At 68.8% G+C, this 57671-nt stretch carries 47 protein-coding genes and 3 pseudogenes (2 of these 50 only partly in view); 18 read left to right on the top strand and 32 right to left on the bottom strand.

Annotation, left to right across the window (positions count from 1 at the left end; translation table 11 throughout):
• A protein-coding gene (locus AC5020_RS00945) for a Gfo/Idh/MocA family protein (RefSeq protein ID WP_464986847.1) crosses the window boundary here: on the bottom strand, positions 1–958 show its 5' portion. 50 nt of this gene lie to the left of the window's left edge; the window shows 958 of its 1008 coding nt (coding positions 1–958); it begins with the start codon at positions 956–958; its stop codon lies beyond the left edge, outside the window.
• A 76-nt stretch (positions 959–1034) separates the two neighbouring features.
• A complete protein-coding gene (locus AC5020_RS00940) occupies positions 1035–2354 on the bottom strand; it encodes a nucleotide sugar dehydrogenase (protein ID WP_464986846.1) in 1320 nt (439 codons plus the stop codon).
• Between the two features lie 345 nt (positions 2355–2699).
• Here AC5020_RS00940 and AC5020_RS00935 point away from each other — a divergent pair, with 345 nt between their 5' ends.
• A complete protein-coding gene (locus AC5020_RS00935; RefSeq protein WP_464986845.1) occupies positions 2700–3680 on the top strand; it encodes a hypothetical protein in 981 nt (326 codons plus the stop codon).
• A gap of 197 nt (positions 3681–3877) precedes the next feature.
• The gene (locus AC5020_RS00930) at positions 3878–5278 is read left to right on the top strand and encodes a hypothetical protein (RefSeq protein ID WP_464986844.1); all 1401 of its coding nucleotides are present in this window, start codon (positions 3878–3880) and stop codon (positions 5276–5278) included.
• Here the strand turns inward: AC5020_RS00930 and AC5020_RS00925 are convergent.
• From AC5020_RS00925 to AC5020_RS00870, 12 genes are all read right to left on the bottom strand, one after another.
• Complete coding sequence (locus tag AC5020_RS00925; RefSeq protein WP_464986843.1) at positions 5241–6566, bottom strand: D-glucuronyl C5-epimerase family protein; 1326 nt, start codon at positions 6564–6566, stop codon at positions 5241–5243. The genes AC5020_RS00930 and AC5020_RS00925 overlap by 38 nt on opposite strands.
• Positions 6567–6657: 91 nt before the next feature.
• Entirely contained in the window at positions 6658–8439 is a 1782-nt protein-coding gene (locus AC5020_RS00920) for a hypothetical protein (protein WP_464986842.1), read from the bottom strand.
• 2 nt (positions 8440–8441) lie between these two features.
• Positions 8442–9701 (bottom strand): glycosyltransferase, encoded by a 1260-nt coding sequence (locus tag AC5020_RS00915; protein WP_464986841.1) that lies wholly within the window; start codon positions 9699–9701, stop codon positions 8442–8444.
• 166 nt (positions 9702–9867) lie between these two features.
• Positions 9868–13680 (bottom strand): glycosyltransferase, encoded by a 3813-nt coding sequence (locus AC5020_RS00910; protein ID WP_464986840.1) that lies wholly within the window; start codon positions 13678–13680, stop codon positions 9868–9870.
• A 65-nt stretch (positions 13681–13745) separates the two neighbouring features.
• Positions 13746–14909, bottom strand: a complete 1164-nt coding sequence (gene wecB, locus AC5020_RS00905; RefSeq protein WP_464986839.1) for a non-hydrolyzing UDP-N-acetylglucosamine 2-epimerase — start codon at positions 14907–14909, stop codon at positions 13746–13748.
• A 30-nt stretch (positions 14910–14939) separates the two neighbouring features.
• Positions 14940–15956: an ABC transporter ATP-binding protein gene (locus AC5020_RS00900; protein WP_464986838.1), complete on the bottom strand. Its 1017-nt coding sequence runs from the start codon at positions 15954–15956 to the stop codon at positions 14940–14942.
• Positions 15937–16833, bottom strand: coding sequence for an ABC transporter permease (locus tag AC5020_RS00895; protein WP_464986837.1), 897 nt, complete (start codon positions 16831–16833; stop codon positions 15937–15939). Before AC5020_RS00895 ends, AC5020_RS00900 begins: the two co-directional genes overlap by 20 nt.
• On the bottom strand, positions 16830–18437 hold the full coding sequence (locus AC5020_RS00890) for a glycosyltransferase family 4 protein (RefSeq protein ID WP_464986836.1): 1608 nt from the start codon (positions 18435–18437) through the stop codon (positions 16830–16832). Before AC5020_RS00890 ends, AC5020_RS00895 begins: the two co-directional genes overlap by 4 nt.
• A gap of 237 nt (positions 18438–18674) precedes the next feature.
• Positions 18675–20303, bottom strand: coding sequence for an adenine nucleotide alpha hydrolase family protein (locus AC5020_RS00885; RefSeq protein ID WP_464986835.1), 1629 nt, complete (start codon positions 20301–20303; stop codon positions 18675–18677).
• Between the two features lie 247 nt (positions 20304–20550).
• Positions 20551–21357, bottom strand: a complete 807-nt coding sequence (locus AC5020_RS00880) for an ABC transporter ATP-binding protein (RefSeq protein WP_464986834.1) — start codon at positions 21355–21357, stop codon at positions 20551–20553.
• A complete protein-coding gene (locus AC5020_RS00875; RefSeq protein ID WP_464986833.1) occupies positions 21354–22460 on the bottom strand; it encodes a taurine ABC transporter substrate-binding protein in 1107 nt (368 codons plus the stop codon). Before AC5020_RS00875 ends, AC5020_RS00880 begins: the two co-directional genes overlap by 4 nt.
• A 3-nt stretch (positions 22461–22463) precedes the next feature.
• Positions 22464–23384 carry an ABC transporter permease gene (locus AC5020_RS00870; protein ID WP_464986832.1) on the bottom strand — a complete coding sequence of 307 codons (921 nt, stop codon included), beginning with the start codon at positions 23382–23384 and terminating at the stop codon, positions 22464–22466.
• Positions 23385–23678: 294 nt separating this feature from the next.
• Here AC5020_RS00870 and AC5020_RS00865 point away from each other — a divergent pair, with 294 nt between their 5' ends.
• From AC5020_RS00865 to AC5020_RS00855, 3 genes are all read left to right on the top strand, one after another.
• A complete protein-coding gene (locus AC5020_RS00865) occupies positions 23679–25100 on the top strand; it encodes a sodium/glutamate symporter (protein WP_464986831.1) in 1422 nt (473 codons plus the stop codon).
• A gap of 76 nt (positions 25101–25176) precedes the next feature.
• The gene (locus AC5020_RS00860) at positions 25177–26805 is read left to right on the top strand and encodes an amidohydrolase (protein ID WP_464986830.1); all 1629 of its coding nucleotides are present in this window, start codon (positions 25177–25179) and stop codon (positions 26803–26805) included.
• A gap of 53 nt (positions 26806–26858) precedes the next feature.
• Positions 26859–28154, top strand: coding sequence for a pyridoxal phosphate-dependent decarboxylase family protein (locus tag AC5020_RS00855; RefSeq protein WP_464986829.1), 1296 nt, complete (start codon positions 26859–26861; stop codon positions 28152–28154).
• On the opposite strand, the gene cuyB is transcribed toward AC5020_RS00855, so the two are convergent.
• The 3 genes from cuyB to AC5020_RS00840 form a co-directional block, all read right to left on the bottom strand.
• Complete coding sequence (gene cuyB / locus AC5020_RS00850; protein ID WP_464986828.1) at positions 28138–28827, bottom strand: cysteate racemase; 690 nt, start codon at positions 28825–28827, stop codon at positions 28138–28140. The two genes, AC5020_RS00855 and cuyB, sit on opposite strands and share 17 nt — an antisense overlap.
• The gene (locus AC5020_RS00845; RefSeq protein ID WP_464986827.1) at positions 28824–30263 is read right to left on the bottom strand and encodes a Na+/H+ antiporter NhaC family protein; all 1440 of its coding nucleotides are present in this window, start codon (positions 30261–30263) and stop codon (positions 28824–28826) included. Before AC5020_RS00845 ends, cuyB begins: the two co-directional genes overlap by 4 nt.
• A gap of 89 nt (positions 30264–30352) precedes the next feature.
• Positions 30353–31141 carry an SDR family NAD(P)-dependent oxidoreductase gene (locus AC5020_RS00840; RefSeq protein ID WP_464986826.1) on the bottom strand — a complete coding sequence of 263 codons (789 nt, stop codon included), beginning with the start codon at positions 31139–31141 and terminating at the stop codon, positions 30353–30355.
• A 201-nt stretch (positions 31142–31342) separates the two neighbouring features.
• Between AC5020_RS00840 and AC5020_RS00835 the strand changes: the two genes are divergently transcribed.
• Entirely contained in the window at positions 31343–32071 is a 729-nt protein-coding gene (locus AC5020_RS00835; protein ID WP_464986825.1) for an SDR family oxidoreductase, read from the top strand.
• A gap of 10 nt (positions 32072–32081) precedes the next feature.
• Entirely contained in the window at positions 32082–32807 is a 726-nt protein-coding gene (locus AC5020_RS00830; RefSeq protein ID WP_464986824.1) for a FadR/GntR family transcriptional regulator, read from the top strand.
• Positions 32808–32820: 13 nt separating this feature from the next.
• On the opposite strand, the gene AC5020_RS00825 is transcribed toward AC5020_RS00830, so the two are convergent.
• The 3 genes from AC5020_RS00825 to AC5020_RS00815 form a co-directional block, all read right to left on the bottom strand.
• Entirely contained in the window at positions 32821–33666 is an 846-nt protein-coding gene (locus AC5020_RS00825) for a polysaccharide lyase family protein (protein ID WP_464986823.1), read from the bottom strand.
• Positions 33667–33691: 25 nt separating this feature from the next.
• Positions 33692–35242, bottom strand: coding sequence for an alkaline phosphatase D family protein (locus AC5020_RS00820; protein ID WP_464986822.1), 1551 nt, complete (start codon positions 35240–35242; stop codon positions 33692–33694).
• Between the two features lie 172 nt (positions 35243–35414).
• Entirely contained in the window at positions 35415–36173 is a 759-nt protein-coding gene (locus AC5020_RS00815) for an SDR family NAD(P)-dependent oxidoreductase (protein ID WP_464986821.1), read from the bottom strand.
• A 175-nt stretch (positions 36174–36348) separates the two neighbouring features.
• On the opposite strand from AC5020_RS00815, the gene AC5020_RS00810 reads away from it, so the two are divergent.
• Positions 36349–37248 carry a helix-turn-helix transcriptional regulator gene (locus AC5020_RS00810; RefSeq protein ID WP_464986820.1) on the top strand — a complete coding sequence of 300 codons (900 nt, stop codon included), beginning with the start codon at positions 36349–36351 and terminating at the stop codon, positions 37246–37248.
• Positions 37249–37314: 66 nt separating this feature from the next.
• Here AC5020_RS00810 and AC5020_RS00805 read toward each other — a convergent pair.
• A pseudogene (locus AC5020_RS00805) lies at positions 37315–37742 on the bottom strand (IS3-like element ISPfr13 family transposase); the annotation flags it as partial.
• Positions 37743–38115: 373 nt separating this feature from the next.
• Positions 38116–38331 carry a dihydrofolate reductase family protein gene (locus AC5020_RS00800; RefSeq protein WP_377019647.1) on the bottom strand — a complete coding sequence of 72 codons (216 nt, stop codon included), beginning with the start codon at positions 38329–38331 and terminating at the stop codon, positions 38116–38118.
• 136 nt (positions 38332–38467) lie between these two features.
• On the opposite strand from AC5020_RS00800, the gene AC5020_RS00795 reads away from it, so the two are divergent.
• Entirely contained in the window at positions 38468–39289 is an 822-nt protein-coding gene (locus AC5020_RS00795; RefSeq protein ID WP_464986819.1) for a TetR/AcrR family transcriptional regulator, read from the top strand.
• Positions 39290–39370: 81 nt separating this feature from the next.
• On the opposite strand, the gene AC5020_RS00790 is transcribed toward AC5020_RS00795, so the two are convergent.
• The gene (locus AC5020_RS00790; protein ID WP_377019649.1) at positions 39371–40456 is read right to left on the bottom strand and encodes a hypothetical protein; all 1086 of its coding nucleotides are present in this window, start codon (positions 40454–40456) and stop codon (positions 39371–39373) included.
• Between the two features lie 252 nt (positions 40457–40708).
• On the opposite strand from AC5020_RS00790, the gene AC5020_RS00785 reads away from it, so the two are divergent.
• The gene (locus tag AC5020_RS00785; RefSeq protein WP_377019650.1) at positions 40709–41032 is read left to right on the top strand and encodes a hypothetical protein; all 324 of its coding nucleotides are present in this window, start codon (positions 40709–40711) and stop codon (positions 41030–41032) included.
• A gap of 69 nt (positions 41033–41101) precedes the next feature.
• Here the strand turns inward: AC5020_RS00785 and AC5020_RS00780 are convergent.
• From AC5020_RS00780 to AC5020_RS00770, 3 genes and pseudogenes are all read right to left on the bottom strand, one after another.
• A pseudogene (locus AC5020_RS00780) lies at positions 41102–41275 on the bottom strand (DDE-type integrase/transposase/recombinase); the annotation flags it as partial.
• A 124-nt stretch (positions 41276–41399) separates the two neighbouring features.
• Positions 41400–42292: pseudogene (locus AC5020_RS00775) on the bottom strand (IS110 family transposase); the annotation flags it as partial.
• Positions 42293–42375: 83 nt separating this feature from the next.
• Positions 42376–42660, bottom strand: coding sequence for a hypothetical protein (locus tag AC5020_RS00770; RefSeq protein ID WP_377018611.1), 285 nt, complete (start codon positions 42658–42660; stop codon positions 42376–42378).
• A gap of 171 nt (positions 42661–42831) precedes the next feature.
• Between AC5020_RS00770 and AC5020_RS00765 the strand changes: the two genes are divergently transcribed.
• Positions 42832–43551 carry a hypothetical protein gene (locus AC5020_RS00765; RefSeq protein WP_377018610.1) on the top strand — a complete coding sequence of 240 codons (720 nt, stop codon included), beginning with the start codon at positions 42832–42834 and terminating at the stop codon, positions 43549–43551.
• 127 nt (positions 43552–43678) lie between these two features.
• Here the strand turns inward: AC5020_RS00765 and AC5020_RS00760 are convergent, their stop codons facing one another.
• The 4 genes from AC5020_RS00760 to AC5020_RS00745 form a co-directional block, all read right to left on the bottom strand.
• The gene (locus AC5020_RS00760) at positions 43679–43825 is read right to left on the bottom strand and encodes a hypothetical protein (RefSeq protein WP_377018609.1); all 147 of its coding nucleotides are present in this window, start codon (positions 43823–43825) and stop codon (positions 43679–43681) included.
• Between the two features lie 12 nt (positions 43826–43837).
• Positions 43838–44026, bottom strand: coding sequence for a hypothetical protein (locus tag AC5020_RS00755; protein WP_377018608.1), 189 nt, complete (start codon positions 44024–44026; stop codon positions 43838–43840).
• A gap of 248 nt (positions 44027–44274) precedes the next feature.
• A complete protein-coding gene (locus tag AC5020_RS00750; RefSeq protein WP_377018607.1) occupies positions 44275–44817 on the bottom strand; it encodes a TetR/AcrR family transcriptional regulator in 543 nt (180 codons plus the stop codon).
• Between the two features lie 155 nt (positions 44818–44972).
• A complete protein-coding gene (locus AC5020_RS00745; RefSeq protein ID WP_377018606.1) occupies positions 44973–46139 on the bottom strand; it encodes an FAD-dependent oxidoreductase in 1167 nt (388 codons plus the stop codon).
• Positions 46140–46342: 203 nt separating this feature from the next.
• On the opposite strand from AC5020_RS00745, the gene AC5020_RS00740 reads away from it, so the two are divergent.
• The 3 genes from AC5020_RS00740 (at position 46343) to surE (ending at position 50061) form a co-directional block, all read left to right on the top strand.
• Positions 46343–47872, top strand: a complete 1530-nt coding sequence (locus AC5020_RS00740; RefSeq protein WP_377018604.1) for an adenosine deaminase — start codon at positions 46343–46345, stop codon at positions 47870–47872.
• 465 nt (positions 47873–48337) lie between these two features.
• Positions 48338–49270, top strand: a complete 933-nt coding sequence (locus tag AC5020_RS00735) for a PfkB family carbohydrate kinase (protein WP_377018603.1) — start codon at positions 48338–48340, stop codon at positions 49268–49270.
• Positions 49270–50061 (top strand): 5'/3'-nucleotidase SurE, encoded by a 792-nt coding sequence (gene surE, locus AC5020_RS00730; protein WP_464986817.1) that lies wholly within the window; start codon positions 49270–49272, stop codon positions 50059–50061. Before AC5020_RS00735 ends, surE begins: the two co-directional genes overlap by 1 nt.
• 23 nt (positions 50062–50084) lie before the next feature.
• Here the strand turns inward: surE and AC5020_RS00725 are convergent, their stop codons facing one another.
• Positions 50085–51071 (bottom strand): LacI family DNA-binding transcriptional regulator, encoded by a 987-nt coding sequence (locus AC5020_RS00725; RefSeq protein ID WP_464986868.1) that lies wholly within the window; start codon positions 51069–51071, stop codon positions 50085–50087.
• A 157-nt stretch (positions 51072–51228) separates the two neighbouring features.
• On the opposite strand from AC5020_RS00725, the gene AC5020_RS00720 reads away from it, so the two are divergent.
• From AC5020_RS00720 to AC5020_RS00705, 4 genes are read left to right on the top strand one after another with little or no spacing between them, the layout of a single operon-like run.
• Positions 51229–53307 carry a glycoside hydrolase family 127 protein gene (locus AC5020_RS00720; RefSeq protein ID WP_464986816.1) on the top strand — a complete coding sequence of 693 codons (2079 nt, stop codon included), beginning with the start codon at positions 51229–51231 and terminating at the stop codon, positions 53305–53307.
• Positions 53304–54629, top strand: coding sequence for an extracellular solute-binding protein (locus AC5020_RS00715; RefSeq protein WP_464986815.1), 1326 nt, complete (start codon positions 53304–53306; stop codon positions 54627–54629). The genes AC5020_RS00720 and AC5020_RS00715 overlap by 4 nt, the downstream gene beginning before the upstream one ends.
• A gap of 9 nt (positions 54630–54638) precedes the next feature.
• Positions 54639–55604, top strand: coding sequence for a carbohydrate ABC transporter permease (locus AC5020_RS00710; RefSeq protein WP_377018599.1), 966 nt, complete (start codon positions 54639–54641; stop codon positions 55602–55604).
• On the top strand, positions 55601–56602 hold the full coding sequence (locus AC5020_RS00705) for a carbohydrate ABC transporter permease (protein WP_464986814.1): 1002 nt from the start codon (positions 55601–55603) through the stop codon (positions 56600–56602). The genes AC5020_RS00710 and AC5020_RS00705 overlap by 4 nt, the downstream gene beginning before the upstream one ends.
• A gap of 294 nt (positions 56603–56896) precedes the next feature.
• Here AC5020_RS00705 and AC5020_RS00700 read toward each other — a convergent pair whose 3' ends face one another.
• On the bottom strand, positions 56897–57671 hold the 3' portion of the coding sequence (locus tag AC5020_RS00700) for a class I SAM-dependent methyltransferase (RefSeq protein ID WP_464986813.1). Its footprint extends 98 nt past the window's final position; 775 of the gene's 873 nt are visible here — the last part of the coding sequence; its start codon lies off the right edge, out of view; its stop codon occupies positions 56897–56899.

Raw genomic sequence — 57671 nt, 5'->3', positions numbered from 1 at the left:
GGACGGATTCGACGACACGGACCGTGTGGAGACCCTCACGCATCGTGACGATGTTCGAGACGTCGCCGTTGATGGCATCACGCAAGGCCTCGTGCTCGGTACGCAGCGGCTCCTTACGCTGCAGCGAGTAGCGGATCGAGTCGCCCTCGCTGACTCCGCGGAACGATGCAATCGACTCCCACTCGTTGTTGGAGGTCTCGGCGTTGGCGTGGAAGATGAGGTCGGCGTTGATCGTGTCTCCGATCAGCGCACCATTCTCCCCTGTCACCACGATGATGCGCTCCTTCAACGGTGACAGCCAGTTCACCAGATGGTTGGTGATCGTGTCGTCGGCCAGGCGGCCGGTGATCGAGACCATGTCTTCGTCGTCGCGGCCGCTGCGCCGTGTGGAGGTGGCGCCGACTGTGGCGTACTCCGAGTCGGCGACCCAGGCGGTCATATCAAGGTCATGGGTGGCTAGGTCCTTGACCACGCCCACGTCCCGGATGCGGGCCGGGAAGGCGCCCTGCCGACGGGTGGTGATCTGGTAGATCTGTCCGAGCTGGCCATCCGCGATGCGCTTGCGCATCTCCTGCAGCGCCGGGTTGTAGCGCTCGATGTAGCCGACGGCGCCGACCAGACCGGCCTCCTCGAAGGCCTCGGCGATCTCCTCCGCCTCGCCGATGTCGAAGGCGAGCGGTTTCTCGATCATGCAGTGCACGTTGGCCTCGGCGAGGGCCAGTGCCACGTCGAGGTGGAACTGGGTGGGCACGGCGACCACGGCGTAGTCGATGCCGGCAGCGATCAGGGCCTCGACGTCCGGCAGGACTTCCAGGTCATCCGCTACCCCGTGCGGGTCACCGAAGGAATCGGCGACGGCGACGAGATCGACGCCGTCCACCGATCGAAGGTTGCGGGCGTGATGGCGTCCCATCATGCCCAGGCCGATCAGTCCGGCCCGAAGGTTCGTGGTCGCCACGCTCATGCTCCTGTCGTTCCCGCCGTGTCCACGACGTCGAGTTTTCTCTGTGCTGCTTGGCGGTTCGCCTGTACGGTCAGGAGTCCTGCTGGTGGGTGGAGGTGGAACCGTCGCCGAGGACGAGTCGGGGGGTGCCGGCCCATTTCTCGGCCGTGGTGATGTTGCGCCCGTCGATGATCAGCTTGATGCCGGGCACGTCGGCCGCGGAGAGCTCGCGGTACTCGGCGTGGTTGGTCTGCACGATCACCAGGTCCGCGCTCTCGCCCACGTGGTACGGGGCCCAGCCGAATCCGGCGAGCTCCTCGTCGTCGTAGTACGTGTCGTGGACGGCGACCTCGGCGCCGTGCTCACGCAGCGCCTCGACCACGGGGAACACGCCGGAGAACGCGGTCTCCTTCACCCCGGTGCGGTACGACGCGCCGAGCACCACGGCCTTCAGGCCCTGCAGCGAACCCAGCAGGTTCGCGGCACGCTCGACCAGGTGCGAGGGCACCGACGCGTTCAAGGTGCGGGCGGTGCGCACGGTGGTCGCGTTCGGATCGGTCGAGAGGTACAGGCGCGGGTAGACGGGGATGCAGTGCCCGCCGACGGCGATGCCCGGCTGGTGGATGTGGGAGTAGGGCTGGGAGTTGGAGGCCTCGATCACCTTGTAGACGTCGATCCCGTGGTCCTGCGCGAAGAGGGCGAACTCGTTGGCCAGGGCGATGTTCACGTCGCGGTAGGTGGTCTCGGCCAGTTTTGCGAGCTCGCTGGCCTCGGGCGAGCCGAGGTCCCACACCCCGTTGGGGCGCGGCAGGTCCGCCCGCTGCTCGAAGGTCAGCGCGGACTCGTAGAACGCGCGCGCCCGATCTCTGCCCTCCGCCGAGAGGGCACCGATGAGCTTGGGGTACTTCCGCAGGTCCGCGAACACCCGCCCGGTCAGGACCCGCTCCGGGGAGAACACCGCGAAGAAGTCCTTCGACTCCGTCAGGTCCGAGATCTCCTGGATCATGGGCACGAACCGGGTGCGCAGCGTTCCCACCGGCAGAGTGGTCTCGTAGGAGACCAAGGTGCCCGGGGTGAGGTGCTGGGCCAGGGACCGGGTGGCGGCGTCCATCCACGCGAAGTCCGGTGCCCAGGTCGCGTCGTCGACGAACAGGGGCACCACGATCACCACCGCGTCCGCGCCCGGGATCGCCTCGGCGTAATCCGTGGTCGCCCGCAGGCGCCCGGCGGGGACGAGTTCGGAGAGCTTCTCCTGGAGGTGGGCCTCGCCGGGGAACGGCTCGATGCCCTGGTTGATCAGCTCCACCTGCCGGGGATTCACATCGACCCCGACCACCTCGTGCCCCGCATCGGCGAACTGCACCGCCAACGGCAGCCCGATCTTCCCCAGAGCCACAACAGCAGTCTTCACGATGAACCTCTCGATCCGTGCAGTCGGTACGCACAAGCAATGCCAGCCCGACCATACTGCGTTCTCCCCGTTCCACTGTGCACAGGCGCCCATCGGCAGCAGTGGGGCGACACGATGATGCAGCTGCCGTTCCTGAGCGACGTGGGCCCTCGGGCCGCCGCGAACCGACAATCGACCCGGTCCTGCGTGAGCGATCGAGCCGCCGCCCAGCGGTGCAACGATCACGCCCCGCTAGGGTGAGGACGCGTGAACGATCTCTTCCCATCGCCAGGGCCCCCGCACGAGCCGGACACATCACCCGCTCCGGGGCGACGTGTTGTCGGACTGGCCGCGTACACCATCGCGGTGATCCTCGTCGCTGTCGTCGGGACACTCGCGGTCGACAGGCTCGTGGGCCAGGGCACCGATGACCGGGCCGCCGGGATCGGCCCGTCCGACTCATCCGATGCTGCGGACCGGAGGCCGAGCGAGGTGCCTCTGACGTTCGGTGCGCAGGACGTCGTCGTCGATACGGTCACGGTTCCCGCCGTGGAGACCGGCGGTTCGTCGCTGCTGTACTTCGATGTCGGTGTGGGCGCGGTTCCCTCATCGAGCGCGCTCGCGGCGTTCGTGTCATTCCGAGTCAGCTGCACGAGCGGAGGGGAGCCCGCCGAGATGCAGACGGACGGCAAGCTCGGCACGAACCTCTTCCTTGCCCGTGGCGGCGATGTCTCGGGCCAGGCGCTCACACCGGGCACCGGCGAGGAGCTCGAGTGTTCGCTTCTCGCCTCGGCGCCTTTCATCGAAGCCACTGACGACGGCGTGAAGGCACTTCCGCTCCAGGCCGATCTGCGGCTCGAACCGACCGATGGCACTCATGTCCCCGCTCTGCACCGGTTGGATGACGCGACGCTGCTCGAGCCCCGCACGGTCACGAACGTCCTGAGCGTGCAGGTCGATGATCCCGCCAGGCTGGACAGGATGAGCACGACGGTGCGTCTGACCTCATGCACCGTCGTCGGTGGATCGCGGGATACCGGCAAGAACAAGTGCGAGGCATCGATGACCGGCAGGGAATCCTCCACCGTGCGCGTCCGCGTCATCGCCCGCTGGCTCGACGCCGAGGGGAGCATCATCTCCACGTCGACCTACTGGGACGAGACCCTCGCCGTCGACTACAACACCCATCACGTGCCCTGGACCCTGCGACAGCAGGGAATGGCAGAGAAGGTCCCGGACGACGCGGAGGCCGTGGTGCTCGTCGTCCAGGTCGAGAACCTTGCGGGGACGCCGGCCGTCGTCCACGCCGACGGCACGGACTCCGTCGTCACGACTCGTGCCCGGTGAGAGAGACCAGATCGTCCGATACCGGCACGATAGTCTTCCGGGATCGATTGTAGGGATGGGCGTCCTCCCGCAGAGAACGGCGAAAGAGAGCAATGGACCACGACTCCGTACCGTTCGACGTAGATGGCCCGGCCAGTCACAGGATCGCCGACGTCCGTGCAGCGTACGAGAAGTTCGCCCGCCGAGGTCTTGACGTCATGAGCGAGAAGATCGCGAGCGAGCCGGCCTATGACTCCAACGAGCAGGGACACTTCGCTTGGGACGTCTCCTTGCTCATCCGTGCTGCCTGCCTCACCTGGCGGGTGACCGGGGACCCCGCGCACCTTCGTCAGGCCGCCACGTGGGCTCAGCACATGGTCGAGCGCACCGACGAAGCACGTGACGTGAAGAACTGGCGCGGGCAGTGCATCCCGGCGTGGTCCGCAGGCAGTCGCTACACCGCGGGGGACGCCGTCGTGGGGTCGATCGGCGGAGCACCGATCCGACTGCAGGCCACCGCTGACAGACTGATCATCGAGAGGCCGAGCGCCACGACGGCGGTCGTGCGCGCCGTCCGCCACGGGGGGCGGACATGGTCCTCCCCCGTGGCATCGCTCCTCCCGCGCGACGAGAACTACCTCCCTGATGTCCTTTCCCGATACAGCGCCTCGTTCGCCGTTCTCATGCGGGGACTGCCGGCCCCTGTCGACCTCACGGGGCTCGCCGCCGGGGACTTCAACCTCAGGACCCAACACGCCGCGCATCTCGTCCACACCGGGCTGATCGCCCGTTCACTGATCGCCGCCGGAGAAGAACTCGAGTCTGCACCGCCACGCACTGTCGACTCCGACATCGCTCCCGAAGAGCTGTTCGCGGCTGCGCAACGTGCGCTCCTCGTCCACGACGACGAGGTCCGCACCCGTGCCGGGAAGTTCTGGTACGTCACCCTCGAGGACTTCCCGTCCCGTCGCCTGGGCCTGGAACTGCCGCACAACCACGTCGTCGACGCCGCGACCTCGTTCCTCATCCTGGGCGATCAGCGGCAGGACAGCGGACTGAGACACCTCGGCGAGTCGCTGACGCGCAGGTTCCTGGGCGAGATCGACGCATATGAAGCAGGCGCCCTGCGCCACCCCTGGTTCTACTACCCGGTGGACAGCGAGACCTTCTTCGGCGTCACGCGCGAGGAGCCGATGGCCGAGCGCTCGATCCCCGCAGTGCCTCGCGGCGAGGACAGCTCCCATGCGACGATGCGGGTGCGGGCGCTCGCCGAGTGGAAGGCCATCGACGACACCCTCGTCCCCGACGCCTCGCTGACGTCGGTGGCGCTCTCCTTCCGCCGGTTCTTCATGGCCGCGGACAGGGGGATCTCCACCGTGAGATGGCTCCCCGGCGATGCGAAGGATGCTCCGCACAGGGGCCGGACGAACACCTTCCCAGGTGCGTGGGGAGCGCTGGCCCCATGGGATTCGACGATCAAGCGTCGCATCAACTCCATGGCGTACCGGCACCCTCCCCGGGAGGCGTTCGGGGCAACGGTCCTCTCGGCGTCCGAGATCCTCGCGATGAACGCGGGCGTTCCTACTTATGCTTCTTCGGATCGAAGCGCTCGAGGGTGATCCGCTCATCCTGATATTCGGGGATGCTCGCCCACTTCTCCGGGAACCGCTGCCAACGATCCCGGTAGTACTGGAGCATGTCGCTGCCGGTCTCGTCGACGATCTTCGAGAGAGTATCGACGTGGATCCAGTGGTACTGATTGAACTGGCGACCCGCGATCGCCTTCCCGAAGTTCGTCGGATACGCGATGATCTCGGCCTCCGTCCACGGCACAGGGACGTCGACCACGTTGGTGCCTTCGCGGACGGGAAAGGTGCCCAGGTCGTTCTCGAACTCCGGGACCACCAGACTCGTCAGCGGATCGTAGACGTTGTCGCCGACGAACGCTCTGACGGTCCCCTCCCCCGTCGCCTCCATCGTGAAACGGACGATGTTCGGCCGTGGGAAGGTCCGACGGCTCAGCTGAACGGTGAAGGACTGCTTGTAGCCCTGCTTGATCCGACGCGGTCCCCTCGAGAGGGCCTCACCACCCGGGTCGAGGTCCGCGTTCGCATCGAATGTCCCTGCCCCGGGCATGTCGACCTGAACGGAGCGTACGGTCACGTCCGTGCCCTCGGCCTGGAGCCGGATCGCCGCAGGACCCTTCAACTTATACCGCGAGGTCGCGTACTGGGGGACATCGTAGACAGGGATGAGGCTCTCGAGGCCTTGCACGGACCGATGGAACAGATCCCACGCCTGATCGTCGTCCTTGGCCTTCGCATAATCGCGAAGGATGACGGTTGCTGTCGTCCATCCGTTGAGGGTGCAGTCGGGTGCGAGCGACGGGTACTCCTCGATGATGAGGCCTCCGTTGTCCGCCGTCTCCGCGACGCCCCCCTCCTCGACGGGCACCTCGAGGCTCCTGAGGATGCCCGAGAGGGGCTCCCGGAATCGTTCGGTCTCGGGAAGCGCGAGCAGTTTGTTGAACACGTCGACGTACCGAGCCTGAGTGAGGCCGCTGTACCAGGACCCCTTCTTGCGTGAGACCTTCGTCTTCTCCTGGCTGTAGATGAAGGCCAGCCCGTCACCGACCGGCGTCATGTGCGCGACCGCTGCGTCGGCCACCTTCTTCGCGGCGTCGAGGTACGCCCGGTCCTGGGTGACCCGGTACTGGTGCACGTAGTCCGCGATCACATATGGACCGTAGATCGGGTGGGCGAACAGTTCATCCCCGGTCCTTCGCCCCGGGTACCCGTCCGGCAAGAATTCGATCCGGTAGTACGCCCAGACGGCCTTGCGCGAGGACTGCAGCGGAGGAAAGCCCACCTCGGCCTCGTTGGTGATGTACTCGGTGTTCTCGTTCATGGTGTCCCCTCTCCCGGCTCTTCCGGGTCAATGCCTTTCCCACGCGTTCCTAACTGGTCGCCCGTCCGCGATGACGCCGCCGGCTTCGGGTTCACGCGAGTGATGTCCGTGACCTGATCCGACGTACGCCGTCAGCGGTCCGCTGTGCGGTCCTCGCGATGTCCTTCGCGAACTCACGGAAGCTGAGCTCCCACATGACCCTGGCGAGAGCGATCTCGTGACGCGAACGCCCTTCACCGGACTCGGCGTCCTCGATCAGCTTCCCGACCTTGGCGCTCGAGAAGCTGTCCAGAGAGCCCACACCGTCCCGCACGATGTCCCGGAGGTCCTCCCAGTCGTCGTTCTCCCACATCCACGGGATCGAGCGCGACTTCGGCGATCCTTTGTAGAAGGGCACCTCGGCCCACGCGGGCAGAATCTCCCGGAGAAGCTCACGGTGCGTTCGACCGTACTCCGGCGACGGATTCGTGAAGGACCACATCGTGCGTGGCAACAGCTTCGGCGAGTAGAACGGGAGGAGAACGCCAGGATTGACCTGAGGCTGGGACCAGTAGGGCATCTTGCTGAAATGGTAGAAGAAGTCGATCACCTGGAACGCGGTGCGGAAACCCAGGGACTCGGCTTGGTCCGCGTAGGAGTCGACGGCCGCCCGCGCCGCCTCCGCTCCGTCCTCGTCGAGCGCGCTGAGGTTCACCCTGATCAGCCGCTTCAACCACTGCCTTCCCGCATCCGCGTCCTGAGAGATCAACTGCTCGCGCGACGTGGCCGTGGCCATGGTGTGTCCCTGGATCGCTTCGCCTCCGAGCCCGTTGATGATCGGAGCGGACGCCGGCAGGAATCCTTCGAAGACGGCTCCTCGATGAGCAGAGACTGCATTGAATCCTCCCTCCCAGGAGCGCTGGGTCGAGAGGTAGCGAGCGAGCACTCCACCCTCGGGGGCCCTCGGAGGCTTCGTCTCCACCATCCGGTGCTCCACCGGATGACCTGCGAGGCGCAGGAGTTCGCGCGCGGTGTCGACCTCCCCGATGTCCGTGTTGACCGTCCGCACGGCGTCCACGACCCCGGCGCGGATCGCCGCAGCGGCGGTCACTCGGGAATCCTTCCCGCCGGAGAGATCGGCCGCTGGCCGGGTCTTCCACCACGAGATGACCTTCATGGCATCAACCATGCCCTGCGCCGCCTCGGGAGCAGCCGGAACGTCTCCTGATGCCGTGGCCAGGATCCATGCGTCCCGATCCGACGTCGTCTCGACCCCTCCCCGGGCATCGACTCGCGCCGTCGAGCTCGCCGGCATCTGCCGTCCGTTGCCGAGGTGTGATCGCCCGCTGAGGTTCCACCCGAGAGTGGCGATCTCCGACCACGTCGCCTGCTCGACGTCAGGAGCCATGCCGCTGAACACATGGGCCAGCCCCGTCCGGGTGCTCCACACGACTCCGAGATCGGGGACCTCGAACTGGTAGAGGCGGACCATCCCGAGCCGGTCGTTGGCGATGCGCAGGCCATCGCGGTTCCAGTACATCGCGGCGGCGGGCGCGCCCATCTCGATCCTGTCGACGAGACCGTCGGTGATGTCCTGGGCGAGCCGTACGGGGTCCACGCCGTCCTCCGGCCCGCCGGCAGCAGTGGGGATGTGGACCCACGCAGCTCCCTCGTTCGGCAATCCGACCACCGTCGGCCAGGAGGATCCGTGCTTCGCGGGTCGCCAGACGACGAATCCCGAGCGTCCGTCTCCGACATGGGTGCGCTCCATCGCGGTCCGATGGACGGACTCCACATGCTCCGTGGCGACGTCGATCCGGTAGCGGAGCTCGTCGATCGACATCGGCTCGTCCGCGTCACAGGCGTACGCCAGGGCGAAGTTCCTGCTCGACACCGTCACTCCCCCTTCAGGAAACGGCCGATATCGGCCTTGAGCTGCGTGAATCGCGACGCTTTCAGGATCCCGTGCCTCTTGGCCAGGTCCATGTGAAGATCGGTGAGTCGCGTTGCATAGTTCCGCCAGTCCTCGGCCACGGCATACGACGCGCAGTTCTCGCGCATCGTCGCCAGGTCGTTATCCGTGAGCGAGTTCACCGCCGCGGCGATGACTTCGGGATCGAGCGCCCTGTCCACGGTGATGCCGATGCCGTAGTCCTCGATCTTCTTCGTCATCTCCGGCATGTCGCTGGCGAGGATCGGCACGCCGGCCGCCGGGTACTCCCACAGCTTGTTCGGGGAGCAGTACAGGTGGTTCAGACCGGTGTTCTCGTAGGGGATGGTGCCGAGCGAGGCACCCGCGGTCCACATGAGCAGCTCGTCGTGGGGGGCACTGGGGACCACGGCCACCGCAGGTCGGCCCGCTGGACGATTCGGCTCGGCATCGGCGTACGCCCGGATCTCGTCCTCGAGCTTGCCCCACCCCATGAACACCAGTGTCCAGTCCTCCTGGAGATGGCGAGATGACTCGAGCAGCGCGGGAATCCCTCGGTGCGGGGAGTATCCGCCTTGGAACAGCACGATCTTCTGCTCGGGGTGCAGGCCGGCTTTCTCATGGAGCCGACCGTCGTAGCGAGTCTGTACCACCCGTTCGACGGCGTTCGGCACCAGCACAGCCGCCGGGAGTGCGGGGTACTTGCTCTCATAGAAATCGGCGATGCTCTGGTTCAGCGTGATGAAACCGTCCACGTACCGCACGTTCTGGCGAACGATGCGGGCGTTGACCACGGCGCGCACTTGCTCGATGCTCGCGAGGTCCTCGTAGATCTCGTGGGCGTCCCAGACGATGGGGCATCCGAAGGTCTGCTTGTACCGCGAAGCGGCGGTGAGTGCCAGATGGTCATGGATGTGCACGATCTGCGGTTCGAAGGTCGCCCGCACGCTTTCGAAGACCAAGTCGCCCTGGATGCGGAACGATGTCCAGATCGAACTGTCCCGTCCCCGCTCCAACCCCTCGGCCGCGATGCGTGCCTTGACGCCCGTGAGATCGCGGTGCTGCAGATGCACCGGGACGCCGTTCGGAAGGACGAAGTCCTCCGTCTCGTCCGGGGTGAGTCCGAACAGGCGCACGTCGTGCCCTTGCGCCTTCAGTGACGCCGCGCCCTTGAGCACTCTCGCGTCGTGCTTGACTCCGTTATGGACGACGGCGGCAATGCGCATGGTGCTCCACTCCTCGTACGTTGTTCGGTCGTGAGCGGTCCGGACTCGCGTCAGCCCTCGTCATAGTAGCGACCGGCCCTCTCGCTCCGGGTGCCGGTCCGCGCGCCCCGCCGGGGGCCGTCGAACCAGGGCTTCCGTCGAGCTGATCGCGCCCGGCGACGAGAGGTCACATCGGCAGCCGCGAGCCCGTCAGCCGCCGGATCTCGGACACCAGGATCTCCCGCTCGCTCGTCCACGTGTTCTCGCGCCCGAAACGTTCGGCATTGCGCCGGTAGGTCGAACGGTGCGTCCGCTCGAGCACCGTGCTCACCGCAGCGGCGAGCTGCTCCGGGTCGAAGGGGTCATAGAGCTCTCCGCAGCGCGCCGTCTCGACGATCCGGCGCAGCTCGGGCAGATCGGAGGCGACGAAGGGGATGCCGGCTCCCGTGTACTCGAACACCTTGTTGGGCAGGGCGTACCGGTTGTTGCGGGACACGGGCTGGTACGGGATGAGCCCGACGTCTGCTGCGGCCGTGTACGCGGGCAGCTCCCCCGGTTCGACGGCGGGGAGCCAGTGCACCCGGTCGGTGACCCCCAGATCCGCGGCGAGCTGCTGCAGCTCCCCGAGCATCCGTCCCTTGCCGATGAACACCAGATGCGCTCCGTCCGGGAGATTCCGAGCCGCTCGCACGCAGACGTCGAGGCCCCGCCCCGCCATCAGTCCGCCCTGGTACAGCACCACCTGGGAGCTCTGGGGGATTCCTGCCAAGGACCGAAGGTTCAGGGGATTGGCTCGGACGTCGGCCGGGACGGCGGGCGCACAGTTCCGCAGCACCGTGCCGCGCACGCCGTAGCGCTTCTCGTACTCGTCCCGGATGGTCTCGTTGACGACGACCACGGAGTCCGCGCGCCGCATGTATGTCCTCTCGACCGGCCACAGCAGGCGCCGCTCGTAGGGACGCAGCGTCGTGCTCTCGAGATACAGCTCGTGGCAGTCGTGCAGGTGCGGCACGCCGAGCCTCTTCGCCGCGATGCTCGCGCCGACCAGTCCTGGCAGATCGGAGCTGACGACCAGATCGGGCTCGTGCGCTGCGATCCGTTCGGGGGAGAGCCGCCAGAACTCCACGAGCCGATTGACGAGGTGGACCTGCTTCAGCTGATCCCGGATCTGCAGGTCGCGCCGGTTCCGCGTGGTGCGTGCGAGCTTCGTGAGTCTCTTGTCGGCCTTCTCCCACGTCTGCTCAAATCGCTGGCGCGCGTCCCGCACCGCGGGGGCGGTCCAACCTCGGTGGACGAGCGCCGCGCCGGGTGCATCCCGCGTCATCCACTCCGGGACGTCCTTGACCGGTTGCCGGGACCGGGCGGCGCGGTCCCGCTTCTCCTGATCCCACTTCGCCTGGCGCTCGTTCTTCTGTCTGGTCATCCGCGCCTGGTAGCGGACGGCGAGCGAGCGGACCTCGACGAAGTCCGCAGACAGGTTCGGGTGGTCGATGCCCTGGAAGAAGTCGTCACGGGGCGTCGTGTTCACGACGGTCACGTGTGCTCCCAGCTCGAGGAGCGTCAGGATGTTGCGGCGGATCCGCCCGGCGATCTGGGGCTTCATGGCGACCACGACCACGCGGAAAGGCTTGTCAGCAGTGGTCGGCTTCGACGGTGCGGTCATGTCGAGCCGCGGTGTCGCGGGATCCGGGGGGATGAGGGCGGCGCGTTGTCCGCCCTCCGATGACGAGGAGTCCGTGCGGGATGCCTCGCGGGACGCGGCGTGGACGCGCTGGGTGGGGACCGTCTGGGCTCCCGTCTCGCGGGCGCGCCGTTCGAGCTCCGCGCCGAGCGCGCGGTCTGCGGGTCCTCGGTACCCGAGCTGTCGGTACACGCGGTAGTACTCGGAGACGTTCGCATCCCAGGTGCGATGGGCACGCACCCAGCGAGCGGCACGCACCCCGAGGTCACGCCGCTTCAGCGGGTTCTTCACGAGCTCCACGAGCTTGCGTCCGAGGTCGCGGTGGTACCCGGCGCGGAACGTCTCGGCGACCCCGGACTCGTCCGCGATCTCCTGCAGGGCATCGACATCCGAGAGGACGACCGCACGACCGGTGGCGAAGGCCTCGAAGGGCTTGAGGGGGGTGACGAGTTCCGTGACCGCGGACTTCTTCCGAGGGACGACGAAGATGTCGATCAGTCCGTAGTAGCGGACGATGTCCTCGTGCGGGACCGCACCGGTGAAGATAACGTTCGCGATGCCGGCCTTCTCGACTCTCTGCTTCAGCACCGGCAGATGGCTTCCGTCGCCTACCAGGAGCAAGTGGAGGGGCTCGGTGACTCGTCCCGATGCCATGTGGAAGGCATCGATGAGGGTGTCGATGCCCTCGTATTCGACCATCGAAGAGATGTACCCGATCGTCACGGCAGCCTCGGGCAGGCCGAGGTGTGCCGCGAGATCGCGGTCCTGGTCCTGCATGGGGAAGTCGTCGGCGCTCACGGCGTTGGGGACGATCGAGAGCTGATCGCTCGCGGCGCCGCCGGATTCCAGAATGTGGTCACGCATCACCCCCGCGAGCGTGAAGTTGTGGTCCGTGAGCGTGCGGGCGATCTCTTCGGCGTGCCGGCGCAGGGTGTAGGCGGTGGGGTGACCGTAGGTGGCGAAGATGCTCTGCGCGTCGCGCTGCCAGTGCTGAGCGGTGATCACCCGGCTGAGGTAGGACTCCTCCCAGAACCCCCGTGTCTCGTACACGGTCGGGATTCCGTAGGCGGAGCCCACGGCGTGCACGATGAGCGCGTTGTAGAAGTCGGAGTGGGCGTGCACGATGCTCGGCCGGAGCTCCCGGACGAGAGCGGCGAACTCGGCGATGTTGGTCCGGAGCCACTCGTCGACGAGGCCGTCACCCCGCGCGGGACCGGGCAACAGGTAGTAGTCGATACCCTGGTGCGTGTAGCGGGTGGTGTTCTTGACCTCGCCCTCGGTGATCCCGGACTGGCCCACGATGGCCACCGGCAGTCCTCGGTCCGCCTGCGCTCGCGCGGTGTAGTGCGTGCGCAGCGTGTACCCCGACTGGGTCTCGGGGAGAACCTTGCCGACCAGATGCAGAACGGGACCGCCCGGGTCGTGGGCCGGGGACCGCGGCAGGTCCACCCTCACGGACGTCGGATTCCTGAAGACGGCGATCTCGTGCTCGAGCTTCACGACAGCGCTGCGATCGCTGGCCAGGCGTGACTTCTCCGCGATCTTTCGCAGCACCAGGACGGCCTGATCCCAGTATCCCGAGGCCCGGTAGAAGCGATAGAGCTTCCGCAGCGTGCCCAGGTCCAGGCGCTTGAGCAGGTCGTAGCGCATGATCAGGGGCGCGATCTCAAGGAGCTGGTCGTGTTCGAGGTAGTGGTCCAAGAGGTTCGCGGCCTGCTGGATGGTGAGGAACGAGCGGGGGTGCCGTCCGAGCTGGATCGCGGACTCCGTGCTGAGATGCCAGGCGACCTGCGCTACCTGATCGATGCGGGCGAGGTCGGCCTCCACTGGCTCGAGGAAGCCCTCCGGCACCCGGCGACGGAGGATGCTAGTCGTCCTCTGCAGCGTCTTCAGCTCGTCCTCGATCGCCGCCAGTTGCCCCTCGCGCACCCGCCGATTCAGCACGGTGATGCTCTTGCGCATCCCGGCGAGATCCGCCTGCAGTGCCGCGATCTCCGCCGCTTGCGTGCGGTCGGCTTCCGCGATCTCCGCCGTCTGTATGCGGTCGGCTTCAGTGCGTTCCGCCGCCTCGCGAGCGCGTTCTGACACCCGCCGCTCGAGAGTGCTCATGCGGGTCGCCGCCGCAGCATTCGCCCGGGCGAACCGGTCGGCGACGCGGAGCGCGGCGACCGCGAGAACAGCCACGAGAGCGACGCCGACGATGGCGGTGACCCCGGCCACGAGCCACGACCGGGTCACCGCCGTCACCACGAGAAGCAGGAGGACGACGACCATCGCTCCCCCGCCGAGAATCACTGCTGTCCGCATCGTTGCGCGCATCGGTGCATCCCTTCCTTGTCCCTGCTGCGGCCCGAGCCCGTCGCCCGGTACGGTGAGAGGAGTGATCAGCCCGCGAAGTCCGCCGGCCGGTCTCCTCCGCTGAACTTCCACCTGATGGCGTCGATCGTCCGCTCTGCGGCACGCCCGTCACCGTACGGGTTCACGGCGTTCGCCATCCCGGCATACGCCTCCTGCGAGTCCAGGAGCAGCGAGACCTCGTCCACCAGGCGCTGGCGGTGGGTGCCGATGAGCTTCACGGTGCCGGCGACGACCGCCTCGGGGCGCTCCGTGTTCTCCCGCATCACCAGCACCGGCTTGCCGAGGCTGGGCGCCTCCTCCTGCACGCCGCCGGAGTCCGTCAGGACGATGTCCGCCAGGCTGAGGGCGCGCGTGAACTCGGCATAGGCGAGCGGCTCGATGAGGATGACGTTGCCGAGTCCCTCCACGGCCGGCTCGATCGACGCGCGGACCTTGGGGTTCTTGTGGATGGGGAACACCACCGTGAGATCCGGGTGCTTCCGGGCGAGATCGGCGACGGCGGCGCCGATGCCCTCCATCGCAGTGCCCAGGTTCTCGCGGCGATGCGCCGTTACGAGCAGCACCCGGCCGGCCTCACCGGCGTCCATCGCTCGCTGGAGCTCCTCGAGCCGGGGGTCCTCGAAGGTCACCTCGAGATGATTCGTCGCTAACAGGAGCGTGTCGATCACGCTGTTGCCGGTGACGACGATGTCGTTCTCGCTGACGTCCTCCCGGGTCAGGTTCGCCTTGCTGGTCACCGTCGGAGCGAGATGCAGAGTCGCGATCTGGCTGGTGAGCTTGCGGTTCGCCTCCTCGGGGAACGGCGAGTTGATGTCACCGGATCGCAAGCCCGCCTCGAGGTGGATGACCGGCACCTGCCGGTTGAAGGAGGCCACGGCCGCTCCCATCACGGTCGAGGTATCGCCCTGGACGATCACCGCGTCCGGCTGCTCGCTCTCCAGAAGTCCGTCCACGCCGGTGATGACCTTGGCGATGATCCCGTTCAACGTCTGGCCTGCGCTCATGATGTCGAGATCGTGTTCGGGAACGATCTGGAAGATGGTATTGACCTGGTCGAGCATCTCCCGATGCTGACCGGTCACCGCGACGATGCTCTCGAGTCCGGGATTCTTCTCGATCGCCTTGATGATCGGGGCGACTTTGATGGCCTCGGGCCGGGTGCCGTAGATCGTCATGATGCGCAGAGTCAAAGCGTTCTCCTCGATGTGCTGGTGGTCATATCAGTCCCGCTCATCGACGGATGAGACCCCAGGGAAGGGTTTCTTCGGGGATTGCGAGTTTCGATCGTAGACCCTGGTGAAGGGATCGGGCTCCAGCTCAGGGGCATCTCGCCTACCGCCGCGAGCCTTTTCGTCGGTCCGCTCGGACGGAAGGGTGAGCTGCGCGGCCTGGCGCTGCTCCTCCCCCTCCTGCACGGCGTCGCGGAGGAGTCCCGCGGCTTTCTCGTCCTGGCCTTGGGCGAGGTTGTGGGCGAACCAGCGATACCTGCGTGCGACTTCCACCGCGTCCCCGTCGAGAACCACCTGCCCGCGCTCCATCCAGATGGCGCGCGAGCACATGTTCTCGATGGTCTGGGCAGCGTGGTTAACCAAGAAGACCGTGCCGGCCTTCTCCAGCATCTCGTCCATTGCTCGACGCGAACGCTCTGCGAACGTGGCATCACCGGTCGAGAGCGCCTCGTCGATCATGAGGATGGACGGGTCCGCCGCGAGGGAGATCGCGAACTTGAGCCGCGCCCCCATGCCGGAGGAATACGTGCGCATCGGCAGATCGATGGCGTCGCCGAGAGCGGAGAGCTCGACCACGTCGTCGAAGATCTCCTCGGCGCGCTCCGGCGTGAGCCCCATGGCCAGGGCACCCAGTTTCACGTTCTCAGCCCCGGTGAGGTCCGGCAGGAGCGCGGCGCCCACACCGAGGAGCATCGGCTTCGCGGACGTCATGACGAGCCCGGAGCTCGGCGGCTCGAGCCCCGCCAGGGTCCGCAGCAGGGTCGACTTCCCGGACCCGTTGCGGCCGATGATCCCGATGAACTCGCCGGACCTCGCCGTGAACGAGACGCCTCTCAAGGCCGACACGGAGACCATCTGCTTCCTGCGGAGCTTCCCGAAAAGGTCCTTCCGCGGCCCGCGGTCCGTGCGCAGCACCTTGTACCGCACCCGGAGATTGTGGGCGACGACGGTCAGCGGTGACTCGTCCGGGGCGACCCAGCGCTCGCTCTCAGTTCTGCTCTCCGCCATAGGTCTCCTCCCCTCGCCAGAAGAAGACGAACCCGAAGACCGACAGGCCGAGCGCCCATGCCCCGAGGATTAGCCAGTGCTCCGGGGGCGGCACGATGCCATCCATGAGCACCTGACGGTAGAGGACGAGCATGTGGTAGATCGGATTCACCTGAATCAACATCATGGCCACGGGATGGTCGAGAAAACGCTCGATCGGGAAGATGACGCCGGATCCGTACATCAGCAGGCGTCCCGCGAATGACATCAGCTGCGTCAGATCCGGGAACAGGAAACCGACGCGCGCCATGACGAAGGAGATGCCGAGGTTCAGGAAGAGCTGCATGAGGTATATGACCGGTACCAGCAGCCACGTGAGCTCCGGGAACTCGTGCGGCGGGATAAGGATGATCATGATCAGGATGATCGCGACGGTGTACACCATCTGCAACGCGTCCCGGATCTCCGCCGAGATTGGAAGGGCCGCGCGGGGAAAGGCGAACGCCCTGATCATGGCTTTGCCGGAGTGGAGGTTGCCCGGCCCTTGGCTGATCGCCCGCATCGTCGAGCGGAACATCAGCACCCCGATGATGATGAATGCGGCGAAGTTCGCCATGCCCCGATCGACCTGCAAGATCAGAGCGAAGATCACGTAGTACATCGCGGCGTCGAGGATCGGACGCAGCACCAGCCATAGACTCCCCAGCCGGTTGCGGCTGTTCTGCGTCGCCACCCGGTGCCGGGCGTCCATCCAGATGAAGTGACGCCGCTCCCACAGCTGCCCCACGTAGGCAGAAAGAGCGGGACGGATGCCGATCGGCTGCAGGCCTGCCGGCTGGAGCCCTCGGCTCTCGAGTGCCCGGCGGACCTGCAGCGCGGACTCCGGGCTCTGTGTCATCGAGTCCTCCTCTCTTCGTTCCTCGCTATCGCTGCGGTGTATGCCGCCGAGTACCGGTGGACGAGACTCGGCCACGTCCGCTCGGCCGCCACGCGCCGGCCGGACTCGATCAGGGTTGCTGCCGTGTCCGGCTCGTCATGAAGCCGGATGATCGCCCTGGCGAGGGCCACGTGGTCGTCCGGCGGCACCACTATGCCGCATGGCGTGCCATCCTTCCCCGTCACGGTCTCCCGAAGAGCAGGAAGATCGGAGATGATCACAGGTCGGGCCAGGGCGAGGGCCTCGATTGGCTTCTGCGGTGTCACGAACCGTGCCACGTCGACGTCGCGCCGGGGGACGGTGACCACATCAAGCGCCTGCACCCAGTGCGGCGCGCTCTCCCGGGCGACGCGACCCGGCATCAGGACCCGGTCTGAGATGCCCAGCGAGTGCGCGAGGTCGGAGAGGGCGGGAGCCGCGGAGCCGTCCCCAGCGATCACGATTCGCAGACGATCGCGCACTCCTGCCGGTGCCTCGTCGCCGTGAATGATCCGGGCGGCCGCGCGGATCACCAGATCCAGACCTTCGTAGTCGACGAGCGCGCTCACCGTGCCGACCAGGAACGCCTCCGGTTCCGCGATGCCGACCAGTCGGCGCGCCCGAAGAGGGTTGAGGTGATCGGTGAGCAGCCCGGGGGCCACACCGTTGGGCACCAGGGTGATCGTGTCGTGCTGCACGCCGCGCCCCTCGAGCTCCGTCGCCATGCCGCGACTCAGGGTGACCACACCGTCCGCCTGGATCGCCAGCTCCCCTTCGAGCGCGGAGATCATCCGCGCCTTCTCGGAATGTGCGGCCTCGTCGCGGGAGCGTTCGGAGCGATGGGAGGCGATCCACGTCTTCTCCATCAGACCGCGCACCTCGAGGATCCATGGCAGGCTTCTCAGCCGTGCGACGGTTCTGCCCACCAGGGCGTTGCGGTAGTCGGTCGTCGTGTGGATGACGTGCGGCCGGAACTCGTCCACGATCCGCAGCGCTTCCTCGACCTGCTGGGAGAGCCGCGCCTCCGGGGTCACGCCGAGCCACGCGGGCAGGGACCGGCGATAGCAGATCCCGTCGACGACATCGCACCCAGCCGCCCAGACCTTTCCGACCATCACCGGGTATCCCGTGCGCGTGAGGGCGACCGACGTGGTCCCTGCGTCGCGCAGAGCACAGAGGATCCGATGCGTGCGCAGCGAGTATCCCGACTGCGTGTGCGGCAGGGAATTGGTGATCAGATGAAGCACGCGCAGGGATTCCCCCGGGGCCACCTCGGGAGGACGGCTCAGCGCTCGCCGAGCCTCCGGAACCCGAAGGACATGCCCCGGGCGCAGCAGGTCCAACTCGCTGCGTAGGCGCCGGGCGTACCGGCTGCCTCCGAGGTGCGCCTCCTGAAGGATCGCGATCGCCCCGCTGAGATCGCCACGAGACCACGCCGACCGGGCACGGGTCCTCGAGGGAGCCGCGTCGCTGACCAGGTCGTCCCGCCCGAGGAGGATCGCCACCTCCCCGCCGAGCCGAGACATCCGCCCGGCAGCACTCCGGTGCTCGAGCATCGCTTCGGCGCGCGCGGGACGTCCGGACATCACTGCTCCGAGGGCGCTCACGCCCGGCAGCACCCCAGGCAGGGCTTGCAGTGCCCGCCCCGTCAAAATCCGGACCGTCAATGGAAGGCGTCGGCTGATCTGGATGACGAGCAGCGCCGGGTCGTCGAGCGCGTGCTGGGCGATGGACTGACCGATGAGCACGACGTTCCGGCCCGCGTCGGCTCCGCGTCGTCGAAAGATCCCGAGCTGTCTCAGGCCGAGAGGGGCGGACACCGGTCAGCCGACTCGATCCCAGAGGCTACTGCGCTTCTGCTCGAGTCCGTCCACGTGATCGGGGATGGCGTCGAGTGCGTACGCATGGTGCAGGACGGTCTCGTGACCACGATGTCCCTCGCCGGCGTGCACGGCCTCCTCGAGCTCCGCCATCTTGGCCGGGTCGAAGTACCTCTTCCAGTACGAGCGCTCATGGAGGATGTGCTCCATGTAGCCGGGCGCCGTCTCCCAGCTCCGGTTCGCCTTGGCCTTGTTGATCGTGGTCGACTCCTCGAGAGTTGACTTGTAGTACGGGATCTCCTCCCAGTTCGGGATCAGCGCCCCGGCCAGCCTGCGTTGCATGAGGCGGTCCACGCGCTGTTCGGGAGTGAGATCCATGCTCGCGCGCACGAAGACCGGGTTGAGCAGGAGGATGAAGTACGCCGCGCCCATCTGGTTGTTGATCCAACGGCGGAACTTGGACGTCATCTGGAATACGTTTAGTGCGGTCGCATCCGTGTGCCCCATGTCGAGGGTGAACTGCTTGCGCCGCTGCAGGAAGGTCTCCGTATTGGGCCGGGACTCCTCGGTGTTGTACCGACCCGGGAAGTACGTGAACAGCTTGTCGACCGGATGGTCCAGCTTCCTCACGGCCTGGAGCGCCGCTTCGGTCGCATAGTAGATGCCGTGCATGACCTCACCGTTCGCACCGCCGATCGTCAGGCGTCCGCGGGTGAGCGGCTTGCGCACGGGGCCCTTCAGATTTCCGGTGGCGAAGTCGCCGTCCCACATGAGCATCGCCGTCTCGACCCTGTCCTCCATCGAGAACCGCGCGTAGTGCCTCGTGTTCGGCTCGTTGATCGTGTAGGTGATCCCCCGATCCTCGAGGGGGCGCTCGGACTCGAGCGCGTCCATCAGCTGCTGAGCGATATGGACCTCGCCCGGCAGGGTGCCGTTGGTGATGACGCGGGCAGGTCTCCCACCGGCGATCCACGCGGCCGCGGTCACCCGTGAGTCCTGGCCGCCGGAGAGGTGCACGACGGGGGTCTCGACGGCGATCGCGCCGCAGTTCGAGGTGGACAGGCGCATCGACTCGGCAACTGCCGGGATGTCCGGTTCGGCCTCGCGGTATCCGTACCATTCCTCGAAGGACGAGTAACGGTGAAGGTTCACCCGTCCGTCGGCGGTGACCGTGATCACCTCGGATCCATCCAACCGCGTGACCTGCTCGATGGGAGAGTTGTTCTCCGGCCAGAACCCGACCTGTGCCTGGACGTCACACCCGTACTCATCGACCGTGAGCGGTTCCGAGCTGAACATCGCGACCATGGCGATCTGGTTTCCGACCGCGACGAAATCGTCATTGCGGACGTAGTAGCTGCGACCGAAGCCGAAGAGGTCGTTCCAAGCCTCGAGCGAACCGTCCTCCCGCAGCTGGATCCCGAAGTACCCGGGATGCACGGACCGGCGGCCGGAGTCGTCGCGCAGGGTGCGCAGGGCCCAGTGGACCCATTCCTCCTCCGACACCTCCTCGGTGTAGGAGACCGGAGGCTGTGAGAGCGCGACGACGTCACCGCCGGATTCGATCCACGTCGGGGCCTTCCAGATGCCGTCGGCGGCCCGGGCGTTGAAGACCGCTCTGTCGTCGGTCACCACGCTGGTCCCGTTCGTCGTGTCGTAAGCCTCGCCGCCCCTCCGGAGTGCTTCCGCCCAGATCGTCGGCAGGAGCCGGCGGCCCCTGTCGGACACCGCTGCGACGCAGAAGTTGATGTTCACGGAAGATCAAGGCCTTTCGCAGGACGGACGACGCTCGATGCGCCACGGCACCGTTCAGGTTCACGGGACAGTCTGCACGACCGGGACGACGGGCGTTCTCCGGAGGCGCGGCGGCCAGGGCCTCTCAGTGCTCGATCGCTCCCGCGATCCTCTCCCGCAGCTCGATGAACTCCGGAGTGCGTCGCATCTCCTCGCCGAGCATGTGCCCGGCGTCGGCTGAGAGCCTGACGTCCTGGTCGAGCACCACGCGGCCGGGCCGGGCGCTCATCACCAGCACCCGATCGCCGAGGAACACGGCCTCGTCGACGTCATGGGTGATGAATAACACTGTGCGGCGCTCGGCGCGCTGCAGCGCCAACAGGTCGGCCTGCAGGCGGCCCCGGGTGATGGCGTCCAGCGCTCCGAAGGGCTCGTCCATGAGGATCACGTCGGTCTCGTTGGCCAGCACGCGGGCGATCTGGGTGCGCTGCTGCATGCCGCCGGAGAGTTCGTACGGTTTCGCGTCGCCGGAATCGCCGAGGCCCACCAGTTCGAGGTACTCCTGGGCCTTCTCGGTGCGCTGCTTCTTGCCCACCTTTCGCATACGCATCCCCAGGGCGACGTTCTCACGCACCGTGAACCACGGGTACAGGTTCGGCTGCTGGAAGACGACACCCCGCGCTGCGGCCGGACCGGTGATCTGCTTCCCGCGGTAGTGCGCGGCCCCACCGGTCGGCTCGAGGAATCCGGCGAGGATCTTCAGAAGCGTGGTCTTCCCGCAGCCGGAGGGGCCCACCACGCAGACGAACGCGCCCTCGGGGATCGTTAGATCGGTCTCGGCGAGGGCGTGGACGACGTCTCCGGAGTCGGTGACGTAGCGCTGCGAGACGCCATCGAGCGAGACGACGGCGCTCTGCGCGGCTCTGTCGGTCGCGTTCTGGGTCGCGGTCATGTTGAGGCCTCCTCGATCGCCTCGGAGTAGGGCATCTCCTGGTAGTCACCGTCCTCGGCGAGCGCGTCGATCTCCTGCTGCCCTTCTAGGAACTCGGCGGTGCTGCGGAAGTCGTCTGCGAGCCCGCCGCCGAAGTAGTCGGGGCCGGCCTGCTCCTCCAGGGTGGGGAAGATGTACCCCTCCAGGAGCTGCTCGGCGTCCTCGGGCGGAATGTCCAACTGCACCGCGATCGAGGTCGCGGCCGTCTCCGGCTCCTCGGTCAGCAGCCGGGCGCCCTCGCCCTGCACGAGTGTCCACATCCGCATGAACTCGGGGTTCTCGGTGACGAACGAGCCGGTGCCCGCGACCATGTCGTACGTCGGGGCGCCCATCTCGGCGCTGTCCTCGCTGGAGAGGATCGCGTGACCGTCCTCGAGGAGCTCCGCCTGGGTGGGCTGCCAGATCCAGGCGGCGTCGATCTCGTCGCGCTGCCAGGCGGCCAGGATCGCATCAGGCGCGAGATTTATGACCCTCACCGCGTCGCCGAGGCCAGCCTCGTCCAGGGCCGTGAGCAGCGAGTAGTGGGCCGTGGATCCGAACGGCACCGCTATCGTCTTGCCCTCGAGGTCGCCGAGCTCCTCCACGGCCGGGTCCATGGCGACCAGGGATTCGGCCTGGCCGATGACGTCGCTGATCCAGATCGCCTTGATGTCCTTGGACAGCGGCGGGGAGGCAGCTTTCACGGCGGGGCTGGAGCCGACCTGGGCGATGTCCAGGGAGTCGGAGCCGAACGCCTGAATGACGTCACCGCCCGAGTTCATCTTGACCCAGGAGATGTCTGCCTCGGGCATACAGGCCTCCAGCAGCTCGAGGTCCTTGATCACCAGGTCCCCGTTGGGGATCGCCTGCCACGCGATGCGGGCGGAGGTGGTGATGCTCGGATCCGGCTCGACAGGACAGCCGGTCTCGCCCTCGAAGTTGTCGGGGTGGCTGGTGCGGCCCGACTGCACGCAGCCGCTCAGTGCCAGCACGAGACCAAGCGAGGCCGCAGCGATCCGCAGCGGAGTGCCCGGGCGGCGATGGCCCGGCGACGGGCGACCGGAGGCGGAAGTCGTGGTGATCATCGGTCAGACCTTTCCCTGCCAGGGCACCAGGCGGTCGCCGATCCAGCGGATGCAGCCGTCCAGCGCGACCGCGACGAGACCGATGACGATGATGCAGGCGATCGTGAGCGACGTGTTCAGCTGCGTACCCGAGATGTAGGCGAGGCCCCCGATCCCGGGGATGCCGTTGTTGAGCTCTGCGGCCACCACGGTGGTCCAGGCGAACCCGACCGCGAGCCGCACGCCGGAGAAGATGGAGGCGGTAGCGGCCGGCAGCACGACGAAGCGCGCTATCTCCGGCGGCCCGGCGCCCATGCTGCGGGCCGCGGAGATGTAGTCCTCGCGCACGCCGCGGACCCCGTCGATGGTGGCGATGACGATCGGCGGGAAGGCGGCCAGGAACAGCAGCAGGAACTTCGAGAGATCGCCGATGCCGACCCAGACGATGATCAGGCCGATGTAGCCCAGCGGGGGGAGCGCCCGCAGGAAGTTCAGGTAGGGAGCGAGTGCCGTGTCCGCCGGCTCCCACATGCTCATGAGGAAGCCGAGGGCGATCCCGGCGACCGCAGCGAGGGCGACGCCCACACCGATGCGCTGGAGGGAGGCGAGCAGGTGCTCCCACAGGTAGTAGTTCTGCACCCCGCACACCGTCCGGCCGGAGGCCTCGTCGACCACGAGGCACCGGTTGGCATTGATGAAGGAGCCGAGCACCGACTGCGGGCTGGGCAGGTACAAGGGATCGATGAGTTTCAGTGCGGTGATCAGCCACCAGATCGCCAGCACGGCGACCAGGACCCCGGCCTGCAGCAAGCGGTTGCGCCGGATGCGCCGGGACCTGCCGCGGCGCGCGGCCTTGACGACCTGCTGGGAGCTGGCATCGTCCGCGTCGGATCCGGGTGCAGCGGACGCCGGGACGGTTCCTGCCGCGCTGTCTCCGTCACTCATACGTCGTCGCCGCTCCATCCCGTCTGCCACATATCGCCGGTGCGCTGCTGGGACAGTACCGCATCGCCGCAGGCGGAAACGGCCCCGCGCCGGACTATGCCCCGACTGGGCGCCTGTGCGGCACACGACAGGGAATATGGTTCCTGATTGTTACGTCAGCGTTCATTCGCGAGGCGCGGCGGCGCCGACGGCAAAGCCCACGGAAACGATAGCCTCCGACCCCACGACGATCATTCGCGCCCCGCTCCCCGACCCACAGCGTCCGCAGCGGGACGACGGCAAGGAGTTCTCCCCGTGTCAGCGCTGTTCGGCCTGTCCCTCATCGGTGCCTTCTGTCTGATCGGGATGGCAGTACGGCGGTGGGTCCCCGCCTTCCGCAGCAATCTCGTGCCGGCGTTCGTGATCGCCGGGTTCCTCGGTGCGATCGCCATGAACCTCGGCCTCTCCGGGATGTTCGACGGCGTGGACAGCGCCATGTTCGCCACGCTCACCGCCGAGCTGTTCACCCTCTCCTTCATCTCCATCGGGCTCACGCCCCCGCCCTCGGGCTCGGGAGGTGGCGGGCAGACGCAAAAGGTGCTGCTGCGTGGCGCGTGGGCGATGGGCCTGACGTGGACCCTGGTGTTCGCCGTGCAGGCGCTGCTCGGGGTCGCGATCGTCGCGACCACCGGGCGCTTCGGCGGGATGGACGCCATGTACGGCTTCATGGTGCCCTTCGCCTTCGCCCAAGGGCCCGGCCAGGCCGTCACGTTCGCGGGAATCTTCGAACAGCAGGGCTGGGACAACGCCGTGGACGTCGGGCTGGCGTTCGCCTCGGTCGGGTTTGCCGCCGCCTTCCTGGTGGGTGTGCCCCTGGCCAAGTGGGGCATGAACCGGGGCCTGGCCACTCACTCGATGGGCATCTCCGACTCCGTCGGCAAAGGGTACTTCCGGGACAAGGAGGAGACCGAGCCGATGGGCTCCGAGACGACGTTCTCCGGCAGCATCGACACCCTCACCTTCCACTTCGCCATGATGGGCGTCGCCTACATCCTCGCCCATGGCCTGTCATGGCTCTTCGCGTTCATCCCCGGCTTCTTCGGCGACACCATCAGCGGGATGATGTTCATGAACGGGCTGCTGGCCGCCTACTTCCTGCGCTGGGCGCTGCGCCGGCTGAGGGTCGAGCACCTGATGGACCGCCGGCTCCAGGCCAAGATCACCGGCTTCTCCACCGACTTCGTCGTGGTCGCCTCCTTCATGGCCGTCCAGGCCGCGGTCGTCGCCGCCTGGATCGTGCCGATCCTGGTCACCGTGGCGCTGGTCATCGCTGCCACCGTGGTGATGGTCTTCCTGATCGGCCAGCGCTACGGCAGCGACCACGACTTCGAGCGCACCATGGGCATGTACGGCACCCTGACCGGCACCACCCCCACGGGCCTCGCCCTGGTGCGGATCCTCGATCCACGCATGCGCACCACCACCATGGCCGAGATGGGCCTGATGAACCTTCCCGAGATGCTGTACATCCCCGCGATGCTCACGATCTCCGCGGCCTTCGCCGGCGAGCTGGGCCTCCCCGCGGCGCTGGGCATCATGGCGGCTCTGACTCTCGGCTACTTCCTGATCATGCTCCTCACGCGCTCCTTCGGCGCCCGCACCTGGAGCCTGCGCGGCACTGCCCAGGGAGCCGCTCCCGACACTGACCAGGACGCGGCCTCGGTCACCGGCGCCTGATCTCCCTCCTCCGCGCGGCACGCCCCGCCGTGGCACGATCGCCAGCACAGAACCGCTCGAGAGAAGGACCCACCCCGTGGAGACGCTTTACCGTTCCGGACGCATCCTGACAATGGTCGACCAGGACGACGCACCAGAATCCGTGCTGGTCCGCGATGGCCGGATCGCGTTCGTCGGCCCGCTCGCCGAGGCCCGTACACAGGCAGGCGCCGACGTCACCGAGGTGAATCTGGCCGGACGCACGCTGATGCCCTCGTTCATCGATTCGCACGGTCATCTGCTCCAGCACGGGGCGCTCTCCGCGCTGGTCGACCTTGAGCACGCCGACAGCATCGCCGACATCGTCGCCGCGTTCCGCACGCGTCTCGCCGAGCGCGATCCCTCCGACAGATCCCCGTTGATCGGCGCGAAGTACGACCCGAACCTCCTGGCCGAAGGCCGCCACCCCACCCGATACGACCTCGACCAGGTCGCCGCCGACCTGCCCGTGTTCGCTCTGCACCGCAGCATGCACGTCGCCGTCGGGAATTCGTTCCTCGTGCAGAGTGCAGGCCTCACAGCTGAGACCCCGGATCCCGAGGGCGGCCGCTTCGGGCGCGGCGCCGATGGCACCCCGGACGGGTACGTCGAGGAGCATCCCGCGATGGCCGCCTTCGCAGCGATCCTCTCCCCCGGAGGAAGCGGGGGTCTGCTCCCTGGTGGCGCGTCCGACCCAGACCGCTCCGTGCGGCTCGCCGTCCAGGACTACCTGCGCCATGGCATCACCACCGCGCAGGAGGGCGCTGCCGATCCCGCCACCGTCGACGGACTCGCCGCGGCCGCCCGCTCAGGAGGCCTCGGGCTGGACGTGGTCGTCTATCCCGTCGTCCAGTCCGAGACCGTCGCCTACGACCGGTATCCGGAGTTCGCCGGGGACTACGTGGGCCGGCTGCGCCTGGGCGGGTACAAGATGATCCTCGACGGTTCGCCGCAGGCCCGATCGGCCTGGATGAGCGAGCCCTACGAGCCGGTCCCGGGCGATGAGAACCCCGGCTGCGCCTACCCGATCCATACGCCCGCTGAGGTCGAGGAGTTCACGCGCACCGTCGCCGAGCAGGGGCGGCAGCTGATCGTGCACTGCAACGGTGACGCGGCCGCGGAGCTGTGGGTGAGCACCGCCGAGCGCGTTGGCGCCGAATATCCGGACTGGCTCAAGACCCGCCCGGTGATGATCCACGCCCAGACGGTGCGCGATGATCAGCTGGAGCGGATGGCGCCGTTGGGCATGATCGCCTCGATCTTCTCCGTGCACACCTGGTTCTGGGGCGATGTGCACCTGCGCAACTTCGGGCCCGTGCGCGGCCGGCGGGTCTCCCCGGCGCGTTCGGCGCTGGACCGCGGAGTTCGGGTCACGCTGCACCAGGACTCCCCCGTCACGCCGCCGGACATGCTGCTGTCGATTTGGGCGGCCGTGAACCGTGTCAGCCGCACCGGCCGGCCCGTCGGCCTGGAGGAGCGCATCTCCACCTGGGAAGCGCTGCGCGCCGTGACGGCCGAAGCGGCCTACCAGTACGGCGAGGAGCACGACAAGGGATCGCTCCGCGCCGGCATGCGCGCCGATCTCGTGATCCTCTCCGGTGACCCGCTGACCACCGCTCCGCAGGACCTCCGCGATCTCGAGGTGCTGGCAACGATCAAGGACGGGGAGCTCGTCTACGAGGCGTAATGCCCGTGACGACGCAGGACTGCGGGCCTCGGCGCGGCCGCTAGGGTTGTCCCGTGCAACTCCCTGACCATGGCCTGGACCCGTCGGCGATCCGCGGAAGCTGGTCGGCCGCCACCCGAGACGACGTCGACTGGCGCGGGGGCCGCGGCTGGTCCCTGGTCTACGACTCCCCGGACTGGCACCAGCAGCTGGTGGATGAGGCCTCTGCCCTGTTCGCGCACGAGAACGCACTGTCTGCCTCGGCGTTCCCGAGCGTGCAGCAGTTCGAGTCCGAGACGATCGCGATGGTCGCCTCGGTGATCGCACCGGAGTCCGAGGCGTTCGGCGTGTTCACCTCCGGCGGGACCGAGTCGATCATGGTGGCGCTGAAGGGGTACCGCGACCTGCCCGGCAACGAGACCCGTCGCCGCCTGGTGATGCCGGTGACCGCGCACCCGGGCTTCTGGAAGGCCGCGGACTACCTCGGCTTCACCGTGGAGCTCGTGCCCGTCGGCCCGGACGGTCTGCCCGCGCCCGCCGACGTCCTTGCCGCCGTCGATGACCGCACCGCCGCCGTGTGCCTGTCGGCCCCGTGCTTCCCCTTCGGCGTGGTCGACCCCATCGCGGAGATCGCAGGCCACCTGGCCGGAACTGGCGTGGGGGTCCACGTCGACGCCGCCATGGGCGGGCTCTTTCTGCCGTTCCTCGATGCCGCCGGGGTGGAGCCTCCGCAGTTCGGCCTCGATGTGCCCGGAGTGATCTCGGTGTCCGTGGACATGCACAAGTACGGGTACGGGATGAAGGGCGCCTCGGTGCTGCTGTTCGCGAATCCGGAGCTGCGGCACGCCAGCTACTACGTCTCCACCGGCTGGCCCGGCGGCGCCTACGCCGCCTCCGGCGTGATCGGCACTCGACCCGTCGGCCCCGCCGCGGCCGCCTGGACCGCGCTGTCCGCTCTGGGCCGCTCAGGATATCGCGAGCTCGTGGCGCAGGTCATGACCACGGCCCGCACCCTGCAGGCAGGGCTCGCCGCGAACGGTCTCGAGGTGATCGGGACGCCGCCGATGGGCGTGTTCGCCGCCACCTCCGCCGGGCCCTCGATTCCGGCGATCGCCGGAGCCCTCGGCGAGCGCGGCTGGTGGATCGACACCCAGGAGGACCCGCCGTCCCTGCACGTGGTCACCTTCCCCCGGCACGGGGAGGTCGCCGAACAGTTCCTGGGCGACGTCGCCTGGGCCGTGGGGAAGGCATCGGCTGACGATGCCCCGCAGAGCGCGGGCGCCTCCTACGGGGTGATGGTCCGTGGCGGCTCGATCGACGACCAAGTGCTTCGTGAGCACCTGGACGAGCGCTTCACCGTGCGGGACTGATCCCCGCCCGGCGGAGGGTCTCTCGAGCAAGTTCGTCGAGGGCGTCCACGACCATCGACCGCGGCGATTCCGCGATCAGGACGGAGAGTTCCGTGCAGGCGACGAGCACGCCGTCGCAGCCGCCCCGCAGCTGGTCATCGATCACGGCGTGCAGTCGTTCCCGCAGCGGCTCACGGTCCGCGCCCGTCTTCACCGCGGCGATGATCTCGAGGACCTCCGCCTGCTGCTCGGCCGGCGCGGCGGCCTCCACCCCGTGCGCGGCCAGGGCCCGCTCGTACATGCCGTGCTCGAGCGTCGCCGCGGTCGCCAGCACGCTCGCACGGGTCATGCCCCGGGCGGCGATGGCCCGCCCCGCCTCGTCGATCATGTCGACGTAGCCGCTCTCCCCCAGCACCTGCGGCAGGAAGGGGTGGACCGTGTTGCACGGGACGGCAATCACCGCGGCCCCCGCGCCGCGGAGCACCTCGGCTCCGCGGCGCAGAGCCGGCACCGGAGACTCCCCGGTGCCGCGCAGGGCGGCGACCCGGTCCGGGATCTGCGGATCGGACCACGAGATGGTGGTGGGATGGTCCGCATCGCGCTGGGCCGGGGTGAGCTGGACCAGCCGCTGCTGGAAGTGGACGCTGGCGGCCGGCCCCATCCCGCCGAGCACACCGATCGTGGATGTGGTCATGCCGGGACGGTCTCCTTCGTGGCGCTGTAGGTGCGGTTCCAGCCCGTCACGGCCGAGAGGATGATGACGGCCAGCAGCGCCCAGGCGTACGGGTTCAGGAATGCCGCACCGATTCCGGGGGCGGTCAGGTCAGAGGTCGCCGCGACCGTGGTGAAGGTGGCGAACCAGGCGATCACCGCGTTGTGCCAGGGCAGCATGTAGAACAGAGTGCAGGCACTGCAGTCCAGGAGGTTCGCGCGGCGTGCCGGGCTCAAGCCGTACTTCTGGCCGAGCGGCTTCGCGATCGTCGGCCCCACCAGCAGGATCGCCGGGGCGTTGGCGCCCAGCGGCACCGTGAAGATCAAGGTGACCACGATAATGGTGAGCTCGGCGCTGCGCACGCCGCGAGCGGCGGCATTCTGCAGCTTCGCGAGCAGCGATTCCATCATCCCGCTCTCGGCGAGGACACGAGAGAAGGCCATGATCAGTAGAACGAGCAGGATCAGTCCGGTCACGCCACCCATGCCGTCCTCCAGCAGACCCGTGGAGTCACCGCGTTCACCCGGGATCGAGAAGATGGCGCCGATCTGCAGCTGGCCGGTGACCAGCCCGATCACGACGGCGCTGACGATGCCCCATGTCAGCGAGACGAACAGGTGGCGGCGCAGGAGCGCGAGGGTGAGCACGAGTGCGAAGGGAATGATCTGGATCAGTCCGATCGCCCCGGTGGCGTTCTGGTCGGCCTCGGTCACGTCGCCACCGCCGCCGAAGATCGCGAACACCACCAGCGCGACCGCCGCTGCCGACAGTGCGAGAGGAAGCCGGGACCGTACGACGGAGCCCAGCTCGGCGTCCTGGGTGAAGGACGAGGTCACCGTGGTGTCCGAGATCGGCGCGATGTTGTCGCCGAACGCGCCACCGGCCAGGATCGCGACCGCGAGCATCGTGGGGTCGGCGCCGAGCAGTACGCCCGCGGGGTACAGCACGGGCACCATCGCCTGAACGGTGCCCACACTGGTTCCCGTGCCGGCACCGAAGACGCAGGCCAGTAGGAAGGCCAGCACCGTGAACCAGGAGCCGGTCAGGCCCGTCTGGAGGCCGAGCCAGAGCAGGCCGTCCACCAGCCCGGCCGCTTTCATGATGGCCCCGAACACGCCGGCGAAGACGAACGCGAGGATCACCATCGCGCCGGTCCGGTCCGTCAGTCCGCGCACGATCGTCTCCGCGTACCGGGTGCGGTTGCGGGCCAGGGCCATGCCGATGACCAGGGCGAGGAAACCCCCGACCCAGAACGCCGAGATCGAGGCGCGTTCGGTGATGGACAGCCACGACATCACCGCGATGAGGACGGCGGCCGGGATCAGCCCGGCCCAGCGGCCTCCGTACAGTTCGAGCCGGTCGTTCGGAAGCAGGGTATCGGGCTGGACATCGGGGTTCTGTCCTGGGGGAACCGACATGTCGATCCTTCCGGGATCGTGCACAAGGGATGGTGTGAACGCACGTTACCGGAGGGACGGAGATGATCAACGATCACTCGGGGACGACGTCACCGCCCATACGCCCGCGACGGGATCTGCGTGGCCAGCTTGCCGCCGGAGACGTCCAGCAGGGTGCCGGTGATGTAGGAGGCCTGGTCGCTGGCCAGGAAGATCAGCAGGTTCGCGACGTCGTCCGGGGTCTCCCAGCGACGCAGGGAGAGGGTGTCCAGCAGCCGGTCCTGCGCCTCGGTGGGCATCTCGGCGAAGCCGTTCATGGCGGTGGGCACCATGCCGGGGGCGTAGGCGTTGACGGTGATGTCCCACGGCCCCAGCTCGGAAGCGAGCACCCGGGTCAGCTGCACCACGGCGGACTTCGAGGCGGAGTACGCGGCGCTGGCCACGCTGGGGACGATCGCGGCGAACGAGGCGGCGTTGATGATTCGTCCGCCGCCGGCGGCCTGCATCAGCGGCGCGACGGCCTGACTCATGAGGAACACCCCGCCCACGTTCACGTCCATGCAGGCCTTCCAGCGCGCCCACTCGATGTCCGCCACCGCGCCCTCGACGTTGATGCCGGCATTGTTGACCAGCACGTCGATGGTGCCGTGGCGGCCGGCCACCTCGTCCACCGCCGCCTGGACCGACTCGGGATCGGCGACGTTGCACACGACCTGCTCGACGGGCAGCTCCTCGCCCTGACCCTCCTCGACGCCGACGCCGTCCGCGGGGTCGGGGAAGGCGAGGTCGAAGGCGACCACCCTCGCGCCCTCGGCGGCGAAGCGCTGGGCGATGACGGCTCCGATGCCGCGCGCCGCGCCGGTGATCACGACCACCTTGTTCCTCAGATCCAGCTCCATCGCGTCGTCCTCTCCGCGGCCCGTCGCCGCTGGCTCGCCCTCGGCATGCCCCGTCGGCAGACCGTCCCAAAAAGCATACTATTGAGATCGGGCGGGTCGCCGGAGCCGCTTTCGCATCGGCCCGGCCCGATCCGCACAGCACCCGAGCAGCCACAGAACGACGGCACACCCCTGATGACGACGGCACGACGAGGAGACCCCATGACTGGCACGAGCACACCCGCCCTGTGGATCACCGGCGGAGGCAGCGGCATGGGCCGCGCCGTGGCCCGCGCCGCGGCAGCCCTGGGCTGGGCCGTCGCGGTCAGCGGGCGCCGCCGCGAGGTGCTGGACGAGGTGGTCGCCGAGATCGCCGCCGACGGGGGCGAGGCCCTGGCCCTGCCCCTGGATGTGCGCGACAAGGAGTCCGTGGCCGAGGCCGCCCAGGCCGTCGCGGATCGCTTCGGGAGCCTGGATGCTCTGGTGCTGGCCGCCGGCCAGAACGCGCCGCAGCGCCGCTGGGACGATCAGGACATGGGCGAGTTCGAGCAGATCGTCGGCACCAACCTCACCGCGGTCGCCACCGTCATCGACGCCGCCCTCCCCCACCTGCGTCAGAGCAGCGGCATCGTCGTGGCGATCTCCTCCTACGCGGGCTGGAGCTTCCAGCCGGGCGCGGGCGTGGCCTACTCCGCCTCCAAGACGGCCGTCTCCTCCCTGGTCCGCACCCTGAACCAGCAGGAGGCCGCCCACGGCGTGCGCGCCTGCCACCTGTGCCCGGGCGATGTGGCCACCGACTTCCTCGAGCAGCGCCCGCAGGTGCCCGACGCCGCCGCCCGCTCCGTCATGCTCACCCCGGAGGACATCGCCCGCACCGTCAGCTTCGTGCTCGAGTCCCCCGCGCACGTGCGCATCGACGAACTGGTCGTCTCCCCCGTTTCCCAGGCCTGAGCGAGCCGGGATGGCCGCGGACTCCACCGCCTTCGAGAGTGCCCTGGATCAGCTGGGCCGCGAGATCGTCACCGGCGAACTGCCCGCCGGGCACGGCGACACCATCGACGCCCTGGTCCAGCGCACCGGCGCCTCCCGCAGCGTGGTGCGGGAGGTGACGCGGGTGCTCGGCGCGCTGGGCATGCTCAGCGCCGGGCGGCGCGTGGGCCTGCGCATGCTGGGCCGTGAGCACTGGGACGTGCTGGATCCGCGCGTGATCCGCTGGCGGCTCGAGAGCAGCGAACGAGCCCAGCAGATCGAGGAGCTGCGGGCCCTGCGCCTGGCGGTCGAGCCGGCCGCCGCGGCCGCCGCCGCCCGGGCCGTCCGCAGTGGATCGGCCAGCACGGACGAGCTCGAACGGGCCGTGGCGGCGATGCGCTGCGCGGCGAGCGAGCCCGAGGCGACGGCGTTCCTGCAGGCAGACCTCGCCCTGCACGCCGCGGTGCTCGACCTCTCCGCCAACAGCATGTTCGCCCGGTTGCGGGCGGTGATCGACGAGGCCCTGCAGGAGCGGGCCGTGCGGGAGCGGGCCCACCTGCTGCCCGATCCTCACGACCTGCAGCTGCACGTCGAGGTCGCCGGTGCGATCACCGCGGGCGAGGCGGAGGAGGCGGCGGCGGTGATGCACCAGATCGTCGAGCGCACCTCGCAGGAGGCGGCCGGCCGTACAGGGAGCCCGGCCGGTCCCGCGAGCTGACCGCCGCCTGGGCTCACTCCCGCGCGAACAGCCCCACCGCGTCCCACGCGACCCAACCACCCTCGACCAGGTGCAGGTCAACCACGTTCTCTCCCGCCTGCAGCGCATCGGCCGGGATCGCGAACTCGTGGAAGGAGCGCAGCAGCGTCGAGCCGGGCACGGTCGCATCGCCCTCCCGCGAGCCGCGCGTGGCACCGGTGGGCAGCTCGATGTCGCGGACGTGCTGCGCGCCCACGCTGACCGCCAGGGTCCCGCCGAGACGGGTGGTGTCCACCAGCCAGATCGCCAGGTCGTGGTCGCCTGCTGGAGCCTCATCGAGGGTCACCCTCCAGCGGGCGCGGTAGTCGTGGTTGCCTGCCCAGCCGTCTCCCGGGCCGGGCAGCAGATAGGGCCAGGCGCTGCCCGGCTCGTCGGCGCCCTGCGTGTACTCGATCACCGCATCGGGGTACTCATCCGGGATGCTCGAGTAGGAATCCGGGGCGAAGCGGAACTCGAGGGTGCGGCCATCGAAGCTGCCGATGGTGGCGACCTCGCGGCCGGTCGCGGTGACCGAGGGCTGCGAGGTGGCGGTCAGCGGCTGACTGGGCTTGCCGCGCTCGCCCGCGTCGGAGACGGCCAGGACGGTGTAGGTCCACTCCTCGCCGGCGGCATCCAGGCCGTCGTGGACCAGGCGGGGGTAGACGGTCTTGGCGAGCAGATCCTCCTCGCGCGGGGCGGCGGGCGCGCCGGCGCCCCGCACGGCGTAGACGCGGTAGTGGTCGATCAGCGGCTCCCAGGCCAGGGGCTCCCAGGTCAGGGTTGTGGTGGCCAGGGCGGGCTCGGCGTGCAGACCGGTGACGGTGGCGGGTCGCGGGCTCATGATGCTGTCTCCTCTCGGGCCCGGGTCACGCCGGGATCAGACGGGGGTCGTCGGCCGGTGTGGTGAAGCGCGCCGAGAGCTGCTTGGGCGCAGTGTCGTCGGCCTCGATCCACTCGACGATGTAGAAGCTGGCGGTCAGCTCCTCGGGCGTCAGGCGCACGTGGAGGTATCCCCGTCGGCCGTCGTAGTGCTTGACGTACTCGTGCTGGGTCCAATCCGAGGTGTAGCCGTCGGTCTCGGCGCCGTCCCCGTCGGAGGCGACGGAGGTGCACACCAGCTCCACGCCGATGGTCTCGGCATCAGGATCGGTGAAATCGGCCCGCAGCTCGGCGGCGACGTGCTTGTGGATGTCGCCGGTGAGCATCACGGGGTTGGAGCTGGCGGCCATGGCATCCAGCAGCCGCTGCCGCGCGGCCGGGTAGCCGTCCCACATGTCGGTGCGGTCCTCGCTGATCGCAGTGAGCACCACGCCGTTGGCCAGCACGTTCCACGTCGCCTCGGACTCCTCGAGCCGCCCGGTGACCCACCGCTCCTGCTCCGCGCCGAGGATCGTGCGATCCTGCGCGTACTGCTCCTCGGCGCTCTCGGGCACGGGGTCGCGGAACTGGCGAGAATCCAGCAGGGAGAAGCGGGCCAGGGAGCCCACGTCGAAGCCCGCGGTGATGTCCGTATCCGGCCCGTCGGGCAGTGCCGCCAGGTCCAGCGGCATGTTCTCGTAGAAGGCGCGGTAGGCCACGGCGATGCGATAGGTGAACAGCTCCGGCGGGATCGCGTAGGCCGAGGTGTCCGCGATGTAGTTGTTCTGGACCTCGTGGTCATCCCACACCGCGACGGCCGGCACGCGGGCGTGGACGGCCTGCAGGTGCGGATCGGACTTGAACAGGGCGTAGCGCAGCCGGTACTGCTCGAGCGTCTCGATCTCCACGCCGTGGGCGGCGGAGACCTCGGCGCCCTGGCGCCACAGGTTCGACTCGGTGATGCCGTACTCGTAGATGTAGTCGCCGACGAAGACCACCAGGTCGAGGTCCTCCTCCGCGGCCAGATGCTTGTGGGCGGTGAAGTGACCGTGGTACCAGGCCTGGCAGGAGACCACGCCGACGGAGAAGGAGTCCACGTCGGCGCCCTCCGCGGGCAGGGTGCGCAGGCGGCCGACGGGGCTGGTCTGCTTCCCGACGAGGAACCGGTAGAAGTACTCCGTCGCGGGCTCGAGCCCCTCGACGCGCGGGTGCACGGAGTGGGCGAGCTCCGGCTGGGCGAGGGCCTGGCCGCGCTGGACGATGTCACTGAACTCGGCGTCGCGGGCCACCTGCCAGCGCACGCTCACGTTGCGCAGCGGCATGTCGCCGTGGCCGTCCTCCGCCAGCGGCTCGGGGGCCAGGCGGGTCCACAGCACCGCGCCGTCGGGCCGGGGTGCGCCGCTGGCCACGCCGAGGCCGAAGAGGTTCTCGCGGTGCGGCAGCGGCTCGGCGTCGGCCTCGGGGGCGCTGATGCCGAGGGCGAGCAGGGCGGCCGAGGCGCCGCTGGCCTGCAGCAGGCGACGGCGGCTGAGCGAGGTGGGCGGGGCAGGTGCCGGCATGGGGTCTCCCGAGCTGGTGTCGTCGTGACGGTGTGACATCACAGTCAAGCACCCGACGGTTTCTCCTCGATGAACGCCGGAGGACGCATGGGCGACGCGGCGCCAGGTGCGCCTCGAACCCCCCGTGCGCCGTCCGGGTGGTGCATGAGCGAATCCGGCGGCTTGGCCCAGGTCAGGGCTGATCGGTGGGGCGGATGACGATCTCGTTGACAGCGACGCGCCGCGGGTTGGTGACGATGTAGCCGACGGCGTCGGCGACATCGTCGGTGTGCAATGCCTCGACGTCACCGAATGCGGCGGTGAAGTCGGTGTCGGAGTTGGCCTTGTGCTCGAACAGCTCACTGGCGGTGCGGCCGGGCTCGATGACCGAGAAGCGCAGGCTGCGGGTGGTGTACTCCTGGCGCCAGGCTTCGGTCGCGCCGGTCACTGCGAACTTGGTCGCGTTGTACAGAGCGACGGTCGGGGCAGCGAACCTGCCGGCAACAGAGGAGATGTTCACGACGTCGGCAACCGAACGAGGGCCATGCTGCGCCGCCACCAGCAGGTGAGGCAGAGCGGCTTTGGTCACGTACATCAATCCGCGCAGGTTGATGTCGACCATCCGGTCCCACTCGGACAGTGGTGTCTCGTCAGAGGCGCCGTTGAGCATGACGCCTGCGGCGTTGACCAGCGTGTCCAGTCGGCCGAGCGCAGTGACGGTGGTCTCGACGGCGGCGGCCGCCGTGTCGGCGTCGGTCAGGTCAGCGGCGACGACCAGGGCGGTGCCACCGTCGGCGCGCAGCTCGGCGGCAAGCTCTTCGAGCCGGCCGGCGCGCCGGGCGACGAGGGCAACGGAAGCGCCCGCGCCGGCGAGGCGGCGGGCCGCGGCGCGGCCGATGCCGCTGGAGGCTCCGCTGATCATCGCGACGGTTCCGGTGAGGTTCTCAGTCATGGTCGTCCTCCTACGTGGGTGGCATCGGGGAACAGATGCCGGTCTGATTGGTGACGACATCCATGCCATCAGCACGCAGGGGCCAGGGGAACCAGATAGCACGCCCTCTGGCAACTGGTACTCGCACTACCTGCTACACCGGCCAGGGGCTTGAGCGCGACGGCAGACTGGGAGGATGACAACGCTGAACGGATTGCGCGAGTTCCTGACTTCACGCCGGGCACAGATTGATCCGGAGGCTGTCGGTTTACCGCCGTCGCCGGTTCCGCGCCGGCGCCGGGGGCTGCGCCGCGAAGAGGTGGCCGCATTGGCCGGGGTGAGCGTCGACTACTACGCGAGGTTGGAGCAGGGACGCATCGGCAATGTCTCGGACCAGGTCCTCACTGCTATCGAGGACGCGCTGCGGCTCAACCCGCTGGAACGGCAGCACCTGCGCGGCCTTGTCAGCCCGCAGCCGGGAAGCCCGCACACGCAGCGAACGGCCAGGCCGCGGGCGCGGGTCGGGATGCGTGCCCTGGTCGACGCCATAGATCCTGTTCCGGCGCTGCTCCAGGGACCGCGCATGGAGATCCTGGCCTGGAACCAGTCAGCCACGATCCTGCTAGCGGACTTCGCCGCCGTGCCGGCGCGCGACCGGAATGTTGCCCGATGGCTGTTCCTCGACGCATCCAACCGCACCCGGTACCCGGACTGGGAGGAGGTCGCCGGACCCACCGTTGCCGCGCTGCGGGCGGCGCACAACCCCGCCGAGCCAGATGCGGAGTTGGAGGAGCTGGTCGGCGAGCTGTCGGTGGCGTCGCCGGAGTTCGCCCGGTTCTGGGCGGACTACCGCCTGTTCAAGCACGGGCACGGCACCAAGCGCATCTTCCACCCCACCGTCGGGGTGATGACACTCAACTACGAGACCCTGGAGGTCCCGGAGTCAGGAGGGCAGTTCCTCTCCACCTACACCGCCGACGTCGGCTCGCCCGCGGCGGAGAAGCTCAGCATCCTGATGAGCTGGGGGCGCGGAGCCACCGAGCCCTCTGAGTCCGCCACGAACAACGCTGATGGACACGACACCCGGCAGTCCTAGTGTCGCGTTGCTGAAGTGGTTGGACGCTTGGCTTTCGTGAGGATCTGACCTGAGGTTGCTGGCTGGGCGCTTCCAGGCGCGGTAGGTCCTCGCAGCGATCTCCAGGCCCTGCTGGCGCAGGACGCGGAGGATCGACTCGACTGCGTAGCCCTCGGCCCTCATCTCGTCGATGAACGCGAGGATCAGCGGCCTCGGGGGTCGAGCTCCCCCGCGAAGAAAATCGAGGCCCGCCGGAGGATCTCGTTGTCCTCCCGGAGCCGCTTGACCTCCGCCTTCAGTCGCTTGACCTCGGCAGACTCCTCACTGGTCACGCCCGGCTTCGTCTCGTTGTCGACGTCAGCCTGGGCCAGCCAGCGCCGCACGGACTCCCGCGAGACGCCTTCCTGGCGGGCGACCGCGGCCGTCGCCGCGGTCAGGGTGGGGTACTCCTGCTGGTGCTCGCGCACGAGCCGCACGCACCTCGCGCGCAGCTGGGGATCGATCTTCTTCGGCATGCTGTCCATCCTTCCGGACTCAAACAGCAGCAGCATCAAACCTGGGCCGGTTCATGACCCTCATGGACTCCAGCTGCACCTCGAGGTCACCGAGGCGATCCGGGCGGGCGATGCGACCCGGTCGCCACGGTGATGCGGCGGGTCGTGGAGTGGATCCCGCAGAGGTGGCCGGGACAGGATCCAGATTCTATAAGGCACTAGCGCGCGTGCAGACCCTGTCTCTAGAAGGGATCTGGAGGGAGGGCGAGGCCGTAGATGGGGCTTGTTCAGCCGTCCGCCGGCGTGATGAAGGCAGCCAAGATTGCGGATTTCAACCGGGACTGCTGCACGGATAGGTGACATCTCGAGGTGCGCCGTCTTCGGATGACGGACCTCAATCAGCCCGTCGATAGTGCATGGCGACCGCGCCGTTGCTGAGCGGCTCCGCCGAGTTCAGATCGAGTCGTCGGGTGCTGGGCAGTCCGTCCTGGTACAGGGTGGGGCCGTGGCCGGCGATCATGGGATGGACGAGGAACGTGTACTCGTCGATCAGATCCAGTCGGTCCAGCTCTGTCGCAAGTTTGCCGCTGCCGACGAGCACGTTGGCCACGCGGCTCTTCGGGAAGCGGCGCTCTGCCGAGGCCGTCTCTCGAGAACGAGCGGCGTTCCGAAATCGGATCCGGTACTCTTCAGTTAGATGAGAACGGACCTCCAGCGGGGCGGGACTGCCTGCCCTCTGAAGCTTCGTGGCAGGTCACCCGGCAGGCGACAGACAGGCTGAAGCATTGAGCACCGTTAAACCGACGACTACGGATCGTGCTGAGCATCCAGGTGGTTCTCCCAAGCGGGAAACGCCTCTGAGCAAGCTTCCACCGTCCGACGCGTCTGAGCCTGCAACGCCGCCACGGTCACCGGGAGCGACGGACCGCAGTCGCCCAGCAGGTGCCCATCACACCTCCCGCGGGGAGGAGGTTCTCGATGGCGCCGCGGAGATGTTCGCCGAGCACGGGTACCACGCCTCGAGCCTGCGAGATATCGCAAGCCATGTGGGTCTGTCTCACCCGGGAATGCTGCATCATTTTGGGTCGAAAGAAGCGCTCTTGAATGCTGTGCTGGATCGGTTAGAAGCGCGCGCGCAGAGTGCCCTCGATCATCTCGACGAGTATTGCACCGACGGTGACGCGCTGCTGCGGGCACTGGCAGAGGTGTGGCATCCGGCGTCTCACCCGATCCAGCTCCTGGCCACTTTGGATGCCGAGGCCGTGAGCAAGGATCTTCCCAGCCGGTTTCGGGTGGCTCGGTTGCATCGGGTGCATGAACACGTGCTCGAGCAGTGCTTTGCCCAGCTCGACGAGAAGTGTCTCCTCCGGGACGGCATCGACCCGCCATTCGCCAGTCGGGCGGTGCTCGCCTTGGTACTTAACCTCGCTGCTCGTGAGGAGACTGTGCGCGCCATGCAGAGCAATCCGCACGACGATGCACCGATGAACGATCTCGCCAAGCTGGTTCGGGCCTTCCTCAAACCTGCCCACGGGGAAGATCCGGCCTCCATCAGCACACAGGCCTGAGCGACGCTGCGGTGACCCGGTGACGGCCGCAATCAGCGCATCAGGTCCGTGCTGAGAATGCTCCTGGGTGAGTCCTGACGTTCATTGCCCCGTCCTGGTCTTCTCGTAGGTGTCGAAGAGCTCACGCCGCTCGTGATACCGCTGGCTGTAGGTGGCCAAGCGCACCGCGTCCTCGTTGTCGAAGTTCGACCCCAGTGCACCTGCCAGAGTGCCCAGAGACGCCGTCAGCCATGCCAGGTCGATGTAGTCGCCCAGGCCGATCGGGTGCATCAACTCGCCGCGGAGATAGCCCGCGTCGATGAGCGCCAGCGACAGCGCGAGCATGACGGCGAAGAGGATGAGATACATCAGCACCACGCTGACTCCCACGGTGATGATCGTGGAGATATTATCCAGGCGCGTCTGCCATATATCGCTCTGCTGGGGCTCACGGTTCCACAAGTTGTTCGACACGATCAGCCAGCTTGTCAGAGCGCCGATGACGAGGACGCTGACCAGCAGCAGGCGGAGGCTCGACAGGGGATCGGCCACGCTCGCCAGGGTCCCGTAGAACACGCCGAAGGCGCCAGATGCGACAGCCACGGTGAAACTTCCGGTCATGGCCGGCAGCAAACGACCCGGGCGGTTGCTGCGCAGCATCCCGGCCAACATGCGCACCGCGCGGAAGCGTCCCGTCAGCATCGTGATCATCAGGTCGTTCTCGTCGGAGGACGGACGCTGCTCGACCTTCACACGACTGACTGCAGCCTCGATGGCCGGCGCGTCCGGGCTTGCAGCGGATGAGGCCGCCCCCACCAGCGTGATCAGCAACTCACGAATCCGCGGGGCAACTCGTACCGCGCCGAGCGGGGGCAGCGAGATCAGCGCGGCGCGGGCATCGGTACTCACTTGGAGCAGCACCGGGTGATCATCAAGGTACCGCGGCAGATCGGTGAGGTAGACGAAGGACTCCCATCCGTGCTCTGCCAGCAACCGTGGCGCGTGCTCGAGCAGCTGAATGGTGCCATCGGGGGCCAGCGGCAGCGCTTCTTCGCTGACCTCCACCCGCCACCGCAGACCAGTTTTGCGGAAAAGCTGTCCGGTCAAGTCGTCGGCGATCGACGCAGCGACACGCTCCGGAACGCCAGGATCGGCACATAAACCAAGGATCGGGGTCGTCGAGTCCATGCCCTCAGCATCGCATCGACACAATTGTCCGCAGCGAGACGGTCCCGGTCCCAGACCCCGCACACGCAGAGGCCCACGCCGCCCGGCATTCCGTTCTGTCGTCGCGATGTCGTACCTACCTCACGGTCGGTGACCATGAACGCGTCGACGCCAGCCTGCACAGCCAGCACCGTACGGTGGGGCTGTCGGCCTCGGGTCGTCACCGGCGGCGGCCAGTCGCCCACCCTCGAAGGACGGACCTCTTTCTCCCTCATGACTCACAACATCTCCGTGATCGTCCGCGCCGAGATCGATAGTAGAGCGATGCGGCTCGTCACCACGGGCTGCCTCACCGAAGAATCCCAGCAGGCGCTGTTCTCCCTGATCCTCAAGGCACGCGATATGCATCCCGCGGGTCAGGTCACCGTCGACCTGACTGAAACGCTCCACATCGACACCACTGGACTGAACCTCCTGCGCGCCGCAGTGGACCACGATGAACACGTAAACCCGGGAGAACCCATATTGTTCCTCATCCCAGACTCCTTGCCGCCCTGCCCAGAGGCTCACGACCTGGAGCCCGTGGGTGTGAAGTAGTGGCTTTCAGCCGCCCACGGACCCCAGTGCTGGAGCCGGGGCCTCCGGGCGCGGGCCTACCAGGGCTCATCGCGGAGGTCTGTCCCGTGGCACGCCCTTGTCCAAGGCCTTTACCGCCAGTCGGGCCTTCATCCGGTCGCTGATGGAGTAGCCGAGGATCCCGCGAGAGAACACGTCCTTGATCGCGCAGAGGTAGAGCTTGCCCTCGTCGGTCCAGTGCTCGGTGATATCGGTCAGCCACAAGAGGATTTTCCCGGCAGGTTCGCCTGCGAGAGGTAGGCGGCCGCGCGGCGCAGGACCTCGTTCTCCTGCTCCAGCGGCCGGATCCGCCGACGCGCATCACCCAGCTCGGAGGACTCCTCGCGGGCTCGAAGGCGGTGCCGTCGCCGATGGCCAGGAGGATTTGAGCGGCGGTTTTGATGCCGATCCCCAGCATGCTCATCAAGACCGAAGCGAGAGCGAAGTCCTCCAACGTTGCCTCGACCTCCCGAGCCACGGTGGCCCGTTGCTCCTTGAGCTGACCAGCAACCCGTGGGACCACCATCTCCACCGCCGCGGTGGCGGGAACGACCACGGTCTGCTCGCCAAGTGCACTGAAGGTCTGGTCGACCAGCGCTTCGGGACCGCGCCGGGAACGGGAGCGGGCGAACCGCAGCACTCTGCCGCGCCCCGCAGCCTTCAGCCCCGTTGGGCCGCCGAACTTCTCCAGGAGGTCGAGGACCAGCCCGTGGCCAGGCTCCCACCGGTGACGACCCATTCGAGGGCGGGATGGATCTGCGCCAGCAGAGAGCGAATCCGGTTCAGAGCCCTCGTGGTCTCATGGGCGAGGTCCTTATCGCAGCCCGCGAGGACCTTCAGGGAAGAGAGGACCTCGCTGTCACGGTCCACGCTGCGAAGGGTGTGGGGCATGGTGCGAGCGGTGTCGGCGATGATGAACGCATCCCGCGCATCGGTCTTCGACCTGCCCGGATACAGGTCCGCGGCCTTCCGCATCGCCAGCCCCGGGAGATAGGCGACGGTGCAACCGACGTCGCGGGCGACTGCAATCGGCAGCGCACCGATGGTGTTGGGGTTGGGCTGGCCGACGACCATCAGCACTTCGCCATGGTTCTGCAGGCTGGTGAACAGCTCTCGGCGCTGGGCCTCGTCCTGCGGCAGAGGCTTGTCGAACAGCCGGTTCCCGTCGGGGTCCAGAGCGCAGGCGTGATGCTCGCTCTTAACCACGTCCAAGCCGACCACGACCGCACATCTCGGTTCCATGATGCTGTCCTTCCCTGGAGCATCACTGCTGGTCGCAGCCACGACACCCGGTGCCGGCACCCACGTTACGAAGAGACCTCAGACTACTCGTGCTGGGTCCAATCCGACGTGTAGCCGTCGTTCTGGGCTCCGTCCCGGTCGGAGGCGACCGAGGTGCACACCAGCTCCACACCGATGGTCTCGGCAGCGGGATCGGTGAAATCGACCCGCAGCTCGGGCTCGGGGTCGCGGAACTGGCGGGAATCCAGCAGGGAGAAGCGGGCCAGAGAGCCGATGACGAAGCCGGTGGTGACAGGCGGCGACGGCCGTGCGGCGTGGCCGGGACGGATGCCGGGATAGGGCCTCCCGAGCCGGTGTCGTTGTGGCAACGTGACGTCGCAGTGAAGCATCAGGTGGTGACCCACCGATAAATTCAGGCGGCCGAGTCCCGCTGGCCTGACGGCCGCGGGAACTAAGCGCCCGCGCAGGTGAAGGGCCCCCATACGTGCGGGCGACTTACCCTGTCGTGCGAGGTTCTGAGAGTCTCGTAGCCTGCGGACATGACCTTCGCCGGGATTCTCGCATTCTTCGGGCTGGCCGTGGTCACGGTGGACGTGCTGGGCGGCGTGATCGCGATCAGCGTGCTGCTGCGCGGAGGTCGCCTGCGCCATCTGCTGGCTTTCCACGGCGGCTACGCCACGGTGATCATCGCCGCCACCCTTTTCCTGCACCCGCTGCTGACGCTGCTGGAGCGCTGGCTGCGGCCGGTCCTGGAATCCAGCGACGCGATCGGGGCGATCGAGGTCGTGGCCGGCCTCGCTCTCGCGGGCTTCGCCGTGCACCAGGCGCGCGAGGCCGGGCGGCCGCCCACGCCGCACGGCCCGCTGCAGAACCGCAGCTCCCCGCAGCGCCTGGGCGCCGTGCCGCTGGTCATGGCCGGCGTCGCGTTCGCGGGCACCGCCCTGGCCGACCCGGGCTTCGCGATCTCCGTGGGCATGGCGGCCCAGGAGCCGCGGCTGGCGGTGCGCGCGCTGCTGCTGGTGCTGTGGAACCTCGTCTACCAGGCTCCGCTGGTGGCGGTCACGATCGCCGCAGCCGTCGGTCGGCACGAACGCTTCGCGGAGCGGGTGATGGAGCTGATCGGGCCGCGCCGCCAGTTGCTGCAGGGCGCGCTGGCGGCCGTACTCTCGGCCGGCGCCCTGGCCGTGCTCGGGGACGGGATGTTCGCGTTGCTGGGCGAGCACGTGCCGTGGCTGCGCCAGCTGATCCTGCTGCGGTGAGGCCGGGCGTCGCCGCGGTCGTCCCGTGTCACCACAGGCGGGCCGGCCGGTTTCGCTCCGTGCGCCGATTCCGCGGGGGCCGAGGTGCCTGACTCCGCGCGCGCCATCGCCGCCGGGTCGACCCGTCTCACTCGGCGCGCGCCATTTCCGCCGGGGACTCGGTGGAGTCACCGATGCTGCGCAGCCGGTACTTCTCGCGCTGGCCGTAGGCGACCTGCCGCACGGACTCGTCGGACTCGAAGCTGGAGCCGACCGCGCCGGCGAGCACGCCCATGGTCGAGAAGCCCTAAGCCAGCGACATGTACGTGCCCAATGCGGCCTTGTGTATGAGCGTGGTCTCCAAGTACTCCTGGGGCACCAGGAACCACGCCACGTCGAGGTTCAGCACGAACAGGGCCACGTACAAGGTGGCCACGCTGATCGTGACCGTGATCAGAGTGGTCAGGCGCGCCGACGGTACAGACGCGTATGCCACCAGGTCAGCACAGAGATCCTGGCGAGGCGTCGCGGCCCTGCTATGCGCTCGGCATTCGCTCGCGATCGTGGCATGGGCAACGAGCGGGCGCACCCGATATCCGTCGTCGGACCACACGGTGGTGACCGCCGCCGGCAGCTATCGCCACCCCTGTCTCAGGCCTTCCGAGGCTCAGGGTCACCTGGCTCAGGGATGGGCAGGGCCAGGGTCACGGGGCTCCGGGCCGCTCCCGGCCCAAGTCACGGGGCTCAAGGCAGCTCGAGTACCCGGACCACCGACGCGGCGATCTCCTCGGCAGGGATGCGCTGCTGTTCCGGACAGGTCACGTTCAACAGCAACAGCCCGTCGACCAGGGCGAGCACGTCGCGGGCGCGGCGTTGCGCCTCGGCATCCGAGGCCGCGGGGAACAGGGCCGCGACGCGTTGGATGACGCGGGCATTGCCCTCCGCCATGGCGCGCTGGATCTCTGGACGTCGCGCGGCCTCCAGCACCAGCTCGTAGCGGGCGAGAGTGCGGCGCCGGCCGGCTCCGTGCAGCGCGTCGTGGAGGATGGCCACGAGTTGCTGGTGCTGGTCGCTGCCGTCCAGCGCCCAGACGTCGAGCTCGGCCAGTCGGGGCACGGCCGCGGCGAGAAGGGCCGCGCGGGTGCGGAAGTAGTAGGAGGTCGAGCCCGTCGGCAGCCCCGCCACCTCGTCGACCGCCCGATGGGTCAGGCCCCGGCTCCCGCGCTCGGCGAGGACGTCGATGACCGCGTCCGCGATCCGTTCCCGGCGCTCATCCGCAGCCGACATGGCCCCTCCTCTCTCGTGCTCGCCCTTGCCACGCATGCCAGATCCTCCGCTCTCGGTGCCTACTCGGAGCAACTCGGTTCCGAGAGGTTCCACCTGGTGGGACCTTTTGGGAACCTACCCCGCTGAGCGGTCCGGTTCCGCGGGGAGGCGGCGCCTCAGATCGGCCGGCGGAGGTCCTTGATCAGCGGGCCGACGACCTGCTCCATGGTGGCGTGGCGCAGGGCCTGGTCGCGGGCCCAGGCCGCGACCGGTGAGCGGACGAACATCAGCTTCGCCAGCCGGCGCGACTGAGTCTGGGCGCCCTCGACCCGCCGGCGCCGTCGGCGTTCGTAGAGCTTCAGCGCTTTGGCCACGTACGTCTCGTCGGTGCGGGAGAGCTCGTTGGCCAGGGCGGCGGCGGATTCCAGTGCCATGGACGCTCCGATGCCGGCGGTGGGCAGGAACGCGGCGGCCGCGTCGCCGACCAGGGCGATGCGGCCGTCGGTCCAAAGCGGTGAGCGCACGTCGGCCATGCGCCATAGGAACAGCGGCTCGTCGTCGGCCGGGAGGTCGGCGAGGTAGCGGTCGACTGGCACGCCGTAGGGCCGAAGCAGAGAGGCGAGGCGGGCGGCGCGGCCGGCCCCGTCGGCGCGGCCGACCCCGTCGGCCGCATCGCCGCGGAGCGTCTCCAGCGGCGCCCCGGCGATGACGCACAGTTGGTCGCGGCTGGGGTAGGTGCCCAGGAAGCTGCCGGCGCCCCAGCGCTCGGTGGTCTCCCCCGGGGCCGCCAGGTCGGCGTCGGCCCACCACACGTAGCAGCCCCAGCCGGTGTCGTGGTCGGGTATCCGCCGGCCGAGCATCAGCTCTCGCACCCGGGAGCGGATCCCGTCGGCGCCGACGACGAGGTCGAAGCTCGCCTCGGTGCCATCGCTCAGCACGGTCTCGACCTGCTCGCCGCGCGGGGTGAGGTGCTCGATGCTGACTCCGTCGCGGAGGTCGAGGCCGTCGGCGGCGTCGCGCAGGATGCCCAGCAGATCGCCGCGGTCGATGATGCCGAGGTGGCCGTAGTCGGCGATGCTCTCGGGCATCGACGAGGAGGTCAGCTCGGTGCCGGCCCCGTCCCGGGCAACGTAGCGGCTCATCGGTTCGCTGCGCTCGATGAAGGCGTCGTGGACGCCGAGGGCGTGGAAGACGCGGCTGCCGTGCGGCCACAGCGCCAGGCCGTAGCCGAGGTCGGCGTCCTCGTGGCGGCGGTCGATCACCGTCGGCGACTCGCCCTGACGCTGCAGCAGCGCCGCGAGCGTCAGGCCGGCGATGCCGGCGCCCACGATCAGGATCCGCATGGCCTATCCCCCGTACGTCACTCACTCTCTACAGATGTAGAGCACACTACATCTGTAGAGCGCTGCTGGAAAGGCCACCCGGGTTCTCGCATATCCGCGCCCGAGCCGCTGTCGCCCCAGTCATCGAAGAGAGCGCGACGTGAGGTGTACGGATAACTCTTATCCTGACGCCTCGTGGCGCCCGGGCGACGGATAGGACTTATGTGAACGCGCATCACTCGATCGGCACCGATCCGGACGGCACCGCCCGCACGCAGTGGCTGCTGCCCGTCAACCCGGCCGCCCATCTCGAGCACCAACCCGGTGACTGGCTCGAGAGGCGCGATGCCACCGCCGTGTGGGAGGCGATCGCACGGTCGCAGCCGGTCGAGCGGTGGTGCCTGCGCAGCGGGTTCCGCACGATGCAGATCGGCGACCTGATCTGGGCCTACCTCTCCCGGCGACAGGAGGTATGTGCCGTCGGGGTCGTGCGGGACGTTGCCCATGAGGAGGGCGGCTGGTTCGTGCATGTCGACTGGGACGAGGCCCGCACTGCTCGCCTGTGTCGCGACCCCGTGCCGCGCAGTTCTTTCGAGCAGGTGCCGATGTCGACGTGCCGGGCCGACGCCCACGCCGCCGAGGTCCTGTCGCAGCAGTACAAGAACACAGGCTCGGCATATCCTGCCCTGATGCACCTCCACGCCGATGACGTCCGGTCCCTGCCCAAGGTCGCCCTGCACGACCACCTCGACGGCGGCCTGCGCCCCGAGACCGTGCTCGAGCTGTGCCGCGACCACGACATCGACCCGCCCGGTCAGAGCGCGGAGGAGATCGCCGAGTGGTTCCGCGCCACCGCCGATTCCGGCTCCCTGCCGGCCTACCTCTCCACCTTCGAGCGCACCCTCGCCCTCATGCAGACGGCTCCCGAGCTGCGCCGCATCGCCCGCGAATTCGTGGAGGACATGGCCGCCGACGGGGTCGTCTACGCCGAGACTCGGTGGGCTCCCCACCAGCACACCGGCGCCGGGCTCACCCTCGATGAGGCGGTCCAGGCCGTCCAGGACGGGCTCGACGAGGGCGTGGCGGCTGCCGCGGCCGGCGGGCACCGGATCGTCGTCGGCCAGCTGCTGGCCTACCTCCGTCACCTCGAGCCCAGCGATGACCTGGTCGAGATCGCCCGCGCCCGTCGCGATTCCGGCGTGGTGGGCATCGACCTCGCCGGGCCCGAAGCCGGTTTCCCTGCGAGCCGGTTCCGCGCCCAGTTCGACCTCGCCCGGCGCCACGGGGTGCGGGTGACGATCCACGCCGGCGAGGCCGACAGGCCCGCCTCGATCGCCGACGCACTGGACTGCGGGGCCGAGCGGATCGGGCACGGCGTGCGGCTGATCGAGGACATCTCCGATGACGAGCTCGGGCCGACCGCCGGCCGCATCCACCGAGAGCAGGTCTGCCTCGAGGTGTGCCCGAGCTCGAATCTGCAGACCGGCGCCGCGACCGATCTCGCCGGCCACCCCGTCGGTCCGCTGCACCAGCACGGCTTCGCGGTGGCGATCAGCTCGGACAACCGGCTGATGAGCCGCACCAGCACCTCCCGGGAGATGGCGATCTCCGCGAGCACCTTCGACTGGAGCCTCGAGGATCTGGAGCAGATCGTGCTGACGGGCCTGGATGCGGGCTTCGCCCCCGCCGAGCAGCGGCGGGAGCTGCGCGAGGAGGTCGTGCTGCCGGCCTTCCGTGTCGCGCGGGAGGGGTAGGCGCGCGGGCGGCGCACGGAACAGGCTCGGGAGGGGTAGGCGCGCGGCGCAAGGACCAGGCGCGCTCGCTGCAGCGCGGGGCGGCGTGCCGCATCCTGCTGAGCGGTACTCACACGACCAGGCGCGCCCGTATATGCCGCGTCGGGAGGCTGGAGTACCGCCCAATAGGTCGAAACCGGTTCTCGCCCAACTCTCCTCCGCCAGCGCGGCGGGCGCTGGCACGAACCTGTAGCTGAGCGGCCCGTGCCCTTCTCTCAGAGGGGTCGCGTGCCGCTGTGCTACACCTTCTTGCCAGGTGCCCGATGCCACCCGGGTCCCACTTTCTTGCCAGGTGCCCGATGCCACCCGGGTCCTACCCGCTACGCAGGCACCGACCGACCACTCGGACCAACCGTTCCCCTGCGAGTTCCCGCCACGTACCCTGCGGTGCCAGCGACCCGGACAGGTCGACGGAAGGAAGCGCACATGGGACACGTCGTCGTCTTCGCGCCCGCACCCGTGCTCACCGTGACGGTGGAGGGGCAGCACGGGGAGCCGGAGATCCACATCCACGCCGGTGGTCAGGGAATCTGGCATGCACGGATGCTGCGCGCCCTCGGCGTCGAGGTGACGATGTGCTCCGTGATCGCCGGCGAGACCGGCCGCCTGCTTCGCCACCTGATCGACGATGAGGGGATCGAGCTGCTCGCCGTCGACGGCAGCGCGCACAACGGCGCCTACATCCACGACCGCCGCGACGGCGAACGGGTGAGCATCGCCGAGGCCGGCGGAGACCGGATCACCCGCCACGACCTCGACGAGCTCTACGGCCTCACGCTCAAGGCCGGCATGGACGCCGGGACCGTGATGCTCAGCGGCGCGGTGAGGGAGGACATCGTGCCCGCGACGATCTACCGGAGGCTCGCCTCCGACCTGAACACGGTGGGCTGCCAGGTGATCGCCGACCTCTCGGGGAAGCGGCTGACCATGGCACTCGCCGGTGGTCTCAGCGTCGTCAAGACCGCCCACGATGAGCTGGAGGCCGACGGTCGCGCCGCGGGCACCGACGTGCCCGAGCTGGTCCGCGCGATGCAGCAGCTGACGTCGGAAGGGGCCTCCCATGCGATCGTCACTCGCGCGGACGAGCCCACCTTGCTGCTGTCGGACGGGGAGCTGAGCGAGGTGCAGATGCCCACGCTCGAGGTCGTGGACACCCATGGCGGCGGCGACTCGCTCACCGCCGGGGTCGCGGCCGCGATGGCGGCCGGAGCCGACTTCCAGGAGGCCGTGACGCTGGGCGCGGCCGCCGGGGCCCTGAACGTCACCCGTCACGGACTGGGCTCGGGCACCCGCGAGACCGTCCACCGGCTGCGCGAGCTGGTGAGCATCCGCCCCCTCGACTCCGTGGGAGACGAGTGATGGAGCGGGCCCTCACGGCGCTCGTCACCAACGACGACGGCATCGACTCCCCGGGGCTCCACCGCCTCGCGCAGGCCGCCCTCGACGCGGGGCTCGAACTGCTCATCGCTGCCCCCGCCTCCGAGGCCAGCGGCAGCAGCGCCTCCATCACGGTGGCGCAGGAGGACGGCCGCATCCTGTACGAGCGACGCGGACTCGCCGGCCTCGACGGAGTGACCGCCTTCGCCGTGGAGGCCGGCCCCGGGCTCATCACGCTCCTCGCCGGCCATGGCACCTTCGGCCCGACGCCGGATCTGGTCCTCTCCGGCATCAACCGCGGCATCAACGTCGGCCAGGTCGTCCTCCACTCGGGAACGGTGGGGGCCGCCCTGACCGGAGGCGTCAACGGGCTGCGACCGCTGGCCGTCTCGCAGGAAGCGCCCACGGGGTCCGAGGTGCTGGACTGGACGGCGGCATCCGCCCTGGCCCAGCAGGTCATCCCCCGCCTCGCCGAGCAGCCCCGCGGCACCGTCCTGAACCTCAACGTGCCGATCTCCGCCGGGGACACCCTCCCCGAGCTCCGGGCGGCGACCCTGGCCGAGTTCGGCGTCGCCCAGACCACGGCGACCGAGAGGGACGAGGGGGCCGACGACCATGTCCGCCTGGCCGTGTCCTCGCCCTCCGCCCGGCCGCGTCCAGGCAGTGACGCGGCCCTGCTGGCGGACGGCTATGCCACCCTCACCGCCATCCGCTCCGTCACCGAGGATCCCGCTGTGGCACTGGAGGACCTGGTCAGCCAGATTCGCGGATAGCGGCGTGGCGGCACACGCCGCCCTCACAAACTCGAGCCCCGCACCTCCAGGCGGGGCGTGAGGACCTGGCGCCGGGGCGGCTCATCCTCGCCCTCGACCAGGTCCAGCAGAGTGCGACCGGCCAGGCGCCCCAGCTCCGCCAGCCCCATGTCCACAGTGGTCAGCCGAGGCCGTGAGGCCAGCGCCATCACGTCCCAGTTGTCGAAGCCGACAACCCGCACCTGGGCGGGCACCTCGATGCCCCTCTCGCGCAGCCGGTCGGTGACCCCGCGGGCGATCTGGTCCGAGCCGCAGGAGAAACCGTCCACGTCGGGATGGGAAGCCAGCAGCATGTCCACCGCGTTGCGGCCCCACTCCTCGGACCAGTGCCCGAACAGCGGCGGCGCGATCAGGGACTCCCCCAGCGACTCGGCCACCGCGACTGCGCGGGAGGAGGCGGAGTGGTGGCGCTGCGGCCCCGTGACGTGGACGATGCGGAGCGAGCCCATCGAGGCCAGATGCTCGGCGGCCATCGCCGCGCCGGCCCCCTCGTCGGCCACCACCGCGAAGTCCTCGGGGTCATCGGACGGGGAGAAGGCGTAGACCGTCGGCAGATCCAGGCCGATCGAGGGCCGGGGGTCGGTGGTGCGGCCGGTGATGATCAGGCCGTCCACCCGCCGCTCCTGAAGGGACTGCAGGTAGTGGCGCTCGCGCAGCACGTCGTCCCGGGTGTCGCACAGGATGATCGCCATCTTCCCGGCGGCCAGCGCATCCTCCACGCCCATCAGCAGCGGGATGGTGAAGCGGCCGAAGCTGTCCGTGGTCAGCAGGCCCACGGTGTACGTGCGAGTATCGGCCGGGCCGCGGCCGTTGGCCCCGATCACGAAGCCGAGCTCGGAGGCCGCCTCCTTGACCCGCGCCCGGGTGTCCGCGCGCAGCTGTCCCGTCTCGTTCAGAGCCTTCGAGGCGGTGCTGACCGAGACCCCGGCGAGCGCGGCGACATCGGCGATGCGCGGCATCGGCTTCGACATGTTCTTCACGTGACCTCCTGGCGTGCTCCCGGGCTCCGCCGGGATCGGCGGGGTGGACGGCGGGGGTTGTGGCACCGCGGGAACACATGCCATTATCTCCACAGAAACGCGATTTCTGCACTTTCCGCAACGACGCACACAGTGAGGCTCGTCCCAGATGACCCATGCATCGACCTCCGCGCCCGCCCCCACGAGCGGCTCCGGCCTCGCCGACGGCGCATCCCCCACCGGTGAACGCCAGACGCACGAGGCTCCCACCTCCGAGTCGCTGACCTCCGTCTCCGCCGGCGGATACCTCGCCGCCCCCGCCGTCCCGACCGATTCGGCCCGTGCCGTGCTGCGGCCCCTCAACCCGGGCGCCGCCCGCATCACCGGCGGCTTCTGGCACACCCGCCAGCAGCGCAACCGCACGGCAGCACTGCGGTCGGGCTACGAACAGCTCGAGGCCTCGGGAACATTCCGCAACTTCCGGATCGTCGCCGGGACCGAGCAGGGCGAGGCCTCGGGGATGATCTTCCAGGACTCCGACGTCTACAAGTGGCTCGAGGCCGTCGCCTTCGAGCTGGGCCGCGAGGACGACGACGCCCTGCGCGCGATGGCCCGCGAGGTGACCGCACTGATCGCCTCTGCCCAGCAGGAGGACGGCTACCTCAACGCCGTCCACACCCTGCGCCACTCCCCCGCCGAGCGCTACACCAACCTCGCCTGGAACCACGAGCTGTACTGCTACGGCCACCTCATCCAGGCCGCCGTCGCCCTGGCCCGCAACGCCGGCGAGACAGAGCTGCTGGAGGTCGCGCTGCGCATCGTCGACCACCTGCGCACGATCTTCGGCCCCGAGGGGCGAGCGGCGACCGGCGGCCACCCCGTGATCGAGATGGCCCTGGTGGAGCTGTACCGCTACACCGGCCGCGAGGACATCAAGGACCTCGCCCGCTTCTTCCTCGACGTGCGCGGCCGCGAGGAGACCTTCCCCGGCGCCCGACCCGGGCCCGGGTACTTCTCCGCGCGGGTGCCGGTGCGGGAGACGACGTCGGTCGAGGGTCACGCGGTGCGCGCCCTGTACCTGTTCGCCGGCGCCACCGACCAGGCCATCGAGGACGGCGACGCCGAGCTGCTGGCCCGCACCGAGGCCGTCTTCGCCGACCTCCTGGCCACCAAGACCTACGTCACCGGCGGCATGGGTGCGCGCTGGGACTTCGAGGCCTTCGGCGACCCGTTCGAGATGACCACCGACCGCGGCTACGCCGAGACCTGCGCCGCGATCGGCGCCATCCAGTGGGCGTGGCGCCTGCTGCTGGCCACCGGCAAGCCGCAGTTCGCCGACGCCGTCGAGCGGCTGCTGTACAACGCGTTCCTGGCCGGGGTGTCCCTGACCGGGACCGAGTACTTCTACGTCAACTCCCTCCAGCTGCGCGAGGGCGCGCTGGCCGACGAGGGCCGCTCGATCGCCCACGGCCGCCGCGGCTGGTTCGACTGCGCCTGCTGCCCGCCCAACATCATGCGCACGTTTGCGAGCCTGGATCACCTGGTGGCGACCACCACGGCCGACGGCCTGCAGATCCACCAGTACGCCACCGGCACCTGGAGCACCGGGGCGGGGGCGGCCGCCGGCTCGGACGAGCTGCGCGTCTCGGTCACCACCGAGTACCCCTACGACGGCCTGGTCCGCCTGCGCATCGACGCGGCTCCGGGCTCGGCCCGTCGGCTCACCCTGCGGATCCCGCCGTTCTCCCGCGGCGCCGCACGGCTGACGCTGCGCGGCCAGGAGATCCCGATCCCCGCCGACGCCGAGCAGGTCGAGCTCGAGGAGGTCTTCTCCCCCGGCGACGAGCTGGAGCTGCAGCTGGATCTGACCCCGCGCTTCGTCGGCGCCCATCACCGCCTGGACGCCTCCCGCGGCGCCGTCGCCCTCGAGCGCGGCCCGCTGGTCTACGCCCTGGAGAACGCCGACCAGCCGGACGCGGTCACCGTCGACGACGCGGCCGTCGACCCCGCCAAGACCCCGCAGCCCGGCGCTGCGATCGCGGAGCTGGACGGTGCGGTGCCGCTGGCCGTCGACGGCAGCGTCGTCCAGGTCTCCGACTCCGCTGCGGCCTGGCCCTACCCCGTCCACGGCAGCCCGGACGCCGCCGAGACCCGCACCGCGGCCACGTGGACCGCGATCCCCTACTTCGCGTGGGCCAACCGGGGCGTGGAGCCGATGCGGGTGTGGCTGCCCCTCGAGGAGGAATGATGCTCACCCGGCGCAGTCTCCTCCGTTCGGGGCTCGGCCTCGGCGCCGGCGCGACGGGCCTGGCCGCGCTCGCCGGGTGCGCCGGCAGCCTCCCGCCGACGGACACCTCGGCGCCCGGCTTCGGGGAGGACGCCACCGGCACGGTCACGGTGTGGTGCCGTGCGGCGACCCAGACCGCGATCCAGGCCGTCGCCGCCGCCTTCAACGAGGAGCACGAAGATCTCGAGGTCCAGGTCCTGCCGATCCCCGACGCGCAGTACGTCACCAAGCTCGCCACCTCCATCCGCGGCGGCTCGGTGCCGGACCTGGTCGACTTCGACCTGATCAACTGCCCGCTGTTCTACGTGCGCGACGCCTTCGCCGACGTCACCGAGCTCGTCGAGTCCCTGCCGTTCTTCGACCAGCTCTCGGCGGGGCACGTCGGCCTGGTCACCTACCAAGACCGCATCTACGGAGCCCCGTTCGCCGGGGACTACTCCACCCTGTTCGCCAACACCGAGCTGCTGGGGCAGGCGGGTTTCGAGCTCGGCGAAGTCGCCGGCAGCCTGGACTCCCTGATGGAGGCCTGCCAGACGATCAAGCAGGCCCTGCCCGACGTGCACCCATGGTCCTTCCCCGGCAACGCCGCCGGTGCCATGGGCTTCACGATCCAGCCCATGATCTGGGCCGCCGATACGGACCTGCTCACCGGTGAGCTCGGTGAGCAGTCCGGGAACGTGCACGGGAACGAGACGGTCGAAGCCGTCCTGGAGTTCCACCGCCAGCTGTGGGTCGACGAGCTCGTGCCGCAGCGCAGCTTCGTCGAGGACGGCGCCCAATGGGGCAACGACTACCGCTCCGGCGAGGTCGTCTTCTTCCCCGGCAACTACAGCGTCTGCGTCACCGAGGCCGAGGAGGACTTCCGGCCGATCTCGCAGAACGTGCTGCTGCCGGGGCCCGAGGGCGGCGTGGCCACCTTCTCCGGCGGGGACAACATGTGCATCCTCAACGGCGCCCGCAACCCGTCCGGCGCCTGGCAGTTCCTGCGCTACTGCCTCGAGCTCGAGATGCAGCGCTCGATGCCCGCCTCGGGCTACATGCCCATTCGCTCCGACAGCGCCGACGAGGAGTTCTCCTCGACCTACGAGCAGGCCGTGGTGCCGGTGACCAACCTCGACGAGGGGTACGTGCCCTCGACGCTGGCCTACAACCTGCTCTACAACCAGCAGGCCGGGCCGTGGCTGGCGATGGTCCGTCGGGCCGTGTTCGACGGCGACGTCCCCGGCGCCATGGCCGAGGCCCAGTCCGAGTACGACCGCATCCTCACCCAGACCCAACTCTAGGAGCCCGTGATGTCCGCACTCGACGCTGAGGCGCGGCTGGGACCGACCGGGGCGAGACCGGTGGCCGAGGCGATGCCGCCCCGGCCCCGGCGCCGTCCCAGTTCGCTGACCCACCGCCCGAGAACCGGGATGCTCCTGGTGGCTCCGGCCATCGCCCTGGTCTCGTTCTTCGCCCTGATCCCGATCGTGTTCGCCGCCTACATCTCCTTCACCAACTGGCCGCTGATCGGCGAGTACCGCTTCGTGGGGCTGGCCAACTACACCCAGGCGCTGGCGGACCCGGGGATGTGGAAGGCGCTGCGCTACACCCTGCTGTACACCGCGATCGTGACCCTGCCGATCCTGCTGCTGGGCTACGGCCTGGCCGTGATCGTGCGCGCCAACCGGCCCGGCTCGACGCTGCTGCGCACGATCTTCTTCATCCCCTTCGTGGTGGGCCTGACCACCCTGAGCTACATGCTGGTGCTGGAGGCGCAGCCGAACTCGGGCGTGATCAACCGGATCCTCGCCGGCCTCGGCATCACCGACGGCTCCACCGCCTGGCTGCTGGATGGCACACAGGCCACGATCCTGCTGTCGCTGCTGGTGATCTGGGCGGTGCCGGGGCTGACGATGATCCTTCTGCTCTCGGCCATGCAGGGCATCCCCTCGGAGGTGTACGAGGCGGCCGACATCGACGGGGCCAGTTGGCTGCGCCGGGAGCTGTCGGTGACGGTGCCGATCATCCGGCCCGCGATCGGGATGTCGCTGATCATCTCCGTGATCGGCTCGTTCCTGGCCTTCAACCAGTTCTACATCCTCACCAAGGGCGGCCCGGGCACGGACACCATGACCATCGTCGCCTACATCTACAACCGCGCCTTCGTCGAGATGCAGCTCGGCTCGGCCACGGCGATCTCGCTGATCCTCGTGGTGTTCACGGCGCTGATCACCGCGGCCCAGTTCGTGCTCCTGAGAGGAAGTGACGACCAATGAGCCTCTCGCGCGAGCACGCATCCGACGCGCAGGCACCGGCCGCCTCCGGCCGACCATCGTCCGGCGACCCGGCACGCGGCCGCCCACCCGCCGACAGCACGAGCGGCCGGCCGTCCGGTGGTGGCACGACGAGCGGCCAGCCACCGGCCAACCCGGTCTCGGTCACCAAGGATCGCCGCCTGGTGCCCTACATCGTGCTGGGCACCCTGTTCGCCCTGATCTTCACCGTGCCGCTGGCCTGGTCGATCCTGCGGGCCTTCCAGCCCAACGACGTGATCCTCGGGACGCCCGGGCTCGGCGAGATGTTCGACCTGACCGGGGAGAACTTCGCGATCTTCCTCTCCGGGGAGGCGACGATGTGGCGCCCGGTGGTCAACTCCATCGTCGTCTCGCTGTCCACCGCGGCGCTGACGGCGGTGGTCGCGACCCTCGGCGGCTACGGGTTCTCGAAGTTCCGCTTCCGCGGGGCACGGCTCGCCTTCAGCCTCATACTGCTGTCGATGATGGTGCCGTTCCAGGCGATCCTCACCCCGCTGTACCTGCTGATGAACTCCGTGGGACTGACCGATTCGCGGTTCGGGCTGATCCTCTTCTCGACGAACTTCGCCCTGCCTTTCGGCATCTTCGTCATGAAGAACACCTTCGACACCGTGCCCCAGGCGCTCGAGGACTCGGCGATCGTCGACGGCGCCGGAACCGGCCGGATGCTGGTCAGCGTGCTGCGGCCGATGATCCTGCCCGGCATGGCCAGCGCCGCGCTGTATGCGTTCCTCACCTCGTGGACGGAGTTCCTGGGCGCCCTGACACTGCTGACCACCGAGCGGTACTTCACCCTGCCCGTCGCCCTGCTGAACATCCAGGTGGGCACCTACGGCGAGGTCAACTACGGCCAGCTCGTCGCCGGCGCCGTGATCGCGATGATCCCCTGCGTGATCCTCTACGTCAGCCTGCAGCGGTTCTACGTGAAGGGCTTGGCCGCTGGGGCCGTGAAGGGCTGAGCCGTCAGGCCGCGGAGCTCGGGGCGGCGGCGCCGAACCCGGAGCCCCGTGCAGGAGCCGGGCTGTGCGGCGGTTGGCGGGCGCGGGCACCGGGGTGGATCCTGCTGGACGGTACTCACATCGACAGGCGCGGCCATATATGCCGCGCCTGTCCCCTGGAGTACCGCCGAGTCGACATCCGTCCCCCGCCAGTCGGCCAGCCCTCCATCGGCCTGCCCGCCATGCGGCTCCGAGGAACCGGACTCCGAGGAACCGGGCCTCGACACAGACACCGACGCTGGAGATGCGGTGTTCTCACGAATGGGTCGCCTGCACGAAGCTCACGCGCCCGGTGCGGTCCTGGATATGGTCGAGTTCGCGGGCTCGGTCGAATCCGGCCTCGGTGAGGAGGGTGACGATCCCGTTATCGTCGCCGCCCTCCTTGTCGCCGACGGTGGGCACCGGTGCTCTGCGGGTCGGCAGCACGGCAAGGAGGTGGCGCATCGCGTGAGCCGGTCCATGGCCGCCCGCGCGGGGGTGGCCATGGCCGCCCCCACCTGCGCGACTGCGACCACGGCCGCCCCCACGTGCGCGTCCATGGCCGTGGCCACTCGCGGCCTCGCTCCCGAGCGCCGCGTGACTCCCGTGCGTGCTCCCGCCCTCGTGCTCGGCGTCGGACCTTGGCCCATCGAAGTCGGCGATGGTGATGGTGCCGCCGGGCCGGAGTGCCCGAAGCGCCTCGGCGGCGAAACGCGCCCGGTCCGCGGCCTCGACGTGGTGCAGGGCCAGCGCGGAGACGATGTGGTCCAGTGAGGAGTCCTCCACGGGGAGACGGTCGGCGTACCCGCGGATCAGGGTGAGTGGGAAGCCGCGCCGTCGGGCCTTGCGCGCCGCTCGTCGCAGAGCACCACCGTCCGGGTCCAGACCCGTGACCTGGGCACCGTGCTGGCGACCGAGAATCGTGAGAGCGAAGTTGCCGGTGCCGCAGCCCACGTCGAGCACCGACTCCCCGGCTCTGATGCCGGCGAGCTCGGCGCCGCGACGGTGCACTGCGCCGGCGCCGGCCACCTTGGTGATGATGTCGTACAGC

The sequence above is a fragment of the Brachybacterium sp. SYSU DS0246 genome (genome assembly GCF_059391765.1).
Note: the sequence above shows the minus strand (reverse complement) of the source record. Positions and strands in the feature narration are given on the sequence as shown.

What these genes read in the sequence shown, in the direction of transcription:
- AC5020_RS00875 (WP_464986833.1), bottom strand. Translation starts at nt 22,460, where the DNA reads ATGATCACCACGACTTCCGCCTCCGGTCGCCCGTCGCCGGGCCATCGC.
- AC5020_RS00720 (WP_464986816.1), top strand. Translation starts at nt 51,229, where the DNA reads ATGACCCATGCATCGACCTCCGCGCCCGCCCCCACGAGCGGCTCCGGC.
- AC5020_RS00790 (WP_377019649.1), bottom strand. Translation starts at nt 40,456, where the DNA reads ATGGACTCGACGACCCCGATCCTTGGTTTATGTGCCGATCCTGGCGTT.
- AC5020_RS00915 (WP_464986841.1), bottom strand. Translation starts at nt 9,701, where the DNA reads ATGCGCATTGCCGCCGTCGTCCATAACGGAGTCAAGCACGACGCGAGA.
- AC5020_RS00725 (WP_464986868.1), bottom strand. Translation starts at nt 51,071, where the DNA reads ATGTCGAAGCCGATGCCGCGCATCGCCGATGTCGCCGCGCTCGCCGGG.
- AC5020_RS00715 (WP_464986815.1), top strand. Translation starts at nt 53,304, where the DNA reads ATGATGCTCACCCGGCGCAGTCTCCTCCGTTCGGGGCTCGGCCTCGGC.
- AC5020_RS00840 (WP_464986826.1), bottom strand. Translation starts at nt 31,141, where the DNA reads ATGGAGCTGGATCTGAGGAACAAGGTGGTCGTGATCACCGGCGCGGCG.
- AC5020_RS00745 (WP_377018606.1), bottom strand. Translation starts at nt 46,139, where the DNA reads ATGCGGATCCTGATCGTGGGCGCCGGCATCGCCGGCCTGACGCTCGCG.
- AC5020_RS00820 (WP_464986822.1), bottom strand. Translation starts at nt 35,242, where the DNA reads ATGCCGGCACCTGCCCCGCCCACCTCGCTCAGCCGCCGTCGCCTGCTG.
- AC5020_RS00870 (WP_464986832.1), bottom strand. Translation starts at nt 23,384, where the DNA reads ATGAGTGACGGAGACAGCGCGGCAGGAACCGTCCCGGCGTCCGCTGCA.
- AC5020_RS00735 (WP_377018603.1), top strand. Translation starts at nt 48,338, where the DNA reads ATGGGACACGTCGTCGTCTTCGCGCCCGCACCCGTGCTCACCGTGACG.
- cuyB (WP_464986828.1), bottom strand. Translation starts at nt 28,827, where the DNA reads ATGACCACATCCACGATCGGTGTGCTCGGCGGGATGGGGCCGGCCGCC.
- AC5020_RS00705 (WP_464986814.1), top strand. Translation starts at nt 55,601, where the DNA reads ATGAGCCTCTCGCGCGAGCACGCATCCGACGCGCAGGCACCGGCCGCC.
- AC5020_RS00815 (WP_464986821.1), bottom strand. Translation starts at nt 36,173, where the DNA reads ATGACTGAGAACCTCACCGGAACCGTCGCGATGATCAGCGGAGCCTCC.
- AC5020_RS00925 (WP_464986843.1), bottom strand. Translation starts at nt 6,566, where the DNA reads ATGAACGAGAACACCGAGTACATCACCAACGAGGCCGAGGTGGGCTTT.
- AC5020_RS00765 (WP_377018610.1), top strand. Translation starts at nt 42,832, where the DNA reads ATGACCTTCGCCGGGATTCTCGCATTCTTCGGGCTGGCCGTGGTCACG.
- surE (WP_464986817.1), top strand. Translation starts at nt 49,270, where the DNA reads ATGGAGCGGGCCCTCACGGCGCTCGTCACCAACGACGACGGCATCGAC.
- AC5020_RS00890 (WP_464986836.1), bottom strand. Translation starts at nt 18,437, where the DNA reads ATGTCCGGACGTCCCGCGCGCGCCGAAGCGATGCTCGAGCACCGGAGT.
- AC5020_RS00830 (WP_464986824.1), top strand. Translation starts at nt 32,082, where the DNA reads ATGGCCGCGGACTCCACCGCCTTCGAGAGTGCCCTGGATCAGCTGGGC.
- AC5020_RS00910 (WP_464986840.1), bottom strand. Translation starts at nt 13,680, where the DNA reads ATGCGCGCAACGATGCGGACAGCAGTGATTCTCGGCGGGGGAGCGATG.
- AC5020_RS00810 (WP_464986820.1), top strand. Translation starts at nt 36,349, where the DNA reads ATGACAACGCTGAACGGATTGCGCGAGTTCCTGACTTCACGCCGGGCA.
- AC5020_RS00785 (WP_377019650.1), top strand. Translation starts at nt 40,709, where the DNA reads ATGACTCACAACATCTCCGTGATCGTCCGCGCCGAGATCGATAGTAGA.
- AC5020_RS00900 (WP_464986838.1), bottom strand. Translation starts at nt 15,956, where the DNA reads ATGGCGGAGAGCAGAACTGAGAGCGAGCGCTGGGTCGCCCCGGACGAG.
- AC5020_RS00825 (WP_464986823.1), bottom strand. Translation starts at nt 33,666, where the DNA reads ATGAGCCCGCGACCCGCCACCGTCACCGGTCTGCACGCCGAGCCCGCC.
- AC5020_RS00880 (WP_464986834.1), bottom strand. Translation starts at nt 21,357, where the DNA reads ATGACCGCGACCCAGAACGCGACCGACAGAGCCGCGCAGAGCGCCGTC.
- AC5020_RS00835 (WP_464986825.1), top strand. Translation starts at nt 31,343, where the DNA reads ATGACTGGCACGAGCACACCCGCCCTGTGGATCACCGGCGGAGGCAGC.
- AC5020_RS00845 (WP_464986827.1), bottom strand. Translation starts at nt 30,263, where the DNA reads ATGTCGGTTCCCCCAGGACAGAACCCCGATGTCCAGCCCGATACCCTG.
- AC5020_RS00710 (WP_377018599.1), top strand. Translation starts at nt 54,639, where the DNA reads ATGTCCGCACTCGACGCTGAGGCGCGGCTGGGACCGACCGGGGCGAGA.
- AC5020_RS00930 (WP_464986844.1), top strand. Translation starts at nt 3,878, where the DNA reads ATGAGCGAGAAGATCGCGAGCGAGCCGGCCTATGACTCCAACGAGCAG.
- AC5020_RS00895 (WP_464986837.1), bottom strand. Translation starts at nt 16,833, where the DNA reads ATGACACAGAGCCCGGAGTCCGCGCTGCAGGTCCGCCGGGCACTCGAG.
- AC5020_RS00760 (WP_377018609.1), bottom strand. Translation starts at nt 43,825, where the DNA reads ATGGGCGTGCTCGCCGGCGCGGTCGGCTCCAGCTTCGAGTCCGACGAG.
- AC5020_RS00750 (WP_377018607.1), bottom strand. Translation starts at nt 44,817, where the DNA reads ATGTCGGCTGCGGATGAGCGCCGGGAACGGATCGCGGACGCGGTCATC.